This window comes from Mesorhizobium sp. M1334 (assembly GCF_040317995.1).
GTDB lineage: Bacteria > Pseudomonadota > Alphaproteobacteria > Rhizobiales > Rhizobiaceae > Mesorhizobium.
In genome coordinates, this window is sequence record NZ_JAMYLM010000007.1 from 109,886 (window position 1) to 166,124 (window position 56,239).

Genomic DNA, 56,239 nt, shown 5'->3' on the forward strand with positions numbered 1-56,239 from the left:
AACTGCATGAGGTTGAGCAGGGCGAAGAGGTCAATCAGCGAAAACCAGTATTCGATGACCGGATTGGCGGCGCCGAACAGCGCGAGAAACACTGCGCCGAGGCTCAGCGGCATGACCCAGACGGCGATCGCCGCAAGGCGCATGCGTCGTCGGCCAAGCCGCCGCGCCGCCTTGCGCCAGCGGAAGAAGTCGCGGATGAACCGAAAAGGCGCTGCGAGCAGGAAGGTCAAAAGCTGGCCGGCAATGCGGGCAAGGCCGCGCCGCAGCCGTCCGGCCAGTGAAAGCACGAAGATGGCCAGCCACGCCAGCGCGATCGAGACGGACAGTGCGCTAACATCTTCCACGAGCGGCAGCAGCCCCACAAGCAGCGCAACCGGCTTGAACAAGAACTTGCCATCGTTGAAGACGCCGAGAGGATGGAGAGCCATGCTCGCCGCGGCAATCGCAACGCCGAACAGGAAAAGCGTCATGCCCGCCGGCTGGTCATAGAAGAAGAAATCGGCCAACGCGACGAGCAGGACGGCAACGCCGAAGCGGCTGCAATAGCTCGGCGCCGCCGGGAGGAATACTGTCATGATCGGGCTTTCTCGGCGGCTTTGATGCGGCTGGTGGGCAGGGATCTGCGGACGAAAGGGAGGAGGGTTGCCAAAGTCTGGGGCGGATCGACGAGCCACCAGCTTTCGCGGCGAAGCCGGTACGGCACGGACCAACGGGAGTTCGTTTGCTCTTGCATGCCGCCCTTGTCGCATTCTGCCGGGTGGCAAGCGGGGCGGAGACGAGGAGATTTTCCGAAATTACGTGCAGTTTTTATGCATGGCTTGCCTCGGCTGGCTGCAGGCGGCATAGATCGAACATGATCACCGAAAGCTACCGCCCGCGCCGCTCGGTGCTTTACGTTCCGGCCTCGAACGACAAGGCGCTGGCCAAGATCCCGTCGCTGACCTGCGATGCCGTCGTCATCGATCTCGAGGACGCCGTCGCCCCGGCCGACAAGCTTTCCGCGCGCGAAAAACTGGCGGCGATTTTCGCCGGCCGTTCCAACCGGCGCTGCGAAATGGTGGTGCGCATCAATGCGCTGTCGAGCGAATGGGGCGCCGACGACCTGCTGGCCGCGGCAAAATGCACGCCCGACGCCATCCTGCTGCCCAAGGTCGACACGCCGCGCGACGTCCTCGAGGCCGGCGACGTGCTAGACCACAATTTTATCGCGGACGAGGTCAAGCTGTGGGCGATGATCGAGACGCCCAAGGCGCTGCTCAATATCGGGCCGATCGCCGAGCTCGGCCGCGACCCTGCCTCGCGCCTGGTTTGTTTCGTTGCCGGAACGAACGACCTGGTCAAGGACACCGGCATTCTCGCCACGCCCGATCGGCGCTATCTCGTGCCATGGCTGATGCAAATGGTGCTCGCGGCGCGTGCCGGCGGCCTCGATCTGCTCGATGGCGTCTTCAATGATTTTCGCGATATGGACGGGTTTGCGCGCGAGTGCACGGAAGCGGCCGCCATGGGTTTTGACGGCAAGTCGCTGATCCATCCAGCCCAGATCGAGGCGGCGAACCGCGCTTTTGCACCGACGCCTGACGCATTGGCCGAGGCGCGCGCGATCAAGGAAGCCTTCGCGCTTGCCGAAAATGCCGGCAAGGCGGTGATTGCGCTGAACGGAAAAATGGTCGAGCGGCTGCATCTGGCGCAGGCCGAAAAACTGCTGGCGAAGGCCGCCGCTGTTCGCGCATGATTATCGTAACTGACAACAGGATTGAAGAATGAAACTCTACCGCTTTCTGTCCGGCCCGGACGATGCCAGCTTCTGCCACAAGGTGACGGCGGCGCTGAACACGGGCTGGCACCTGTTCGGCTCACCGACCTATGCCTATGACAAGGAAGCGAAAACCATGCGCTGCGGCCAGGCCGTGGTGAAGGACATCGAGGGCCAGGAATACGGCCCCGACACCAAGCTCAGCGATTGGTAGGGAGGTTCGCCGAAGCGCTCGTCCTTCATCATCCTAGGGCGTAGCAGTCGCGAAGCGACGTCGCGGAGTACCCTAGGATCCATGCCGTTACCTCTGCCGAAGGGCACGGCGGATCAGGATTAGTGTGATCTACCACCCCCGTTACCCAGAACGGGATGATGAGCGTTCGGTTCTGCACCGCCGGAGCACTGCACCACCATCACGGCATGGATCCTGGGGTCTGCGCCGCGTCGCCCCTTGCTCCGCCCCAGGATGACGAGGAGCGGGGTCGCTCACTCCGCTGCCTCTTCGATCTTCTCCATATCGTCGTCCGACAGGCCGAAATGGTGGCCGATCTCGTGGATCAGCACATGGGTGACGATGTCGCCCAGCGTTTCCTCGTTCTCGGCCCAGTAGTCAAGGATGGCGCGACGATAGAGCGTGATGCGGTTCGGGCCCTCGCCGGTCTGCGGATTCCAGCGCTCGGCGATGCCGCGCCCCTCGAACAGCCCCAAAAGGTCGAAGGGCGTTTCCAGCGAAAGGTCGTCCATGATCTCGTCGGTCGGGAATTCGGCGATCTGAATGACGATCTCGCCGGTCAACTTGCGAAAGTCCTCCGGCAGATGGGCATAGGCCTCCAGCGCCAGGAGCTCGATTTCCTCCATCGTTGGCGAAAGCTGGTCGTGCCAGATGCGTGTTTGGTAGATGCGAGCCATGCTTTGTCCCTTTGATCCCGGCATATAGGCTTTCGGGCCGGACTCGGCAAATGGCCGGGCTGGGGTGACCGTGCCACGCCCCCCACTAGAGGAATAAATTCCCCATGACTCCGCTTGACTCTTTGGCCGGCCTCTGGAATCTATAAGAACATAACAGGAACAATTGTGAGTGGAAGCTGACCGTCATGGCGACAAGCGCCGTGGCGCGGGAGACTGTTTTTGCCCTGCGCCGCCAGATCGCGAAGATCGAGGGAACGCTGTCCGAGCGTCTGGAGGCGTCGGCCGGCGCAGCCCCCGTTGATGCGGATGTCAGCCCCCAGACTCTGACATTGCCTCGAAATCTAACTATTGTCCGGCGCGGCCTCGCCGTGGCTTCGCAGGATGCGTTTTTGTCCACCGGCGCGGAGCGCCTCGATGCTGCGCTGAGCGGTGGCCTGCCGAAGTCGGCGCTGAGCGAGTTTCATGGCGCCGCGACGCGCGATGCCGGGGCCGTCGCCGGCTTTGTGCTCGCGCTCGTCAGCCTGATCCTCAGCCAGGGCCCGCGACTGCCGGTGCTGTGGATCGGCACATCCGAGGTTTTCCGCGAGGCCGGCTTCCCTTACGCTAGGGGGCTTCACGCCTTTTTCGGCATCGAGCCGGAGCAATTGCTGTTTTCCGAGGCGCCAAGGCTGCTCGATGCGCTGTGGGTCGCCGAGGAGGCTGCCCGGATGACGGCGCTGGCCGCTGTCATCCTCGAAATCCGCGGCAGCCCGCAGCGGCTGGATCTCACCGCGACGCGGCGGCTGCACGCCCGGGCGCAGAGTGCCGGCCGGCCGCTGTTCCTGCTGCGCCAGGCCGGCGAGCCCGAACCGACGGCAGCGCCCGTCCGCCTCATCCTGTCGGCGGCACCGGCGGCAGCGCGCCAGACAATCGCCGGGCCGCTCGCCGGCTCGATCGGCCGGCCCGCCTTCACCGTCAGCATCGGCAAGAGCCGCGCGGCCTTGCCCGGACAATTCACACTGGAGTGGAACCCCGATGAACGCATATTCGAAGAAAGACGGGGCGAGCAAGGAAGGTCTCAGGAATCGGCCCCAGAACGGCCAAAGAATCCTGTCCCTGTGGTTTCCGCATCTCGCCGCCGAGAGGATCCTGCGGCAGCGTCTGGGGCGGTCCTGGCGTTCCCGGCCGTCGGATCACCTGCCGCTGGTGATCAGCCATCGCCAAGGGAACGCCCAGCGCATCGCCGCCCTCGACGAACGGGCTGAGGCGCTTAATCTGAAACGCGGCATGGGCATAGCCGACGCATGCGCCATGCATCCCTCGATCGACATCGCGGAGGCCGATCCGGAGGCCGACCGGCGCCTGCTCGAAGGCCTCGCCGACTGGTGCGACCGCTATACCCCGCTGGTGGCGCTCGACGGGACCGACGGCCTCTATCTCGATGTCACCGGCTGCACGCATCTTTTCGGCGGCGAACGCTCGATGCTGGACGATATCCTGTCGCGTTTTTTCCATCAGGGCTTCGATGTCCGCGCCGGGCTTGCCGCCACACCTGGTGCTGCCTGGGCGGCGGCGCGGTTTGCCGGCGACCGCATCGTGCCCGATGGCGAGGAGGAAGCGCTTCTCGCGCCCATGCCGCTGGCGGCGCTGCGCATCGACCCGGAGGTCCGCGCCAGCCTCGAAAGCGTCGGCCTGCGCACGGCGGGCGCCGTCATGGCAGCACCGCGCGCGCCGCTGGCCCGCCGCTTCGGCGCATCGCTGCTCTTGCGCCTCGACCAGGCGCTCGGCCGCCTCGACGAAGCCGTGTTGCCGCGCCTGCCGGTGGCACCGCTTTCGGTCGAGCGTCATCTTGCCGAGCCGATCATGTTGACCGAGGACATCGAGCGGCTGACCGGCATGCTGGCGGCCACCTTGAAGAGCGATCTCGAGCGTCGCGGCGAGGGCGCAAGGCGGCTGGCGCTGCTGCTTTTCCGCGTCGATGGCGGCGTCAGCCGCATCGCCGTCGGCACCTCGCGGCCTCTGCGCGAGCCGCGGCTGATCCAGAAATTGTTCCACGAAAGGCTTGCCGCGCTCGAACGGGATATCGACGCCGGCTATGGCTTCGATCTCGTGCGCCTTTCGGTGCTGACCGCCGCCGCCTTCGACATGCAGCAGGCAGACCTTGCCGGCGAGACGAGCGACGACGGTGCCGATATCGCGCTTTTTGCCGACCGCATTCGCGCCCGGCTCGGCGAAGGCGCGGTCTTGAAGCCGGTTGCCGTCGAGAGCCATTTGCCGGAGCGCGCCGTTGCCACCCTTCCCTTCACGGAGGCGCCGCAGAGAAGCTCGCCGCCGAAGCAGCCGGACAAGGCGAAGGACGCTCCCACGACCGTCTTCCAGCCTGAGCGACCGATCCGGCTTTTCCGTTCGCCCGAGCCGATCGAAGTGCCAGCCACCGAAATGCCGGAAGGCCCGCCTTTGAACTTCCGCTGGCGGCGCGCGCTCTACCGGGTCGCGCGCGCCGAAGGGCCGGAGCGCATCGCGCCGGAATGGTGGCGAGAGGCGGCGGGACGAGAAGATGCCCCGACCCGGGATTATTTCCGCATCGAGGATGCCGACGGCCGCCGTTACTGGCTCTATCGCCAGGGCCTTTACGGCGCCTCTCAAGTCCCGCCGCGCTGGTACATGCATGGGATCTTCGCATGAATGCGCTGACGGCCATCCCCTATGCCGAATTCGGCATCCAGTCGAACTTCTCGTTCCTGCGCGGTGCCTCGAAACCGGAGGAGCTGGTGGTCGCGGCAAAATTCCTCGGGTTTTCGGCGATCGGTCTCGCCGACCGAAATACGGTGGCGGGCGTGGTACGCGCCTGGCAGCAGGCCAAGGTGGAGGGTGTTTCCTATCATCCCGGCTGCCGCCTGGTTTTTTGCGACGGCACGCCGGACATCCTCGCCTACCCGCAGGACCGCAAGGGCTGGGGGCATCTCTGCCGCATGCTGACACAGGCCAATCTGCGCGACGAGAACGAAAAGGGCGCAACGCTTCTCAAACAGAGCGATCTTCTCGAATGGGGCGATCTCCTGTCGCTGGCCATACTGCCGGATCTGTCGGCGGACGCGGAAGCTGGCCTCGCACTGATTAGCCGGCTCAGGGATCGCTTCGGCGAAAACCTGAGGCTGGCGGTTTCGCCGGATTACCGCGGTAACGACCGCTTCCGTATCGAGCAGGCGGCGGCGATGGCCGAGCTGGCCGGCATCCCGCTGATGGCCACCAACGACGTTCTCTACCATACGTCGGAACGGCGCCCGCTGCAGGACGTGCTGACGGCGATCCGCCTCAATGTGCCCGTCGCCGAGGTGGGGCTGGAGCTGGCGGCCAATGCCGAGCGCCACTTAAAGCCGCCGCTGGAGATGGCACGGCTTTTCCGTAGGCATCCGCAAGCGCTGGCGGAAACGCTGCGTTTTGCCAGCGAGCTGACCTTCTCGCTCAGTGACCTGCAATACAACTATCCCGACGAGCCGACGGAATCGGGCCTCGGGCCGCAGGCCGAGCTGGAAAGGCTGGCCAAGGAGGGGGCCGCCATCCGCTACCCCTCGGGCGTGCCCGCTTTTGTGACGCAACGCATCGAGGAGGAGCTCGCCCTGATCGAGCGCCTGAACTACGCGCGCTATTTCCTGACTGTCCACGACATCGTCAAATTCGCCCGCAGCCAGAACATTCTCTGCCAGGGGCGCGGCTCCGCCGCCAACTCGATCGTCTGCTTCTGCATCGGCATCACCGAAGTTGGCCCGGACAAGATCGACACGCTTTTCGAGCGCTTCATTTCCGAGGAAAGAAACGAACCGCCCGACATCGACGTCGATTTCGAGCATGAAAAGCGCGAGGAGGTCATCCAGTACATCTATTCCAAATACAGTACCAAGCGCACCGCGCTGGCCGCTGCCGTCGTCAGCTACCGGGGCCGCTCGGCGATGCGCGAAGTGGCCAAGGCGATGGGCCTGTCGGACGACGTCCGCAGCGCGCTGTCCAGTTCGATCTGGGGCTGGTCGACCTCGGAACTCGGCGAAAAGGAGACAAAAGCCGGCGGCCTCGATCAGACCGATCCATCGACAAGGCACGTGATCGAATGCGCCAACGAGATCATGGGCTTTCCCCGTCATTTGTCGCAGCATGTCGGCGGTTTTGTCATCACCAGGGACCGGCTCGACGAGATCGTGCCCATCGTCAAGACGGCGATGGACGAGCGCAAGATGGTCGAGTGGGACAAGGACGACCTCGACGCGGTGAAAATCCTTAAAGTGGACGTGCTGGCGCTCGGCATGCTGACCTGCCTGCAGCGCGCCTTCACCCTGCTCCGGGATCATTATCCGGAGGCGCGGGACGAGTACGGCCAACCCTATGTGCTGGCCACTCTGCCTGCCGAGGACAAGCGTGTCTACGACATGATCTGCCGCGCCGACACGATCGGCGTCTTCCAGATCGAATCCCGCGCGCAGATGTCGATGCTGCCGCGGCTGCGGCCGAAAAACTTTTACGATCTCGTCATCGAGGTGGCGATCGTGCGGCCCGGCCCGATCCAGGGCGACATGGTCCATCCCTATCTGCGCCGCCGGCAAGGCAAGGAAAAACCCGAATACCCCAAGCCGGAACTGGAAAAAATCCTCGGCAGGACGCTGGGCGTGCCGTTGTTCCAGGAGCAGGCGATGAAGATCGCCATCGTCGCCGGCGGCTTCAGGCCGGGCGAGGCCGATGAACTGCGCCGCGCCATGGCGACGTTCAAGCGCACCGGCACGATCGGCAATTACCGCAAGAGAATGGTCGACGGCATGGTCGCCAAGGGCTACGAAAAAGACTTCGCCGAGCGCTGCTTCAAACAGATCGAAGGCTTTGGCGAATACGGCTTTCCCGAAAGCCACGCCGCCTCCTTCGCCCTGCTGGTCTATGCCTCCTGCTGGTTCAAGACCTTCTATCCCGACGTGTTCTGTGCCGCGATCCTGAATTCCCAGCCGATGGGGTTTTACCAGCCGGCTCAGCTTGTCCGCGACGCGCATGACCACGGCGTCGAGATCCGCGACGTCGACGTCAATTTTTCCGGCTGGGATTGCGCCTTGGAGAAATCGCCTTTCGATCCGGATCGTATCCTTGGCCGCCATGCCCAGATGCGCGGCGTCATCCGGACCAGCCATGCCGTCCGGCTTGGTTTTCGCCAGGTCAAGGGCCTGTCGAAGGAGCGCATGGAGACCTTTGTGCTGCGACGCGGCGACGGCTACGCATCCGTGCGCGATGTCTGGCTGCGCTCGGGCCTCAACGTCGACGAGATCGAAAAACTGGCACAGGCCGACGCTTTCCGCTCGCTTGGATTGAACCGCCGCGACGCTCTATGGGCGGTCCGCGCGCTCGACGGCAAGAGTGCCGCCGAAAAGCTGCCGCTGTTCGATCAGCCGGCGATCCGCTTGCGCGATCTCGAGCCTGAAACCCGGCTCCCGACAATGCCGCTCGGCGAGCACGTCGTCCACGACTACCGCTCGCTCGGCCTGTCGCTGAAGGCGCACCCGGTCGCCTTCCTGCGTCAAAGGCTGGATCGGTCCGGCGTCACGCCCAATGCGCGGCTCGGCCAGGTGCGGGACGGCCGCCGCGTTTCGGTCGCCGGCCTCGTGCTGGTGCGGCAGCGGCCGGGCAATGGCAAGGCGATTTTCCTGACGCTGGAAGACGAGAATGCGGTCGCCAATATCATTTTCTGGGAAAGAACCTTCAACCGCTTCCGCCCCATCGTCATGGGCGCGCGTCTCATCCGCGTCACCGGCAAGCTGCAATCGGAATCGGACGTCATCCATATCGTCGCCGAGAAGGTCGAGGATCTGACGCCGTGGCTGTCGGTGCTGCTTGAGGAGGCAAGGCTTGTGGATGAACCTTCGAGCGGCCCCGAGGAGAAGCGGCCCGATAGTATCGCGCAAACGGAACTATTGGGAAAGGCAGAGAAGGTCATGCCCAAAGGGCGCAATTTTCAATAGAGGGGGATCGCTATGGAGCGGCTCTGAACCGCAGCACTCAGGACGTTCCACCCAGGCGCGGTGGCGTGGGCACGGCATCGTCAATGGTGATCGTACGCGCCTCCGAGGGCAGCATGATCGGAATGCCGTCCCGCACCGGATAGGCAAGCTTTGCCACCCGCGAGATAAGCTCGCCGCGCTCCGGATCCCAGGCAAGCGGTCCCTTGGTCAGCGGGCAGGCCAAGAGTTCCAGCAGCTTGGGGTCGACCGTCCTGTTCCCGTCACGTCCATCCGCCATTCGATCCATCCTTTCCACAAGGCGACCGCTTCAGGTCTTTGCGCGCGGCCTCCCCTTTCTCCCTTGTGGGAGAAGGAGGGCCAACCTACTGCAAACTCGAACCGAAATCCTCATTGTCGCGCGCCAGCGCCATTTCGGTGATGGCGATCAGGGTCTCGGCGCGTGTCTTCAGATCGGCCGCTTCGAGCAGCGCCTGTTTCTCGGCCGGCCCGTAGGGTGCCATCATCGACAGTGCGTTGACCAGCATGGCGTTTTCGGCGCGGCTGACGCTCTCCCAGTCGGCCTCCAGATCGTTGGCCTGCAGATAGGCGCGAAACGCCTTGAGCAGCGCCGGCCGGTCGATCTCGGCGTCTGCCTGCTCCTCGTCGAGATCGGCGAGAAAAGGTGCCAGCCGGCACTGGCGGAACGGCGTCTTGACCGTGAGTTCCTGGACAATGCGGAACCGGCACACTCCCTGCAGCGAAATCAGGTAACGGCCGTCGCCGCTCTCGGACAGCGCAATGATGCGCCCGGCACAGCCGACATTGCAGAGCTCCGGCTCGCCGTCTGGACGCAGCGCACCGTCGAGGCTGGGCTGGATCATGCCGATCAGCCGCGGCCCGGCGATCGCTTCGTCGACCATCTGCAGATAGCGCGGCTCGAAGATGTTGAGGGGCATGCGGCCTCCCGGCAGCAGCAATGCGCCCTCGAGCGGAAAGATCGGCATGGTCGACGGTAAGTCCGCAGCGAGCCGGTAATGCGCGTTTCCCGCCTGCACCTCAATCCTCCGATCGCTTTGTCAGGAAGCGCACCAAATCCGTCTCCTCCCGGCCGGCACAAGGCGCAACACCGGAAACCTGAAATCGAACGCCGTCCGAAAACCTAATCTGGCGCAGCTGCCGCCCACCGCAAGCCCGCGCGACAAAACAGTCTGCGCCGACTCAGGAAAACAGCAGCGACGACAATTTGCGCCGTGCCGACAGCGTTGCTTCGTCGGTCATGCCCCATGCCTCGAAGAGCTGCAGCAACTGGGTTCTGGCGCCGTCGTCGTTCCACGAGCGGTCGGCCTTGATGATCGCCAGCAGATTGTCGGCCGCCGCCATGCGATCACCCTTGGCGTTCTGGATCATGGCGAGCTCGAACCGTGCCTGGTGATCCCCGGGATTTTCGGCCAGACGCCGTTCCAGTTCCGCCGGATTGCCGAGCACTGCTGCTTGCGCGGCGAGCGCCATCTTGGCCCGCAGCGCGGCGAGCTGGGGCGCATCCTTCTTCGCTTCCGGCGCCCGCGCCAGCACCGCCTCGGCACCTTCGGTATCGCCAGCCTCGAACAGCAGATCGCCCAAGCCGGCGATCGCCTCGATCGTCTCCGGCGCCTGTTCCAGGATGGCATCATAAATGTCGGCAGCGGTCTGCACGTCACCGGCGTCGCGCGCCTCGGCAGCGGCGGCCAGTGCCTCGGCCACTTGCGGCGCGCCACCGTTCTTGCCGCCGACCTTCTGAATGAATTGCGTGATCTGGCTCTCGGGAATGGCGCCCATGAAGCCGTCGACCGGCTGGCCGTCCTTGAAGGCAATGACCGCCGGTATCGACTGGATGCCGAGCTGGCCGGCGATCGATGGATGGTCGTCGATATTCATCTTGACCAGCTTGACCTTGCCACCGGCGGCTTTCACCGCCTTCTCCAGCAGCGGCGTCAATTGCTTGCAGGGGCCGCACCACGGCGCCCAGAAATCGACCAGCACCGGCTGGCGACGCGATTCCTGGATGACGTCTGCAGCAAATCCAGCGGTCGTTGTGTCCTTGATGACGTCGGCCGGCGCCTCCGCAAGCGCGACCTTCTCACGCGCGGCATCGGTGCCGCCATATTGCACGGTGGTGGCATACTGGCCGCCATTGCTGCCAAATGGGCCGCCAAAGGGGTTGCTATCGCTCATCTCTCGTCGCCTTTCGGTCGCGCCGCCGGCCAAGGGACGGGCGCAACATCCTTCTTTAGAACCCGGTTTCAGTCACCCCGGTCTTAGTCACCCATGTGGCGATCATGCCGAGACTTTCAAGATAACAGCATCATGTCCGGTTGCCTCGACGAATTTGACCAGGTCCGCGGCAGCGATGGAAGTCGTCGCTTCATTGGTCAGCGGGTGGGCATTGACCACCGCATGGCTCATCAGCTTCTCGTCCAAAACGACCTTGACCCTTCGCTCGGTGTCGTTGATCAGCCCGAACACCGTGACCGCGCCCGGGACGACGCCGAGAAGCTCCATCAGCATCTCCGGCCGGCCGAAAGACACGCGCCCCGCAGCGCCGATCAGATGGTGGATCTGCTTGAGATCGACCACCGCCTCCTCGTCGACGCTGACCAGGAAGAAATTGTCCTTCTTGTCCTTGAGGAACAGGTTCTTGGTGTGGCCGCCGGCAATCTCACCGCGCAGCGCCTGCGAATCGGCGACCGTGAACAGCGGCGGATGCCGCCGCGTCGATACCTCGATCCCGAGTCCGGCAAGAAAGGCGAAAAGTTCGGCTTCGGTCTTCGGCATCGGTCTTTCTTCTGGTGGCCCGCTTTCAACGGCTTGTTTGGCTAACGCCGTTTACGGCCATGATGCGGCCAAGACAAGTCCGTCGCGCAACGCGGGGGGTGATTGCCTTGCGACGTCCGGAGGAGCGCTTCTCCGCATTGCCGGCGAAGCAAAAAAGCCTGCGAATTCCCTGTTGCAATCGCCGCGCTCTTCAGCCATATAGGCGCGGCTTGCGGCCCAAAAGCCGCGCGAGCGGGTGTAGCTCAGGGGTAGAGCACAACCTTGCCAAGGTTGGGGTCGAGCGTTCGAATCGCTTCACCCGCTCCATTTCTCTCAAGGGAAATCAAGCATCGAAAAGCCGCGGTCCGCCGCGGCTTTTTCGTTTTTGCGCGCCAGCAGGGCGCAGCGCGCCGAATCGGCTGGCCGCGCGCGCAAGTTCATTTGCCACGAGATTCATCCGCAGACCGCTCAGGTGCTTTTGAGCGTTCCGTTCATTCCGTTCGGGTAGAAGCCGCCCTTGCTGACGCCTTTCTGGTCGGTCAGATAGACGATCCGAAGCACTTCTTGCGGCGTCCTCGTGAAGGCGATTGCATCCGGGGTCGATGGAACGATATTGGCTTTGCCGTCCACTCGGATGCCCTGGTCCTTGTCTTCCGGTCCATCGATCTTGTCGCGGGCGTCGGAAACCGCATTGGCGGCCTTCCAGGCATCCTCGCCCATTCGGTAAAGCGACGATCGCGCCATCCCCATGTGGTAGGCCTCAACGGCCAGAATGCCAGCGGCGGCGGCCTGGAAATCCTTGTTCTTCAGAAGGGGCGCGGCGCCGGCATAGGCAGTGACGCCGACATCCTCGAACAGCATGCCGCCGAGCACGAAGTTCATCTGGTTGCCGAAAGGATCGAAGTCCGCTCCGAGCCCCGCCGCCTTGGCAACCGCCGCAAAGCCCGCATCGAAATCGATTGCCGGCCGGTCGACGGCATCGCTTCCAAGTGTCTTGCGATAGAACCTGACATGGGCAAGTTCGTTTTCGGCGACCTCACGCATGAACTCGCCGATTGCAGGCGTGTCAAAGCGAACCTGTTTGCCGCCAGCCACAGCGCCGGCCTTCGGGCCGGCATCCGAGTCATCGATCCCTTTTCCGGTTGTGCCGCGCAGGTAATATTCGGCTTCCATATATTCGAGATTGAGGGCGAACCGGAAAATGTCTTCGTCTTTGACCTCATCCTGCGCATAGGCGCGGGAAACCGGGGCAAGCCCGGTGGCCGAAGCGAGCGTCGCTCCCAGGCCAAACTGCAATGCGCGGCGGCGTGAAACACGAAATGCAGGCGTGACGCGGATCATGGCTTCCTCCCAAAAGCCCGCCGGCATCAAACATTTTGGCACCTCAAAAGCGGGCCTGCGCTCCCAACTTCACGAACTGTGGAATGTTCCTCAATCGCCTTAAATGATCTCGCCGGATGGCGAGCACCGAGGTTTCCTCGATTGTAACCTCATGTCAGCCGACGCACATGCGCTGTAGCGGCGCTGGATCTGACGGCAGCAAAATCCAGCCGTTGCGGTCGTCCGAAGTACGCTGTCGATAAAATTCAGGACTTTTGCGTGCCGGTTTCGGACCAAGGTCCATCTTGCAGAATACTGTATTTGAACAAAGCTAGGTAACAGCCGGCTTTCACATTGGAAGTCCTGACGTTTTTCATTTGGAACCCATCCTGGCGGGAGGGCGATTCGAAGGAGGAACTATGAAAACGCGCACCTGTCTATTCGCGACTGTAGCCGCTCTCACCCTTGTCGCATCTCCGGTACTCGCTGCTCCCGGCGGCAATGGCAATGGCAACGGCAATGGCGGCAGCAACGGCAATGGCGGAAACTCGGCCGGGGCCGGCTCGCAGGGACACGGAGCCGCCACTTCCGCCGCGGCCAGGGACAAGTCGACGCACGGAGTTGCTCACGCAGCGGCGGTCGTTGCGACGACACCGGCCTCGCCACAGGCCACGTTGGCCTTGCAGGCAGCGCTGGCAAGGCAGACCGCGGATGACGCGGCAGACACTGCCGACGACACTTCCGACGAAACCGAATAAAGCTTTCGAAGCAGCCGCTTGTTGTGTTGAAAAGCCGCGGTTCGCCGCGGCTTTTTCGTTTCCCGACGACGAACTCTCAAGGTGAACAGCGCTTCCAGAAAAAAGCTGCTCCACGGCGGCACTGAAGCTACGCTAAGGCCAAACGCCGCCGCATCGGCGTCGGTTTCGATTGCATTCGAGGAGATCCCATGACCGGCTTTGTCGACCGCGAGCGCGCGACTGACCTGATGCAGCGCGCCGGCATCGAGGCGCTGGTGCTTTGCGAGCCCGAGGCGTTCCAATATGCCACCGGTGCCTGGATCGGCCCGGCAGGCCTGTTCCGGCGGGCCGGCGCCGGTTTCGTCGTTATTCCCAAGCGAGGCAACCTGCCGATCGGCGTCGTGGTGGCGGATTTCCAGGCTGCCCAGCTCCCGGCGGCGATGGCCGGCGCCATGGTACGCACGCATCCGATCTGGATCGAATCGGCGTCGCTCGAGCCGGCGACGGCCGACCGGCCTGTTGCGCAGCGCATCGAGGCCGGCCTGGTTGGCCGCGCCCCCGGTTTTTCACGTCCGGCGACCTTCGAGCTTGCCCGCTCCGTCCGCGAGCTGAAGACGATCCTCGCAGAATTCGGGCTGGAGCGTGCGACGCTCGGCATCGAGCTGGATTTCGTCTCGGCCAGCGATTTTTCCGCGATGCAGGCGATGTTGCCGGGCACTGCCCTGGTCAACGGTTCGCCGATCCTCGACCGGCTGCGGGCGATCAAGTCGCAGAGCGAGATCGACCTGTTGCAGCAGGGCATCGTCCTGTCGGAGGCCGGCCTGTCGCGGCTGCAGCAGCATGCAGCGGCCGGCATGCGTCAGTCTGAGCTGGTCGCGCTTTACCGGCAAGGCGTCGCGGATGTAGCCGCCGGGTCGTCGCAGCAAATCTCGACGGCGGAATACGTCACGCTGGGCGCTCGCCCAAAAGGCGCCGACGCGGTCGCCGCCGCCGGCGATCCGCTGAAGGCCGACATGGTGTGCAGCGTGAACGGCTATGCCTCGGATATGTCGCGGAATTTCACCTTCGGGCCGCCGTCGCCCGAACAGGCCGAATTGCATGCGATAGCCGAACGCGCCTTCGCCGACGGGCTTGCCGCGCTTATGCCCGGAAAGCCGTTGGCCGCCGTGCATCGCGCCGCCAGTGACAGCCTGGCGCGCCAGGGCCTGCGTTCCTATCGCCGCGGCCATTTCGGCCACGGCGTCGGCCATTCCGTGTTTTCCGAGCAATGGCCGTTCATCCCGGCCGACTGCGATGTCGCGATCGAACCCGGCATGGTGCTGGCATTCGAGATTCCGCTCTACATCGACAGTCTCGCCAGCTTCAATCTCGAGGACCAGTTCCTGATCACCGCCAACGGGCCGTCGCCGATGAACCGCCTGCCGAGACGTCTGGGGGTTATCGGCTGAATCCAGCCGGCGCCCTTATCTGGCGCCGGCCACGCCCCTGCGGAAATCCGACGGCGACATGCCGGAAAGCTTGCGGAACGACTTGTTGAACGCGCTGAGCGAGCCGAAGCCCGATTCCATGGCGACGCGCAGCACATTGGCATCCTGATGCATCAGCAGCGCCTGCGCGTAGCTGAGGCGCAGCAGATTCACATATTCATTGAGCGTCATGCCGGTCGATTTCTTGAAGATGCTCATGGCGTATTTGGGATGGATGTCGGCCGCCGCGGCGATGTCGACGCAATCGATCTCGTAGAGGAAATTCTCGGCGATGAAGTCGCACATGCGCCCGACATTGCGCAGCGATTGCTGATCGAACGGGCTGCCTAGCTCCTGTTCGACCGGCGTTTCCGGCACCAGCCGGTAGGGCTCGAACCGCACCCGCTCAAGCCGCAGCAAAAGCTCGTTGACGGCATGCTCCGCCTTGACCGGGTCGCCGGAGCGGGCATAGCGGTTCCAGCGCTCGAAATTGTGGTCGTCCGACCGGTCTGTGGCGTCGGTCACCAGCGTCGCGCCGGTCATCAGCCTGTTGCGGACGTCGACGGGCAAATGCAGCCGGAAGAAATGAACCAGCGGCAGATGCGCGCCGGCGTAGATGGCATCGTCGGAGGCTTCGTCCATCTGGTGCGGCAGGCCGCCCCAGAACAGGCACATGTCGCCCGCAGAAAGCGAAAGCCCGTGCCCGTCCATGCGGTAATGCACGGCGCCACGCACGATGAAATTCACCTCGACCTGGGCATGCCAATGTGGCTTGAGCATCACCAGGGGCTGGGTGTGGAACATTTGCAGCAGCAGCGGCAGGCCCTCCACGCTGCTGGCGCCAGGCTGGTAAAACGGCCTTTCCGGCATCTTACTTTCCGCTCATTTCTTATTCCCTTTGTCGCGGACAAGGCTTTCCCGAAGCCTAGTCTAGCCACGCTCGCAAACAGAGAGCAACTGAAATGGGAGGATTTCAATGCGCTTAAAATTGACCTGCGCCGCGCTCGCGCTTGCCCTGGGCTCCAGCCCAGCCTTTGCGCAGTCCGGTGAAATCACGATCTGGAGCTGGAACATCGCCGCTTCGTCGCTGAAGGCCACCATAGCGGGCTTCAACAAGCAGTATCCCGACATCAAGGTCACGGTCGAGGACCTCGGCAACCAGCCGACCTACGACAAATCGATCGCCGGCTGTGCCGCCGGCGGCGAGGGCCTGCCGGATATCGTGACGATCGAGAACGGCGAGGCGGAAAACTACTGGAGCCAGTTCCCGGATTGCTTCGTCGACCTGCACACGCTCGGCTACACCGCAGAAGACCAGGCAAAATTCCCCGACTTCAAACGTACCGAGCTCGAGGTTGACGACAAGGCCTATGCGATGCCCTGGGATTCCGGTCCAGTAGCGATGTTCTACCGCCGCGACTTCTATGAGAAGGCCGGCGTCGACCCGTCTTCGATCAAGACCTGGGACGATTTCATCGCCGCCGCCAAGAAGATCCAGGCCGCCAATCCTGGCGTGACGATGACCAACGCCGATTTCAACGGCGATTCCGAATTCTTCCGCATGATCTCCAACGAGCAGGGCTGCGCCTATTTCTCCGCCGATGGTCAATCGATCACCGTCAATCAGCCCAAATGCGTCGATGCCATGACCAAGATCAAGGAGATGAAGGACGCCGGCATCATTTCCTCTGCCGACTGGAGCACCAAGATCACTAACAACACCGCCGGCAAGGTCGCCAGCCAGATGTATGGCGGCTGGTATGAAGGCACCATACGCACGGAATCGCCCGATGGCGCAGGCAAATGGGGCGTCTATCTGATGCCGAGCCTGACCGCCGACGGTCCGCGCGCCGCCAATCTCGGCGGCTCCTCGCTCGCCATCACTTCGGTGTCGAAGAACAAGGAAGCCGCCTATGCCTATCTGAAATACACGCTAGGGACGAATGAGGGCCAGATCACCATGCTGAAAGGCTTCGGCCTGGTGCCGTCGCTGATCTCGGCGCTCAACGACCCTTATGTCTCCGAAGGCCTGCCCTATTGGGGTGGCCAAGCCGTGTGGAAGGACATCCTCGGCACCTTGCCCAAGGTCGTCCCCAGCCGCGGCACTCCGTTCCAGAGCGACGCCGAAATCATCATCCGCGCGGTGCAGACCAAATATCTGGCCGGCGGCTATCCCGACGCCAAGGCAGCGCTCGACGATGCCGCAAGCCAGATCGCCGCGGCGACCGGCCTGCCGGTCAAGTCGTGATCTGATACGGGATGGCTCCAGACTTCGTGATCTATTTCGAACGCTGGCGCTGCCCCTCACCCTTACCCTCTCCCCGTGAAGAACGGGGAGAGGGGAATCCCCCAGCATTGCGGCCAGGCAGGCGGATGAGGGGCGGCGCCGGCCTTCGAACAAGCCACCGTTTGCGGCGGCGCATCACCTGAACATCAACACCGCGCGCCCCAGCAGGCGAAAGCAGAAAGGAGGAAAACGAATGCGCTACCAGAACGCCACGGCTTATCGCTTCCTCGCGCCCTATCTGCTGATCTTCTCGATTTTCTGGCTGTGGCCGATCATCGATTCCTTCCTGATCTCGTTCCAGGCGACGCGCACCGTGCCGTGGCGGTTCGCGCCGACCTTCAACTGGGGCCGGCTGATCGGCGATCCCGCCTTCTTCAATGCCTTGAAGAACACATTGCTGATCCTCGTCATCCAGGTGCCGGTGATGATTTCCCTGGCGATTGTGATGGCGGTGCTTTTGAATTCGCCGCTGCTCAAGGCGCGTGGCCTGTTCCGCTTTGCCTTCTTCGCGCCGGTCGTGGTCGGCGAAGTCGCCTATTCGGCGGTTTTCCGGCTGATGTTCAATCTCGACTACGGCATCATCAACAAATTGCTGAACAGCATCGGCCTGCCCAGTGTCGACTGGTTTACCAACGTCACCCCGGCGATGGCGGTGATCATGATGGCGGTGACCTGGCGCTGGGCCGGCTACAACGCCATCATCCTGCTCGCCGGCCTGCAGTCCATCCCCGAGGATGTCTACGAGGCGGCAACCCTGGACCGGGTCAGCAAGGTCAACCAGTTCTTTTACATCACGCTGCCGCTGCTCAAGCCGATCATCGTGTTCTGCGCCGTGCTGTCGATCATCGGCACCATGCAGCTGTTCACCGAGCCCTTCCTGATCACCGAGCGCGGCGGGCCGGGCGGCGGCACCGAAACGCTCGGGCTGCTGCTTTACCGCCAGGGCTTCCGGTCGCTCAATTTCGGCTACGCTTCGGCCGTCGCCTACACCATGGCCGGGCTGGCGATTGCCATTTCGCTGGTGCAGATATGGCTGACGAGGGAACCGAAATGAACTCGCGCTCCCCAATCAGCCATTCCCGGGTCAGCCGTTCCCAGGCCAGATTGGGCCGCAGCATCGCGCTGCATCTGTTCCTGACGCCGCTGGCGCTGGTCTGGCTGTTCCCGCTGTGGATGATGGTGGTCTTTTCCACGATGCCCGACAATGGCATCTTCAGCCCCGACATCGAGCTTTTGCCGCACGGCAATTTCCTCGACAATGTCAGCAATCTGCAGCGCGGCACCAATTTCATCGGCGCCATCGGCATCTCCGTCTCGGTGGCGGTGACCTATACCTTCCTGTCGGTGATGCTCACCTCGATGGCCGGCTGGGCGCTGGCGCGTTACAACTTCTTCGGCAAGGGCATGGTCGTAGCCATCATCTTCGGCACCATCACGCTGCCCTATGCGGTCGTGCTGATCCCGCAATTCATCATGGTGGCGCGCGACTTCAAGCTCGCCAACACCTGGGTGGCGCTGATCGTGCCGCCGCTGTTCAACTCGCTGGGCGTGCTGTTCATGCGGCAGAGTTTTTCGATGATGCCGCACGAGCTGTTCGACGCGGCCAAGGTCGAGGGCGTCAAGGAATGGCGGATATTCCTGTTCGTCGCATTGCCTCTGGCCCGGCCGATGCTGGCGGCGCTCGCCATCATTCTCTTCCTTGCTTCCTGGAACAACTATCTGTGGCCGCTGCTGATCAATTCCAAGCCGGGCGCAATGACCGCACCGGTGGCGCTCGGCACGCTGATCGGTCTCACCAAGGTGTCCTGGGGCGGCATCATGGCGGGCGCGGTGATGCTGACGGCGCCAATCCTCGTCGTGTTCGTGCTTCTGCAGCGCCATTTCGTCGCCGGCATCGCCGCCGGCGCCATCAAGTAAGGATCAGCATGGCTGCAGTCACACTCAAAAACGTCATCAAGCGCTTCGGCGTCTTCGAAATCGTCCACGGCGCCAATATCGATATCGATGACGGCGAATTCGTCGTCTTCGTCGGCCCTTCCGGCTGCGGCAAGTCCACGCTGCTCCGGATGATCGCCGGGCTCGAGGACATCAGCGACGGCGAGATCGCCATTGGCGGCAAGGTGGTGAACGACGTCGAGGCAGCCGATCGCGGCATCGCCATGGTGTTCCAGTCGTACGCGCTCTATCCGCACATGACGGTCGAGCAGAATCTGAGCTTCGGCCTGAGAATGACCGGCAATCCCAAGGCAGATACCGAGCGGCGGGTGAAGCGGGCTTCCGAAATCCTGCGCATCGCCGAGCTGATGAAGCGGCGGCCGCGGCAATTGTCGGGCGGCCAGCGCCAGCGCGTCGCTATCGGCCGCGCCATCGTGCGCGAGCCGCAAGTGTTCCTGTTCGACGAACCGCTCAGCAATCTCGACGCCGAGCTCAGGGTGCAGATGCGCGTCGAGATATCGCGCCTTCACAAGGAGCTTGGCGTTACCATGGTCTATGTGACGCACGACCAGACCGAGGCGATGACGCTGGCCGACAGGATCGTCGTGCTCAACGCCGGCAATATCGAGCAGATCGGCGCGCCGCTCGATCTCTACGACGACCCCGCCAACCGCTTCGTTGCCGGTTTCGTCGGCTCCCCGAAAATGAACTTTCTGGCGGCGAAAATGGTCGGGGCCGACAACGGCGCTGCGGTCGTCGAACTGGTCAATCATCGCGGCGCGCGACTGCGCAAGCCGCTTTCGGATGCTCTGCCTGCGACAGGCGGCGATGTCGTGCTTGGCGTGCGGCCGGAGCATTTCTTCGACGCCGGCCAGGGCGATTGCGACCTTACCCTCAAGGCCGACGTCGCCGAGCACTTGGGATCGGTGAGCTATGTCTATGCCAATTCCGGGACCGGGGGCGGGCGCGAGGAACTGATCATCGAGCGCGAGGCCTCGCGGCATCGCGCGAACGGCGACGACCTGGTGGTGTCGATCAAGGCCGACCGCTCGCTTCTCTTCGACGCCACCGGCGCACGCATTCGCTAACCCATCTTTCTTTTGTCCGATCGCGATTGGTCGCGGCCACCCCACGGAGATTTGACATGACGTCCAAGCCAGAAAAAATTCGCTGGGGCATTCTCGGGCCCGGCAACATCGCCAAGGCGTTTGCCGGCGGCGTCGCCCATTCGCGCACCGGCACATTGGTCGCCTTAGGGGCGCGCAATCCCGGCAAGGCCGGACTCACTGAGGCCTTCCCCGGCGCCCGTATCCTCGATGGCTACGAGGCTTTGCTTAGCGCTCCGGACGTCGACGCGATTTATATTTCAACGCCGCATCCGAGCCATGCCGAATGGGCGATCAAGGCAGCCGAGGCCGGAAAACATGTGCTTTGCGAAAAGCCGCTTGGCCTGACCGCCTTCGAGGCCGACGCCATGATCCATGCCGCGCGCAAGACCGGCACCTTTCTCGGCGAAGCCTTCATGTACCGGCTGCATCCGCAGACGGCCAGGCTGGTCGAGCTGATCAGGGCCGGCGCGATCGGCGACATCAAGATGATCAAATCCAGTTTCGGCTTCGCCATGCCGGGCTTCATGCCGGAGCACCGGCTTTACGCCAAGGATCTCGCCGGCGGCGGCATTCTCGATGTCGGCGGCTATCCCGTCTCGATGGCGCGGCTGATTGCCGGCGCCGCGGCGGGAAAGCCCTTTGCCGAGCCGGACAAAGTGGTCGGCGCTGCGCATCTCGGCCAATCCGGCGTCGACGAATGGGCGTCGGCGCTGTTGCATTTTCCGGGCGGCATCGTCGCGGAAGTCTCCTGCAGCATTTCGCTCGCGCAGGACAACGTATTGCGTATTCTCGGCAGCAAGGGCCGTATCGAGGTGGCGGATTTCTGGTATGCCGGCGGCCAGCAAGGCGGCACCGGCGAAATCCGCATCATCCGTCCGGGTGACACCGAGGTGGTCGAGGTCAAGGAGGACGGCTGGCTTTACGCATTCGAGGTGGACGCCGCCGGCGAGGCCATTCTCGGCGGGAAGCAGGAGTTCGCCTGGCCGGGCATGAGCTGGGCCGACAGTCTCGGCAATCTGCGCGTGCTCGATAGATGGCGGGCCGCCATCGGGCTCGAATATGACATCGAGAAACCGGCAAAGCGCGTCAACACGATCTCCGGGCGGAAGCTGCGCTCCGGCGGGACCGCCATCCCCAAGCGCGGCATTCCGGGCCTGCCGCGGCCGGCCTCGTGCCTGGCGCTCGGCTTCGAGGATTTCCGCACCTTTTCGTCGGGCGCCATCCTGCTCGACGCCTATTTTGAGGCGGGCGGCAATCTGTTCGACACCGCCTTCGTCTACGGTTCCGGCTATACCGAGACGCTGCTCGGCCAGTGGCTGAAGAACCGCGGCGTGCGCGAGCAATCGGTGGTCATCGGCAAGGGTGCGCACTCGCCGCTCTGCTATCCCGACGTCATCGGCAAGCAGCTCACCCAGTCGCTCGAGCGGCTGCAGACCGACCATATCGACGTCTATTTCATGCATCGCGACAACCCGGACGTGCCGGTCGACGAGTTCGTCGATGCGATGGATCGCGAGGTCAAGGCCGGCCGCATTCGCGGTCCGTTCGGCGGCTCGAACTGGACGATGGAACGCATGGACGAGGCGATTGCCTATGCCGAGCGCACCGGCAAGCAGAAGCCCGGCGCGCTTTCCAACAATTTCTCGCTGGCCGAGATGCTGGAGCCGATCTGGGCGGGCTGCGTCACGTCCTCCAGTGACGCATGGAAGGCCTGGCTCACCGCCCGGCAAATGCCGAACTTCGCCTGGTCGAGCCAGGGCCGCGGCTTCTTCACCGACCGCGCCGGCCGCGACAGGCGCGACAATGAGGAACTGGTCCGGGTCTGGTACTCGGAGAGGAACTTCGGCCGCCGCGACCGCGCCATCGAGCTCGCCAAACGGCTGGGCAAAAGCCCGATCCACGTCGCGCTCGCCTATGTCCTGGCGCAGCCCTTTCCGTCCGTCCCGCTGATCGGGCCGCGCACGCTCGACGAGTTGGAAGACAGCCTCCAGGCGCTCGACATCTCACTTTCGCCGGACGATCTTGCATGGCTGGATAGCGGTTCGGATCAGGCCCGCGCGCGCGCCTGATAGCGGGGTCTTGCGCTGCGCCCCTAATTTCCGGACTGTTTGCGCTGCCCCTCACCTACCCTCTCCCCGCTCTTCGGGAGAGAGGATAAGGTTAAAGGGCAGCGCCGAAGTCGCAGGAGATAGGGAAGACAGATGCTCGACATATCACCGTCGAAACAGGCGGCCACCTGGCTCGGTTCTTTTGCGCGAGCGCTCGAGGCGGGCGACGTCGCGGCCGCAATCAACCTGTTCGTCGAGGACTGTTACTGGCGCGACCTGCTGACCTTCACCTGGAACATCAAGACCATGGAAGGCCGCGCGGCTATCCGCGACATGCTGGAAGCCACGCTGGCAATGACAAGGCCTGCTCGGTGGCAGCTCAGCAGCGAAGCGACTTCGGACGAAGGCGTTATCGAAGCCTGGTTCTCTTTCGAGACGTCATCAGCGTGGGGCCAAGGCATCATACGCCTCAGGGACGGCAAATGCCGGACACTGTTTACGGCGATGAGCGATCTCAAGGGGTTTGAGGAGCGCAAGGGCCCGGCGCGGCCTCTGGGCGTCCGCCACAAGGCCGATCCGGAGCGCGAGACCTGGCTGGAGGCGAGGGCGCGCGAGACGCGTGAACTCGGCGCCGGCCAGCAGCCTTATTGCCTGGTCATCGGTGGCGGCCAGGGCGGCATCATGCTGGGCGCACGGCTCCGGCAACTCGGCGTGCCGGCCATTATCATCGAGAAGAATGCGCAGGCCGGCGATTCCTGGCGCAATCGCTATCGCTCGCTCGTGCTGCACGACCCGGTCTGGTACGACCATCTGCCCTACATCCCGTTTCCCGAGAACTGGCCGGTGTTCACGGCCAAGGACAAGATGGGCGACTGGCTGGAAATGTACACGCGCGTCATGGAGCTCAACTACTGGACCTCCACAAGATGCATCAGCGCGTCCTACGACGACACCGAAAAGGTCTGGACGGTCGAGGTCGACCGCGCCGGCCAGCGCATCACGTTAAAGCCGAGGCACATCGTCTTTGCGACCGGTGCTTATGGCCCGCCTAGGCAGATCGACCTGCCGGGCGCCGAGGCCTTCCAGGGCGAGATCCTGCACTCCAGCCAATATTCCAGCGGCGAGAAATTCCGCGGCAAAAAGGTCGCCGTCATCGGCGCCGCAAGTTCCGGCCATGACGTCAGCGTCGATCTATGGGAGAGCGGCGCCGAGGTGACGATGGTCCAGCGCTCGCCGACGACGGTGGTCAAGTCGGACACGCTGATGGAGATCGGTTTCGAGATCTTTTCGGAAAAGGCGCTGGCTCGCGGCATCACCACTGAGAAGGCCGACATGATCGTCGCCTCGACGCCGTTCGCGCTGCTGCCGCAAGGCCAGCGGGCGCTTTACGACATCATCAAGGCGCGCGACGCGGCCTTCTACGACCGCTTGCGCGGCGCCGGCTTCGCCATCGATTTTGGCGACGACGAGACCGGACTTTTGATGAAGGCCTACCGCACCGGCTCGGGCTTCTACATCGACGTCGGCGCCTGCGATCTGATCATCGACGGCGAGATCGGCATCCGCAGCGGCGTCGGGATCAAGTCGCTGACGCCGACAGGCATCCTCTTCGACGACGGCACCGAACTGGCGGCAGACGCAATCATCGCCTGCACCGGCTATCTCTCGATGAACGAAACGGTGGCGGCGATCGTCTCCCGTGAAGTCGCCGACAAGGTCGGGCCGTGCTGGGGGATTGGCTCGGGCGTGAAAGGCGACCCGGGTCCATGGCAAGGCGAATTGCGCAACATGTGGAAGCCGACCGCGCAGGAAGCGCTGTGGTTCCACGGCGGCAATCTGGCGCTGTCGCGCTTTTATTCGAAGTTCGTGGCGCTGCAGATCAAGGCGAGGATGGAAGGCATTGCGACGCCGGTTTATGGGACGCCGCGGTGAAGCTGTGATCTCCCCCCTTGAGGGGGAGATCACCCACGCCCGAAATGCCGGGCGGCAACCTCGACATGCGTGTCGTGCGCATGCGCTTCGAAGCGCTCGGTTTCGCCGAGATCGTCCAGCGCCTCGTTCGGCCACCACGTGCCGCCGACCACGATGCCGTCCGAGACCAGCCTTTGCTCGGCGACCAGCGAGGCGCCGACCGAATCGACAAAGGTGAAGCGGCCCGGACGCAGCCGCAGCACCGCGATGTCGCCGACCGCACCAACCGCAAGCCTGCCCAAATCGGGCCTGGCGATCGCTTCGGCCGGCCGCTGTGTCGCGGCGCGCAGCACCTCGACCAGCGGCATGCCGAGAACCAGCAGCTTCGACATGCACACCAGGACGTCGAAGGCCGGCCCGTCGACGCAATAGAGATGCACGTCGCTGCTGATCACGTCCGGCGCCAGTCCCTCGCTCAGCATCGCCTTGGCCACCTCGAAATCGAACGAGCCCATGCCGTGGCCGATATCGAAGATGACGCCGCGCTCGCGCGCCAGCCGCATGTCCGGCCGCACCGCGCCCGAAGCGAAGACCGGTGCGTTGGGAAACGGCCGGAAGCAGTGGGTGAGGATATCGCCTGTGCGCAGCCGCGGCAGCACTTCCGAGCGACCCGGCGGCGGCTCGTCTATATGCGCCATCAGCGGCAGGCCGGCCTTGTCGGCGGCTTCCAGCCCGAGATCGACCGGCGCGATGCCGCTGCTGCCGCCGGCGTGGCGTCCCGAGCGGACCTTGACGCCGACGATCACGTCTGCGTGCTCATGCGCCGCCGCCACCGTTTCGCGCGGTTCGCAGAGCCTGAGGTCGCTGCATTCGCCGACCGCGACGGTCTGCGAGAAGCCGAAAATGCCGGCAAAGGAAATGTTGACGTATGCCAGGATACGGATCTTCGAGCGCTCGATGACGTGACGGCGAAAGCCGAGGAAATTGCCGGCGCCGGCGCTTCCGGCATCGACGAAGGTGGTGGTGCCGCTCTTTGCGGCGAGCCGGTCGGCATCGACGCCGAGCGACGTGCCGCCCCAATAGACATGGCTGTGCAGGTCGATCAGGCCGGGCGCGACGATCGAGCCCGTGGCGTCGATGACGCGGGCTGCACGTTCGAAGGGGATTTCGGCGTCGATGGCGGCGATACGGCCGTCGATAATCGCCAGATCGCGTTGTGCGTCGAGGCCCGACGCCGGATCGATGAGGCGGCCGCCCTTTATCAGGAGATCGAATTGCATTGCGCCTGTCTCCGCTTTTCCGTCAGGCCGGCCTGTAGGCGACGGCTTCGACCTCGATCTTGATGTCGATCATAAGCCGTGACTCCACCGTCGTGCGTGCCGGCGGATCTTTCGGGAAATGCCGGGCATAGACGGTATTGAAGATGCCGAAATCGCGCGCGTCCTCGAGCCAGACCGTCGTCTTGACCACGTCGTCGAGCGTGCAGCCGGCCAGCGCCAGTGCCGCCTTGACGTTCGACAGCACCTGTTCGGTCTGCTCGGCGATGCCGCCCTTGACCACCAGCCCGTCGCTGCCGACCGGCACCTGGCCTGAGACATAGACGAAATCGCCGGCCCTGACCGCCGGCGACAACGGCACATGGGATTTTCCGAAACACTGCTTGGGCAAGGAGGCCTCCTGTCTAGGTTCTTTGGGTGAACGCGCGATGCTGCGAGAGATTGGGCGCGGCTGCACGCCATAGATCCACATTTTGGCCATCGATCCACATTTTGAAAGCCTATATCGCTTTGCTGCGGTAACGCCAGAACGATCACCGCCCTTGGTGATCCTTCGCGCCAGCATCTGGACCCGCGACGCCAGCCGGCTCAGCGGTCGATCCGCGTCGACAGGATGATCGACGACGACGTTCGCTCGACCCCGTCCATGGCGCCGATCTGGTCGAGGAGCGTGTCGAGATCCCTGATCGACGGCGCTTCGACGACAACGATCATGTCGAAATTGCCGCTGACCGAGTGCAGGGTTCGAACCGGTGCCAGCGCCTGCAGGCTGCGCACCACCTTGTCGGCGAGCTTGGGGGTGACGGTAAGCAGGACATGCGCCCTGACCAGCCCCTGTTCGTAGTCGGGCGAAAGCCTGACACCGTAGCCGGTGATGATGCCGCGCTGTTCCAGCCGCTCGATCCGGCTCTGCACCGTGGTCCGCGACACGCCCAGCCGTCGCGCCAGTTCGGCGGTCGAGGCGCGTGCATTGATGCGCAGCAGGGAAAGCAGAGCCTGGTCGGCATCGCTGAGCATTTCGACGAACCTTGCCGGCACATTGCACAAAGAGAGACTGCGTTTCGTACAGTCTCACGCTTCCTTTCGACAGGCAAGCTGCGATTCTAGCCATCAATCCAATGTTGGTGCGAGGACCGGTCATGAAGGAAATCATCGTCGTCGGCGCCGGCAAGATCGGCTCGACCATTGCCGAGATGCTGGCTTCCACGGGCAACTACCATGTCACGCTCGTCGACCGCTCGGCGACGCAGCTCGGCGCGGCCGAACTGCCTGAAACGGTCGAGACGCTGGAACTCGACATCGAAGCCGCCGGCACCCTCGAAGCGGCCTTGGCCGGCAAGTTCGCGGTGCTCAGCGCCGCGCCCTTCCATCTGACCACGCGTATCGCGGAGGCGGCGGCCAGTGCCGGCGTGCACTATCTCGATCTGACCGAGGACGTCGTCAGCACCAGGCGCGTCAAGGAACTGGCGCGCTCCGGCAACAGCGCCTTCATTCCGCAATGCGGCCTGGCGCCCGGCTTCATCTCGATCGTTGCCAACGACCTCGCCAGCCGCTTCGACACGCTGGAGAGCGTGCGCATGCGGGTTGGCGCGCTGCCGCAGTACCCGTCGAACGCGCTGAACTACAATCTGACCTGGAGCACCGACGGCGTCATCAACGAATATTGCGAGCCTTGCGAGGCGATCGTCGAAGGCGAGCTGATCGAGGTGCCGCCACTCGAGGAGCGCGAGGAGTTCTCGCTCGACGGCGTCACCTATGAGGCGTTCAACACCTCGGGCGGGCTGGGCACGCTGGCCGAAACGCTGAAAGGCAGGGTGCGCACGCTGAATTACCGCACCATCCGTTATCCCGGCCATGCCGCGATCATGAAGGCGCTGCTCAACGACCTCGGCCTGCGCCACCGCCGCGACGTGCTGAAGGACATTTTTGAAAGCGCCCTGCCGGCAACGCTACAGGACGTGGTTATCGTCTTCGTCACCGTCAGCGGCCGCAAGAACGGCCGTCTGCTGCAGGAGACCTATGCCAACAAGATCTACGCCAGGCGCGACGGCGAAAAGGTGCGCAGCGCCATCCAGATCACCACCGCATCGGCGATCTGCGCCGTGCTCGACATGCTCGCCGACGGCACCTTGCCGGCAAGAGGTTTCATCAAGCAGGAGGACATCGCGCTCGACGCTTTTCTGGCCAACCGCTTCGGCCGCGCCTATGCGCAGCACGAGATGGTTAGCCGGCTTGCGGGGTGAGCTGCGTAATCTCCCCCCTCGAGGGGGAGACGTCGCCGAAGGCGACAGAGGGGGTCGCCTCGCGAAGAGCGCCAACCTCCATCTGTCGCAAGGGCGGTCGCATCCAGTCGAACCGACCCCCTCTGGCCTGCCGGCCATCTCCCCCTCAAGGGGGGAGAGCGCGAGCCCTCAAACATGCACCGCCCGCCCCAGCGCCTTCAGCGCCGCTTCCTGAAAACCCTCGCCCTGTGTTGGATGGGCATGGATCGTCCCGGCGATATCCTCCAGCGTCGCGCCCATCTCCAGCGCCAGCCCAAACGCAGTGGACAGCTCCGACACGCCCTGGCCGACCGCCTGGATGCCCAGCACCAGATGGTTGTCGGCGCGGGCAACGACCCGAACGAATCCGTCCTCGCCCAACCTCGTCATTGCCCGGCCATTGGCGGTGAAGGGAAACAGTCCGACCTTGATCTCGCCACGCGTCTTGGCCTCTTCCGGCGACAGGCCCGCGGTGACCAGCTCCGGGTCGGTGAAGCAGACAGCCGGTATCGCTCGTCTGTCCCAGCTGCGCCTGTGGCCGGCGACGATGTCGGCGACCATTTCGCCTTGCGCCATCGCCCGGTGCGCCAGCATCGGCTCGCCGGTGACGTCGCCAATGGCAAAGATACCGCGCATCGAGCTGCGGCACCGGTCGTCGATGCGGATAAAGGGTCCAGCCATGTCGAGGTCGATCTGCTCCAACCCCCAGCCTTCGGTCACCGGCTTGCGACCGACCGTGACCAGGACCTTGTCGGCAGCGATCTTGCCGTTCTTGCCGCCATTCGTCTCGACCAGCAGCGCGTCGCGCTTGGTGGACAGCCCCTTGGCCTTGGCGTTCACGAGCACCTCGATGCCGAGCTCGGCCAGCCGCTTCACCACCGGCCTGGTCAGTTCCGCATCATATTGCGCCAGCACGCGCGGCAACGCCTCGACCACGGTCACCTTGGCCCCCAGCTTGGCAAAGGCGATGCCGAGTTCCAGCCCGATATAGCCGCCGCCGACCACCGCCATTCTCTCCGGCACTTCGCTCAGCGCCAGCGCCTCGGTCGACGAAATGACCGGGCCGCCGAACGGCAGCGATAGCAACTCGACCGGCGCCGAGCCGGTCGCAATCACCACCGTTTCGGCGCGGATCACCTGCATGCCGATCTCGGTGTCGACGGCAACGGTCTTACCGTCGCGAAATGTCGCCCAGCCATGCACCGTCTTCACGCCAGCTTTCTTCAGCAGGCCGGCAACACCGTTGTTCAGCCGGCTAACGATGCCATCTTTCCAGGCCATAGTGCCGGCGAGATCAAGGGATGGTGCGGCGATTGCAATGCCGAGCGGGTTCTTGCCGCTGGCCATGTGCGAGAGCTTCTGGAACTCTTCGGCCGCATGAATCAGCGCCTTGGACGGGATGCAGCCGACATTGAGACAGGTGCCGCCCGGTCTGCCGAACTCGACGATAACCGTATCGATGCCGAGCTGCCCGGCACGGATAGCGCAGACATAGCCGCCCGGACCGGCGCCGATGACCAGCAGCTTGCAGGAGATTTCCTTCATGTCAGCTGCATCCTTTCTGGGATGGCCGCGGCACGGCTCCCCCTTCTCCCCTTGTGGGAGAAGGTGTCGCCGAAGGCGACGGATGAGGGGTGTTCCAGCGGAGCGAGACGTTGGCATTCCCTGGAACACCCCTCATCCGTCTCGGCGCTATCGCGCCGATCCACCTTCTCCCACAAGGGGAGAAGAGGGAGCCCGCATTCCAACGCCGGCACCTTCCGACGATTCTCCCCATACTTCGCGATCAATCGCATCCCCTAATCCACAAAAATCAACGCCGGCGTCTCCAGCAGCGTCTTGATGCGCTGGATAAACACCGCAGCGTCCCAGCCGTCGACGACGCGATGGTCGAAGCTGGAGGACAGGTTCATCATCTTGCGCGGGATGAACTGGCTGCCGTCCCATACCGGCCGCACCATCATCTTGTTGACGCCGACGATCGCCACTTCCGGGTGATTGATCACCGGCGTCGTCGCCATGCCACCCATGGCGCCGAGCGAGGTGATGGTGATGGTCGAGCCCGAAAGCTCGTCGCGCGTCGCCGTGCCCGACCTGGCCGCCTCGGCGAGCCTGTTGACCTCGACGGCGCAGTCCCAGATGTCGCGCGCTTCGGCGTGCTTGACCACCGGCACCATCAGCCCCGCAGGCGTCTGCGCGGCAATGCCGATATGGACGCCGCCATGCTGGTGGACGATGCCGGCTTCGTCGTCGAACAGCGCATTGAGGTTCGGCTGGTCGGCAATGGCCTTGACCATCGCCCGCATCAGGAACGGCAGCAGCGTCAGCTTCGGCCTGTCCGCGCCCGGCCGCTTCTCCTTGTTGAGCGCGGCGCGCAAATCCTCGAGTGCGGTGACGTCGATCTCCTCGACATAGGTGATGTGCGGGATGCGCGACTTGGCCAGCGTCATCTTCTCGGCGATCTTTCGCCTGAGCCCGACTATCTTGATGTCCTCGACCGCCTCGTTGCGGGCGAGGCCAGGGGCCTTCGCCAGCTGTGGCCCCCGCGCCAGGAAGGCGTCGATGTCCTCATGCCGGATGCGACCGGCCGGGCCGGTTCCCGAAACCTGCCGAAGGTCGATGCCGGCCTCTTTCGCCCTGAGGCGGACGGCCGGCGAGGCCAGTGGTTTTTCGCCTTCTAGACGCGGCGCGCTGTTGACCTTGGACCTGGCGCCGTCATCCTCGGGCTTGTCCCGAGGATCTACCGACCTCTCGGAACTGATCGCGTCATATCCGTGTGGGACGCCAGATCCTCGGGACAAGCCCGAGGATGACGGCGCCAATTTGGGTAATGACGGCTCCAAGCCCGAGGACGGGCGAGCCCGCGCATCGTCAGGGGTACCCTCCGCCGTAACGTCTGCAAGCGTCGCGCCAACCCTGACGTTCCCCTCACCGGCCACTTTCAACCTGACGATTGGCGAGCCGATCGCCACAGTGTCGCCGATCTCCGCACCCAGCCAGAGGATCTCGCCATCGACGGGCGAAGGAATTTCGACCGTCGCCTTGTCGGTCATGACCGCGGCAAGCACGGCGTCCTCGCGCACGAGATCGCCGACCTTGACCTGCCATTCGACCAGCTCGGCCTCGGCGACGCCTTCGCCGACATCGGGCAGCTTGATGACATATTCGCCCATCGTCTTCCCCCTCAGGCTTCCATCGTTTCGACGAGCGCGCGGCCTAGCCGGGCGGGACCGGGAAAATAGTCCCACTCCTGCGCATGCGGATAGGGCGTGTCCCAGCCGGTGACCCGCGCCACCGGCGCTTCCAGATGGTAGAAGCAGTTCTCCTGAACCAGCGCCGAAAGTTCGGCGCCGAAGCCGGATGTCAGCGTCGCCTCATGCACGACCACGCAGCGCCCGGTCTTGTTGACCGAGGCGACGATCGTCTCGAGATCCAGCGGCAGCAGCGTCCTCAGATCGATGATCTCGGCATCAATGCCGGTCTCCTCGGCCGCCGCCTGGGCAACATAGACCATCGTGCCATAGGCAAGCACGGTAACTGCCGCACCAGGCCGCCGGATCACCGCCTTGCCGAGCGGCACGGTGTAATGGCCATCGGCGACTTCGCCGAGCTCATGTTTCGACCATGGCGTTACCGGCCGCTCGTGATGACCGTCGAAGGGGCCGTTATACAGCCGCTTCGGCTCCAGGAAGATCACCGGGTCGGGATCCTCGATCGCTGCGATCAGCAGGCCCTTGGCGTCGTGCGGATTGGACGGAACCACGACTTTCAGGCCGGAGACATGGGTGAACAGCGCCTCCGGGCTCTGGCTGTGGGTCTGGCCTCCAAAGATGCCGCCGCCGGTCGGCATTCTCACGACGATCGGGCAGGTGAAATCGCCATTCGACCGGTAGCGCAGCCGCGCCGCTTCCGAGACGATCTGGTCATAGGCCGGATAAACATAGTCGGCAAACTGCACCTCGACGCAAGGCTTCAGCCCGTAGGCCGCCATGCCGATGGCCGCGCCGACAATCCCGGATTCGCTGATCGGCGCATCGAAGCAGCGGCTCTTGCCGTATTTCGCCTGCAGGCCTTGCGTGCAGCGGAAGACGCCGCCGAAGAAGCCGACATCCTCGCCGAACACGATGACGCGTTCGTCGCGCGCCATCGACACGTCCATGGCGTCGCGGATCGCCTCGATCATGGTCCGCCGCGGCATGGTCAGACCCCGGCCTGTTGGCGCTGGCGCCTGAGATGCGGCGGCATCTCGGCATAGACGCCCTCGAACATATCGCGCGCCGAAGGCTTGCCGCCGGCATGCAGCGTGCCGTGGCGCTCGGCCTCCCGCTGCGCTGAAATCACCGTGTCGAGGATTTCCGCCTCGGCCTGGGCGTGGCGTTCGTCAGACCAGACGCCGCGCTGGATGAGGTGGTTCTTCAGCCTGACGATCGGGTCGCCGAGCGGCCAGGCGTCGGACTCGGCCTTCGGCCTGTAGGCCGACGGGTCGTCGGAGCTCGAATGCGCGCCGACGCGGTAAGTGACGTATTCGACCAGCGTCGGGCCGAGATTGCTGCGCGCCCGTTCCGCCGCCCATTTGGCCACCGCATGGACGGCGAGATAGTCGTTGCCGTCGACGCGCAGTGACGGGATGCCGAAGCCGAGGCCACGGGCGGCAAAAGTACCGGAGCCGCCGCGGGCGATGCCCTGGAAGGTCGAAATCGCCCACTGGTTGTTGACGACGTTAAGCACGACCGGGGCCTTGTAGGTCGAGGCGAACACCAGCGCCGAATGGAAGTCGGACTCGGCGGTCGAGCCGTCGCCGATCCAGGCGGCGGCGATCTTTGAATCGTTGCTGATTGCCGAGGCCATCGCCCAGCCGACTGCCTGGATGTACTGCGTCGCCAGATTGCCGGAGATCGAGAAGAAGCCGTGCTCCTTCGACGAATACATGATCGGCAATTGCCGCCCTTTCAGCGGATCGGCTTCGTTCGAATAGATCTGGTTCATCATCGTGACCATCGGGTAGCCGTCGGCGATGAGCAGGCCGGCCTGCCGATAGGTCGGAAAATTCATGTCGCCCCGCGACAGCGCCTTGCGGAAGGCGCAGCTCACTGCCTCTTCGCCGAGATGCTGCATGTAGAAAGAGGTCTTGCCCTGGCGCTGCGCCATCTGCATGCGCGCATCGAAGCTGCGCAGCGTCATCATATGGCGCAGCCCCTCCAGCAACTCGTCGTCCGAAAGCAGCCCTGCCCACGGCCCGACCGCCTCGCCAGCGCGGTTGAGCACGCGGATGATCGAGAAGGCCAGATCGCGGATGTCGCGCGGGTCGACGTCGATCTTCGGGCGCGGCACCGAGCCAGCTTTTGGAATGCTCACATTGGAGAAATCCGGCGTCCCGCCCGGCCGCACTTCCGGTTCCGGAACATGGAAGCGCAACATTCCGGCATCGGCCATGATCTCGGTCCTCCACTGTTGCCCGGCCAGGATAGTTGCACACCGCCGGACCAGTGCCAATTCGTCGGGCGCGGCTTCGGGCCAACGACCGCGTCGGTCAGCACTCGTCAAGATGAAGATATGTCCGCGAAATTTCTTGTCGATCTTCCTCCGCCATGCGCAATTTGGCGAATGGTCCGGCCTGATCTGGCGCATGAGAAGGGATTCCTGCTGGCAAGATCCCTCTGTCGAGTTCCTTCGCGCCCCCCTCTGTCCGGCAGGATAGAGGGGGGCGCAGGCCCATAGGCGTCGCGATACAATCCCGCCAACCCTCCGTTCACCCTGCGCCCGCCTCATGCTAATCAGGGCCCATGGCACAGAAGAAAGCATACGAAGTCGATGCATGGCTCGCGAAGCCGGATCCGCGCGTCTCGATCGTGCTGCTTTACGGTCCCGATCGCGGGCTGGTTGCCGAGCGGGCAAAGGCCTTTGCCGGCAAGACCGGCCTGCCACTTGACGATCCGTTCTCAGTGGTCAGGCTGGACGGATCGGAAGTCGACCGCGACGAGGGCCGCCTGCTCGACGAGGCCCGCACCGTGCCGATGTTTTCGGAGCGGCGCCTGCTATGGGTGCGCAATGCCGGCGCCCAGAAGGCGCTTGCCGACGACGTCAAGGCGCTGACGTCGGAGCCCGCGCGGGACGCCATCATCCTTATCGAGGCCGGCGACCTGAAGAAGGGCGTCGGCCTGCGCGCCGTGGTGGAGGCGGCGGATAATGCCATGGCATTGCCTTGCTATGCCGATGAAGCCAGGGATATCGACACGGTCATCGACGACGAACTGCGCAAGGCCGGCATGTCGATGACGCTGGAGGCCCGGCAGGCGCTGCGCCGCAATCTCGGCGGCGACCGGCTGGCCTCGCGCGGCGAGATCGAAAAGCTTGTGCTTTATGCGCATGGCCAGGGCGAAATCGGCCTTGATGACGTCAAGGCGACTTCTGGCGACGTCTCAGGCCTCTCCTTCGATGCGGCGGTCGACGCTCTGCTCGAAGGCAGGATCGCCGACTTCGACACCGCCTTTACCCGCCATTGCCAGTCCGGCGGCCAGCCCTTCCTGGTGCTTTCATCGGCGATGCGGCAGCTGCAGACGATCCAGGCGATGCGCGGCCAGATGGACGCCGGCGGCCGCAATGCCGCTTCGGTCGTTGCCGCGGCGCGCCCGCCGGTTTTTTTCTCGCGGCGCAAGCTGGTGGAGAAAGCCCTCGAACGCTGGAGCAGCGAAGCGCTCGGCCGCGCACTCAACCGCCTGCAGACGGCGGTCCTGCAGACACGCCGGCGGCCGGATCTGTCGGTCGCGCTGGCACGCCAGGCCCTGCTCGGCATTGCCGTGGAGAGCGCAAGGCTGGCGCAGCTAGCCTGATCTCCCTCCTCGAGGAGATGTCGCCGAAGGCGACAGAGGGGGTCGGCGAGCGTAAAGCACCAGCGCCTTCCGCGACGACAGACGACGTGAGCGCTTGATGTGAGACGACCCCTGTGGCCTGCCGGCCATCTCCCCCTCAAGGGGGGAGATTGACGGCTTCAGCGATTTCGCCAACCTCAACGAGAAAAAGGCCGACGCAATGGCTGGCCTTTATTGACTCGCTTAATCGACTTCATTTGCCGGCAAATATCGCGATCCTTTAGCAGCCTACCTACTCCCGCTTCAGCCTTCGGCAAAGCTCGTCAAGCTGCTCCAGCGTCCGGTAAGCGACGCTGATCACGCCGCCGCGCTGGTTGTGCTCGATCGTGACGATCATGCCGATCGTATTGGTCATCAATTTTTCCAGTGCCAGCGTGTCGGCATCCTTTTGCGGCGGCGCTGCGGGCTGGCGCTTTGCCGCCGGCGCGCCGACCGGCATTTGCGCCAGCGCCTCGGCCTGGCGCACCGAAAGCCCTTCATCGATGATCCGCTTGGCGAGCCCGGCCGGGTCGTCGGCCGTCACCAGGGTGCGGGCGTGGCCGGCCGAGAGCGCGCCGTCGACCAGCATGTCGCGGATGACGTCGGGCAGCTTGAGCAGTCTCAACGTGTTGGCGACATGGCTGCGGCTCTTGCCGATCACCTGGCCGAGATCGGCCTGGGTATAGCCGTGGTCGTCGATCAACTGCTGGTAGCCCAACGCTTCCTCGACCGGGTTGAGGTCGGTGCGCTGGACGTTTTCGATGATCGCCAACTCGAGCGCCGTGCGGTCGTTGACGTCGCGTACGATGATCGGGATTTCGGTCAGCCCGGCGCGTTGCGCCGCACGCCAACGACGCTCGCCGGCGATGATCTCGTAGCGGCCCGGTTGGGTTTTCGACGGCCGCGCCACCACCGGCTGCACCACGCCATGTTCGCGGATCGACTGGGCGAGGTCGGTCAGGTCGGCGTCGCCAAAATGCCGGCGCGGGTTCTTCGGGTTGGGGCTGAGGAACTCGATCGGCACCTTGCCGTCGGCCGCCAGCCCGGGCTTTTCCGGAGCCGCCGGGCGATCGATTTCCCCGATCAGCGCCGCCAGTCCCCGTCCCAGTCTTTTTCTCGAAGGGTCTTCGTTCATCGTCCGTCCAGATCGTTTCGGTGTCGAATCGGCTTATCGTTCAGGCGGCCCGCAATTTGCGCTCGCGGCGGATCACTTCCGAAGCAAGCTGCAGATAGGCCTGGCTGCCCGAGCATTTGAGGTCGTAGAGAATCGCCGGCTTGCCATAGGACGGTGCCTCGGAAACGCGGACATTGCGCGGAATGACGGTCTCATAGACCTTGTCGCCCATATGCGCCCGGACATCCTGCACCACCTGGTTGGCAAGATTGTTGCGCCCGTCAAACATGGTTAGCACGATGCCCTGGATCGTGAGGTCGGGGTTGATCGAACGGCGCACCTGCTCGACCGTCTCCAAAAGCTGGCTCAGGCCCTCCAGCGCGAAAAACTCGCACTGCAGCGGCACCAGCACCGAATCTGCCGCAGCCATCGAATTCAGTGTCAGCAGGTTGAGCGAGGGCGGGCAATCGATCAGCACATAGCCGAAATTGGCCGAGCGCGCGGCCGAGGCCCGCAACGCGTTGCGCAGCCGCAGCACCCGATCCGGCGCCGAGGCGATTTCCATCTCGATGCCGAGCAGGTCGAGCGTCGACGGCACGATCGACAGGCCAGGCACCGCCGTCGGGATTGCCGCCGCTTCGAGGTCCAGTTCGCCGGTCAGCACATCATAGGAGGAGACCGTGCGGTCGCGCCGGTCGATGCCGAGCCCGGTGCTGGCGTTGCCCTGCGGGTCGAGGTCGACGATCAGCACCTGTTCGCCTATGGCCGCCAGTGCGGTGGCCAGGTTGATGGCCGTCGTCGTCTTGCCGACGCCGCCCTTCTGGTTGGCGACGGTGATGATTCGGGGGCCGTTCTTCATCATGGGTCTATGCCAGAAATTCATTTGGGCCAGAGATTCATTGGGGGTCGCCGGTCACAAGCCAGGGTGCGGTCGCAAGTCGGATACTTCGAGAATGACGCCCTGCGCGTCGGTTGCACTGGCATGTTCTACCAGATCGAAAGACCATCGTTGAGTGCTTTCTGCCACTTCGGCGCGGTAATCCCGGCCTTTGTGAAACAGGCCATGCGACCCCTTGGTCAGCCACGGCGCGGCCAGGTCCAGCAAGTCGGGCAGCGATGTGAGTGCCCTGGCTGTGACGATTTGCGGTGCAGGAACAAGAGGATAGCTATCGTCGATGCGGCGCGCGATGACCTTGGCGGGCAGATTGAACTGTCCGACCACCGTTTGCAGGAACGATGCTTTTTTCCGGTTGCTTTCAACAAGATCGATGCTGGCGCCTTCCCGCTCGGCAAGCAAAAATGCCAGCACTAGGCCGGGAAACCCGCCGCCGGAGCCGAGATCGACCCAGCGCTTCGCCTCTGGTTTGATTCGCGCCAGCTGCGCGCTGTCGAGGATGTGGCGGCGCCAGATATCGTCCTGCGTCGATTGCGCGGCCAGATTGATCCGACGATTCCATTTCTGGAAGACGGCCTCGAACGCGACCAGGCGATCGAATGTTTCACGTGAAACTGGGCCCGCTGCCGCCTGCAGGTTTGCCCAGGACGCAGCGCTCACGCGACCTGCTTTCGCGCAGCCGCCTCGGCATTGCGCACATGGGCGACGATGATTGCCAGCGCCGCCGGCGTCATGCCCTCCATACGCTGCGCATCGGCAATCGAGCGCGGCTGGCGTGCCAACATCTTCTGCTTCAACTCATTGGACAGGCCGGGAACAGAGGCAAAGTCGAGCGATTCGGGAATCAGCCGGCTCTCCTCATGCCTGATCTGCGAGACGTCTGCCTGCTGGCGGTCGAGATAGACAGAATATTTAGCTTCCGTTTCAAGACGTTCGGCCGTTTTGCTGTCGATCGCCGCGAAAGCCGGTTCGATCCGCGCCAGCCAGGCGATGTCGACGCCGGGATAGGCCAGCAACTCATAGGCCGAGCGACGGACGCCGTCCCGGTTGATTTCGAGCCCAAGGCGCGCCGCCTCATTTGGAGTCATGGTGATGCCGAGGGCGAGCTGTCGCGCCTTCTCAAGGTCTTGCACGACATTGTTGAACCGCTGCATCCGCTCCGGCGAGGCGATCCCCAGTCTCATCGCCAGCGGCGTCAGCCGCTCATCAGCGTTGTCGGCTCGCAGCGATAGCCGGAACTCGGCGCGCGAGGTGAACATGCGGTAGGGTTCGGCGATGCCGCGGCTGGTCAAATCGTCGACCATCACCCCGATATAGGCTTCGGTGCGGCTGAGCACGATTTCATCGCTCGCCGAGGCCTTCCGCGCCGCGTTGAGGCCGGCGAGCAGTCCTTGCGCGCCGGCCTCCTCGTAGCCGGTAGTGCCGTTGATCTGGCCGGCGAGGAAAAGCCCGCCGATCCGCTTCGTCTCCAGCGTTGGCTTGAGCTCGCGCGGGTCGACATGGTCATATTCGATGGCATAGCCCGGCTGCAGCATGGTTGCCCGCTCCAGCCCTGGAATGGTCTTTAGAATATCCAGTTGCACATCTTCCGGCAGCGAGGTCGAAATGCCGTTCGGGTAGACCGTGTCGTCGTCCAGCCCTTCCGGCTCCAGAAAGATCTGGTGGCCCTCGCGATCGCCGAATTTGACGATCTTGTCTTCGATCGACGGGCAGTAGCGCGGCCCGATGCCTTCGATCGACCCCGAATACATCGCCGAGCGGCCGAGATTGGTGCGAATCAGCTCATGCGTGGCGTGGGTCGTTCGGGTGATGCCGCAGTGGATCTGCGGGTTTTCGATGCGCGCGGTGAGCAGCGAGAACGGCACGGGGTCTTCGTCCGCCGCCTGGCTCTCCAGCGACGCCCAATCGATCGTCCTGCCGTCCAGCCGCGGCGGCGTGCCGGTCTTCAGCCGCCCGAGGTTAAAGCCGGCGCGGCTCATCGTCGCCGACAGGCCGACGCTCGCCTGCTCGTTCATGCGGCCGGCGACGATCTTCTTCTCGCCGATATGGATCAGCCCGCGCAAGAAAGTGCCGGTCGTCAGCACCACGGCGCCGCAGGCGAGCCGGCGTCCATCCGCCAGCAGCACCGCCGCGATGCGTCTGTCGTCGATTTCAAAATCGAGAACCTCGCCTTCGATGACCTCGAGCCGGGCCTGCTGGCGGATTGCCGCCTGCATGGCAAGACGATAGAGCTTTCTGTCGGCTTGCGTCCGCGGACCACGCACCGCCGGCCCTTTGCGGCGGTTGAGCAGCCGGAACTGGATGCCGGCCGCATCGGCGACGCGCCCCATCAACCCGTCCATGGCATCAATCTCGCGAACCAGATGGCCCTTGCCGAGGCCGCCAATCGCCGGATTGCAGGACATCACGCCGATCGTGTCGAAGCGCAGCGTCACCAGCGCCGTTCTGGCGCCAGCCCGCGCGGCGGCGCTTGCAGCCTCGCACCCAGCATGGCCGCCGCCCACCACAACCACATCGTAGCGATTGGTCATTTGTATATTCCGATTCAAATCTGCCGACACATGTGCCCACAGCCACATGCTGTCAAGAACACTGCTCGTTTCACGTGAAACAATGTAGCGGTATCGGCGCCTGGTGTTTCACGTGAGTCACGGCATTGGTCCCTTCGGTGGCGCAGAACATCGGCGGGACGGCGAAGGAGCGCCGTCGCTCGCCTTCCGCCACCGTTGCTTGCAATGTTTCACGTGAGTCATTTGCCGATACAGAACTGCGAAAAGATAACGTCCAGCATATCCTCGACATCGACCGCCCCGACGATTCGTCCAAGCCGATCCGCTGCCAGGCGCAGTTCCTCGGCCCGTAGCTCCTGCCCGCGATGACCACTGGCCACTGCTGCGACCAGGAAGCGTTTCGTCTCGTTGAGCAACTCGACGTGCCGCAGCCGCGACGGTAGGATATCGCCGGCCTTGCCGATCTGCGCTGCGGCACGACGCCCGATCTCGTCCAGCAATTCGGCCAGACCCGTGCCGTCCCGCGTCGAGATGGCGAAATCATAGTGCGCCGCGGGCGAGGGTGACTTGCCCCCCAACAGGTCAATTTTTGTTCCGACCCTCAGCGCCGGCATGTCGCCCGGCCGCATACCGATCGCGACTGGCTCCGCCAGATCCTCCAGCAGCAGCAGCAGATCAGCGCTGTGCGCCTTGGTCCTGGCCTTCTCTATGCCAATCGCCTCGATCTTGCCGGGCGCCTCGCGCAGACCGGCGGTGTCGGTTACCCTGACCCGCACCCCTTCCAGGTCCAGCACCACTTCTAGCAGGTCGCGGGTCGTGCCGGGCTCGTCGGTGACGATGGCCGCTTCGCGCCGCGCCAAAGCGTTGAACAGGCTGGACTTGCCGGCATTCGGCGCGCCAAGGATCACGACTTCGAATCCGTCGCGGATGATTTCGGCGGCACGAAAGCCGGCGACATGGCGCTCGATTTCGTCGATCATGGCCTGAACATCGGACCAGACCGTATCGGCGACCGAACCCGGCACGTCGTCCTCGTCGGCAAAATCGATCTCGGCCTCGATCATCGCCCGAGCGTGGATCAGCCGTCGGCGCCAGCCCAGATAGAGTTCGCTCTGCACGCCCTGAGCGTTGTGAACGGCAAAGCGCCGCTGCGCTTCGGTCTCGGCGTTGATGAGATCGGCCAGCGCCTCGGTCTCGACCAGATCGAGCTTGCCGTTGAGAAAGGCGCGGCGGGTGAATTCGCCAGGCTCGGCATGCCTGACGCCATCGAAGCCGGCGATCGTTTCCAGCATCCTCGCCACGACGGCGCGTCCGCCATGCACGTGGAACTCGGCGACGTCCTCGCCGGTGAAACTGTCGGGCCCCGCAAAGAAGACGACCAGGCCGCTGTCCAGCACCGATCCGTCGCGCGCCCGGAGCTTGCGATAGCTGGCCACGCGGTTCGGCACGGTCGATCCGGAAATCGTTTCGACAACGAATCGACTCTGCGGGCCGGAAAGCCGGATCACCGCAATGCCGGCCGGGAGGCGCCCGCTCGACAGCGCTACGATGGAGTCTTTCAAAATCATTTGCCCGCTCTGCCGAAGCGCCCTAGCTATGCCTGTTCAATCCGCCATCGAGTAGCGCCGTGACCTTGCCTGCACAAAACCTGCTTGCCGAAGAGGCCAGCCCCTATCTGCAGCAGCACAGCGGCAATCCGGTGCACTGGCGGCCGTGGTCGCCCGCCGCTCTGGCCGAAGCAAAGGCGCTCGAGCGTCCGATCCTGCTCTCTGTCGGCTACGCTGCGTGCCATTGGTGCCACGTCATGGCGCATGAGAGCTTCGAGAACGACGACGTCGCCGCCGTCATGAACCGTCTCTTCGTCAATATCAAGGTCGACCGCGAGGAGCGCCCCGACATCGACCAGATCTATATGGCGGCATTGTCCTCGATGGGCGAGCAAGGCGGCTGGCCGCTGACCATGTTCCTGACCCCGGACGGCAAGCCGTTCTGGGGCGGCACTTACTTTCCGCGCGAGGCCCGCTACGGCCGGCCGGGCTTCGTCCAGGTGCTGGAGGCGGTTGACAAGGCTTGGCGGGAGAAGAAAGAAAGCGTTAACCAAAGTGCCGACGGCTTGAGCACGCATGTCGAGACGCGGCTGGCGGGCAGCCATGCCAAGGCCGTGCTCGACCGCGGCATGCTGGCAAAGTTCGCCAACGGCATTGACGGTATGATCGACCGCGAGCTGGGGGGCCTGCGCGGCGCGCCGAAATTCCCCAACGCGCCGTTCATGCAGAGCCTCTGGTTGTCCTGGCTGCGCGACGGCACCGCATCCCACCGCGACGCCGTTCTCCTCAGCCTCGAAAAGATGCTGGCCGGCGGCATCTACGACCATATTGGCGGCGGCCTCAGCCGCTACTCGACCGACGCCGAATGGCTGGTGCCGCATTTCGAAAAAATGCTCTACGACAATGCCCAGCTCATCCGCTTGTGCAACTGGGCCTATGCGTCAACCGGCAAGGAATTATTCCGGCTGCGAATCGAAGAGACGATTGCCTGGCTGTTGCGCGAAATGCGGGTCGAGGACGGTGCCTTTGCCGCCAGCCTCGATGCCGATAGCGAGGGCGAGGAGGGGTTGTTCTACACCTGGAGCAGGGATGAAATCGAGACCGTCCTTGGCTACGAATCAGCCTTGTTTTTCAAATACTTCACACTTGCCGATCCGCATGGCTGGGAAGGCAAGCCGATCATCCACCAAACCGAAGCCCAGCAAATACAAAGCGTCGTCGATCGTGACCTCCTGGTTCCGCTCAAGCAAAGGCTGCTGGCAGCGAGGGAACAGCGCGTTCGGCCCGGGCGTGACGGCAAGGCCCTGACCGACTGGAACGGCTTGACGATCGCAGCCCTTGCCGAGGCCGGACGATCGCTTGGCCGATCCGACTGGATCGAAGCGGCGGAAGCGGCCTTTGCCGCCATTGCGGGCGCCGCCCGCGACGCCCGTCTGCCGCATTCCATGCTCGGGGAAAAGAAATTGTTTCCCGCGCTGTCGAGCGACTATGCGGCCATGGCCAATGCAGCCATCTCACTGTTCGAGGCGACCGGCAATCCCGACTATATCGATCGCGCCGGGAACTTCATTGAGCAACTCGATCTTTGGCACCGGGACAGCGACAAGACCGGCTACTATCTGACCGCGTCCGACAGCGCAGATGTGCCCATCCGCATCCGCGGCGATGTCGACGAAGCCATTCCTTCCGCTGCCGGCCAGATCATCGAAGCCCTGGTCCGATTGTCGTCGCTGACCGGCGATCTCGATCTCTGGGAAAAAGCCTGGACAGCCGCCGAGCATGCCGCCGGGCGGGCCGAGCACCAGCCCTATGGCCAGGCGGGTATAGTCAATGCCTGTACCTTGGCGTTCGAGCCGTTGAAATTGGTGATCGTGGATAGATCTGAGAATCCAAGGCTTGTTCCGGTTGCGAATCGAAATCCGGACCCGCGCCGGGTGGACATCGTCATGCCTGTCGGCTCGGCGACAAACCTGCCGACGCTGCCAGGCGGCGTCCTGCCACCAACCGAAAAGCCCGGCGCCTGGCTCTGCACCGGGCAGGTCTGCCTGCCAGTGATAACGGAAGCTGAGGAGCTGGAACGGATGCTGCGGCGGTGATGGGCCTGGCGCTCCGTCCCTTCTCCCTTGTGGGAGAAGGTGGATTGGCGCGCAGCGCCGAGACGGATGAGGGGTGTTGGACGGAGTGCCGTCGTTGCCAAGCTGGAGCACCCGTCATCCGACCGAGCGTCGCTCGCCACCTGCTGCTCCCACAAGGGAGAAGGGAAGGCCCGCAACCCTACGTATTCATCGAATCGAAGAAATCCGCATTGGTCTTGGTCTGCTTGAGCTTGTCGATCAGGAACTCGATAGCGTCGGTTGTTCCCATCGGCGCCAGGATGCGGCGCAGCACGAAGATCTTCTGCAGGTCCTGGCGCGGAACCAGAAGGTCCTCCTTGCGGGTGCCGGACTTGAGGATGTCCATGGCCGGGTAGATGCGCTTGTCCGCCACCTTGCGGTCGAGCACGATTTCCGAATTGCCGGTGCCCTTGAACTCTTCGAAGATGACTTCGTCCATGCGGCTGCCGGTGTCGATCAGCGCGGTGGCGATGATGGTCAGCGAACCGCCTTCCTCGATATTGCGGGCAGCACCGAAGAAGCGCTTCGGCCGTTGCAGCGCGTTGGCGTCGACACCGCCGGTCAGCACCTTGCCGGATGACGGCACGACGGTGTTGTAGGCGCGGCCGAGGCGGGTGATCGAATCCAGCAGGATGACGACGTCGCGGCCGTGCTCGACGAGGCGCTTGGCCTTCTCGATGACCATTTCGGCAACCTGGACGTGGCGAACCGCCGGCTCGTCGAAGGTCGAGGAGACGACCTCGCCCTTCACCGAGCGCTGCATGTCGGTCACTTCCTCAGGCCGCTCGTCGATCAGAAGCACGATCAGGTAGCATTCCGGGTGGTTGGTAGTGATCGAATGGGCGATGTTCTGCAACAGCACCGTCTTGCCGGTGCGCGGCTGCGCCACGATCAGGGCGCGCTGGCCCTTGCCGAGCGGCGCCACCAGGTCGATGACGCGCGCCGAAATATCCTTGGAGGTCGGAACCTCCATCTCCATCTTCAGCCGCGAGGTCGGATAAAGCGGCGTCAGATTGTCGAAATGGATCTTGTGGCGGATTTTTTCAGGGTCGTCGAAATTGATCGTGTTGACCTTGAGCAGCGCAAAATAGCGCTCGCCCTCTTTCGGGCTGCGGATCGGCCCTTCGACCGTATCGCCGGTCTTCAGTGAGAACCGCCGAATCTGCGATGGTGAAATGTAGATATCGTCGGGGCCTGGCAAATAGTTGGCATTGGCGGAGCGCAGGAAGCCAAAACCGTCCTGCAGCACTTCGACGACGCCGTCGCCGATGATCTCGATATCCTGGGTCGCCAGTCTCTTCAGGATCGCGAACATCAGCTCCTGCTTGCGCATGACGCTGGCGTTCTCGACCTCGAGCGATTCCGCATAAGCGATCAGCTCTGGTGGTTTCTTGTTCTTGAACTCTGTGAGCTTCATTTCTTGCATCATTAGACGGACTCTGAGTAAGCTTTGGGAAAAATATCGGCGGGATGCGACAAATGCCGGGCGCGGCCGAAGCGATAAATGGGCGGCGCATGACGGGAAGGAAGACCCGTCTTTTATCGTCGGTCGGTTGAAAGAGCAAGCCGCCTTTTGCGGGCAACCGAGGACGTCAGAACGGTTTTACGATAACCAGGACGACGATGACGATCATCAGCAATGTAGGGATCTCATTGACGATCCGCCAGTGCCTTGCCGATTTTTCATTGCGGTCTTCGGCAAATTTGCGGACGGCGCCGGCGAGATAGCCATGCACGGCCGACAAACCAACCACCGCAGCGATCTTGGCATGTAGCCAGCCGCCCTGAAAACCAAAGCCTTTCCAGGCGAGCCACAGGCCGAATGCCCAGGTAATCACCATTGCCGGATTGATGATGCCGCGCAGCAGGCGGCGCTCCATCACCTTGAAGGTCTCCGACGGGTCGGAGCCTTTTTCGGCATCGGCATGATAGACCAGCAAGCGCGGCAGATAGAGCATGCCCGCCATCCAGGAGATGACGGCAATCACATGGATCGCCTTCGCCCACGGATAGAAATCATCAGGCCCGAAGAAAAACAGCAGCCCGGCCAGCACCAGGAAGATGGCGATCGCGATTGCCGCGCGGCGCATCGCCCCTCGACCGCTGTTGGTGCTGTTCGCATTGTCAGCGCCCATCATCGTCACGATGCGCTCCGCACCAGTTTCACCATCTGCTCGACATGCGCCAGCGGCGTCTCCGGCGTGATGCCGTGGCCGAGGTTGAAGATCAGTGGTCCGTCGCCCAGCGCCTTCAGGATCGCCGCTACGCCGTCGGCAAGCGCCTTGCCGCCGGCTACGAGCCTCAGCGGATCGAGATTGCCCTGCACGGCGCCGTCGCGCTGCAATTCCTTCGCCGTCGACAAGGGCACGGTCCAGTCGAGGCCCAGCCCGGTCACGCCGGTCTGCTGGCGATAGCTTCGATAGTGATCTCCCGCGCCCTTGGGAAAGCCGATGATCGGAACATTGGGATGGACGGCCTTCACTTGCCGGACGATCTCGGCCACCGGCTCGACGCAGAACAATTCGAAAGACGCTTCGTCGAGCACGCCTGACCACGAATCGAAGATCTGCACGACATCGGCGCCGGCTTCGATCTGGCGGATCAGATAGGCAGCCGAATGATCGGCGAGCACCTTCAGCAGCCGAAGAAAGGCCGCCGGCTCGCGATAGGCGAACAGCCTGGCCGGCGCCTGGTCGGGCGTACCGTGGCCGGCAATCATGTAGGTCGCCACTGTCCAGGGCGCACCGCAGAAGCCGATCAGCGTCGTTTCATCGGGGAGTCTGGCGCGCAATCGCCGCACCGTCTCGTAGACCGGCTCGAGATTCACGTGAAACGTTTCGCCGTCGAGAGCCTTGATCTCCACAGCCGTGATCGGCGTCAGCAGCGGGCCGCGTCCTTCCTCGAAGCGCACGTCGCGGCCGAGCGCATGCGGCACGACAAGGATGTCGGAAAACAGGATCGATGCATCGAAGCCGAAGCGTTCGATCGGCTGCAGCGTCACTTCGACGGCGAGATCCGGGTCGTAACAAAGATCGAGGAAGGATCCGGCCCGCCTCCTCGTCTCCCGGTATTCCGGCAGATAGCGGCCGGCCTGGCGCATCATCCAGACCGGTGGCGGAAACACCGTCTTGCCTCTCAACACGTCCAGCACGATCCGGTCTTGAGGCATTGAGCGCTAGCCTTTCCAGGCTTCCCTATAATTAAATATTCTATGTTTAGGAATCTTATGATTCTAAGAGTCTGTTGGTTGTGGTGGTTGTCTCCTGTCCCGCTTTGCTCTGGAAAAGACCAGCCAGCATATTGTCGCGCGCTTCTCCAGCGGGATTGCAGGACTTTGTGGAAAACCGCGAATTTACGACTGGAGTCAATGCGTTGCCGCCACGCCAGGGAAATTGCCCCTGTGGATGAAGCGAAGGCAAAAAGCTCCGTCCCCGGACTTGTCCCCAACCGCCCGGAGAAGCCGACAGCACATCGAATTGTGGACAAACCGGCATCTGATACAGTCGCTTTGCGGTGGCCGAGTTTTCCGCCCGGCTTATCCACATCGGCCCACAGCCTGGAATGTATCCTGTGAACAAACCGCAAAGCTTCTTTCATCTTCACCTGATTTCCGACGCGACCGGCGAAACGCTGCTGGCTGCCGGCCGCGCGGCTTCCGCGCAATACAAGGATGCGCGCGCCATCGAACATATCTATCCGCTCATTCGCACCGAAAAGCAGGTGACGAAGGTGTTCGAGGACATCGAAGAGGAGCCAGGCATCATCCTCTACACGGTGGTCGACCAGAAGCTTGCCCGCGTTATTGACGAACGCTGCGCGGCCATGGGCCTGCCTTGCGTCTCGGTGCTGGAACCGGTGCTGACGGTGTTCCAGTCCTATCTCGGCACGCCTGCCGGCCGACGCGTCGGTGCCCAGCATGTGCTGGACGCCGAATATTTCCGCCGCATCGACGCGCTCAACTTCACCATGGAGCATGATGATGGCCAGCTGCCGGCCAATATGGATGATGCCGACATCGTGCTCGTCGGCATCTCCCGCACCTCGAAGACGCCGACCAGCATCTATCTCGCCAATCGCGGCATCAAGACCGCCAACATCCCGATCGTGCTCGGCGTGCCGGTGCCCGAAAGCCTGGTCAATGCCACGCGGCCGCTGATCGTCGGCCTGGTCGCCACTGCCGAACGGATCTCGCAGGTGCGGCAGAACCGCATTCTCGGCACCAGCGCCTACGAACCGACCGACTATGTCGACCGTGCCGCGATCGCCGAAGAGCTTGCCTATGCCCGCCAGATATGCACGCGGCATGGCTGGCCGATGATCGACGTCAGCCGCCGTTCGATCGAGGAGACAGCGGCGGCCATCGTTGCCCTGCGCGGCAAGACGCGGTAGGGCATGTCGATATTCAGGTGATGCCGGCCTGCGAACGGCGGTTTCCTGCGCTTCCGGTACTCACGGACCCAAATGTCCGCTCCGTTCCGGTTCTCGGAACCCACCATTCTCGACTCGGCCTGACCTGAATCTCGACACACCCTAGTGAGCGCCAGGAAACGGGCGAAAAAAATGGCCGAAAAAATCATCCTTGCCTCGGGCAGCCCGTTCCGCAAGGCGCTGCTCGTCAATGCCGGCGTCACTGTCGAAGCGGTTCCGGCTTCTGTCGATGAGCGCGCGCTGGAGGCGCCGCTGCAGAATAGTGGCGTGTCGCCGGAGGACGTCGCCCTGGTGCTCGCCGAAGCCAAGGCCACCGAAGTCAGCGAGCGCAAGCCCGGCGCCCTGGTGCTCGGCTGCGACCAGACGCTGTCGCTCGGCGACGAGTTGTTCCACAAGCCGGCCGACATGGAAGGGGCGCGCCGTCATCTGCTGGCGCTGTCGGGCAAGACGCATCATCTCAACAGCGCCGTCGTGCTCGCCCGTGACGGCCAGGTTCTGTGGCGGCATGTCGGCATCGCCAGTCTGACCATGCGCAAGCTCGATCCGGCCTTCATCGGCCGCCATCTGGCGCGCGTCGGCGCCAAGGCGTTGTCCAGCGTCGGCGCCTACCAGATCGAAGGCGAAGGCATCCAGCTATTCGAAAAAATCGAAGGCGACTATTTTACCATTGTCGGCCTGCCACTCTTGCCGGTGCTGGCCAAGCTGCGTGAGTTCGGAGCGATCGATGGCTGAGGCCTCGAAAAAAGCCTTCGTCACCGGCCACCCGATCGCCCATTCCAGGTCTCCGAAGATCCACGGCCATTGGCTGGCGAAATACGGCATCGACGGTGTCTACGAGGCCATTGACGTTGCACCGGAGGCCTTTGCCGAATTCCTGCAGACGCTGCAGGCACAAGGCTATCGCGGCGGCAACGTCACCATCCCGCACAAGGAAGCCGCCTTCGATTTGGCCGAGCGGCGTGACGCCGACGCCGAACAGATCGGTGCGGTCAATACGCTGTGGTTCGAGAATGGCGAATTGTGGGGCGGCAACACCGATGCCCATGGCTTTGCCGCCAATCTGGACGAATATGCACCGGGCTGGGCGGCCAACGGCCCCGCCGTGGTGCTCGGTGCCGGCGGCGCCGCTCGCGCGGTCATCCATGCGCTGAAGCAGCGCGGCATCAACGACATCCGCATCGTCAACCGGACGCTTGCGAGGGCGCAGGAGCTGCGCGACCGCTTCGGTGCCGGCGTCTCCGCCCATGGCATGGCGGCGACCGGCGAATTCCTCGAAGATGCCGGCCTGCTGGTCAACACGACAGCGCTCGGCATGCATGGCAATGAAGGCCTGTCCGCGGATCCGGGCAGACTGCCGGACCGCGCCATCGTCACCGACATCGTCTACGTACCGCTGGAGACGCCGCTGCTTGCCGCCGCCAAAGCGCGCGGCCTGAGAACCGTAGATGGGCTCGGCATGCTGCTGCACCAGGCGGCGCCCGGCTTCGAGCGCTGGTTCGGCATCAGGCCAGAAGTCACCGCCGAACTGCGGCAAATAGTTATTGCCGATATCGGCGCGATAAAATGATCGTGCTCGGCCTCACCGGATCGATCGGCATGGGCAAATCGACCACGGCCAAGATGTTTGCCGAGGCCGGCGTGCCGGTCCATGATTCCGACGAGGCTGTGCATCGCCTTTATGCCGGCAAGGCCGCGCCCTTGGTCGAGGCGGCCTTTCCCGGCACCACCAGATCCGGTGCAGTCGACCGCGCGGCACTGGCGGAGCGGGTGCTCGGCGACGCCCCCGCGCTGAAACGGCTGGAAGCGATCATCCATCCGCTGGTCCGTGCCGATGCCGATGCGTTCCTGGCTGAAAATCGTGCCGCCGGCGCGCCGCTTGCCGTGCTCGATATACCGCTGCTGTTCGAGACCGGCGGCGGGAACCGCGTCGACAAGGTCGTGGTCGTCACCGCGCCGCCTGAAGTTCAGCGCGCCCGCGTGCTGGCGCGTCCGGGCATGAACGAGGAGAAACTGGCGTCGATCCTGGCCAGGCAGGTTCCCGACGCCGAAAAGCGCCGGCGCGCCGACTTTGTCATCGACACCGGTCAGGGCTTTGACGCCGCTCGCGCAGCCGTCAAGGCCATCATCGCCGAACTAGTCGTGGATAAGGCAGCCAGGCCTGGTTAAGAGGCTTGCAGACCCACATTAGTTGTTGCCATTTTGTTCCTGGTGTGATTCGGCTAGAATGATGCCGGCACCAGTGGACTGATTCGATGCGTGAGATCATCTTCGATACGGAAACCACCGGCCTCGACACGCGCGAGGACCGCGTCATCGAGCTTGGCGGCGTCGAGTTGGTCAACCGTTTCCCGACCGGCCGAACCTTCCACAAATATATCAACCCGCAAGGCCGCCAGATCCATCACGAGGCGCAGGCCGTGCACGGCATCAGCGCCGCCGATCTCGTCGGCAAGCCGACTTTCATGGAGATCGCCGAGGAGTTTCTGACCTTCATCGACGGCGCCAAACTGGTCGCGCACAATGCCGGCTTCGACATCGGCTTCCTCAATCTCGAATTCGGCCGGCTTGGCCATCCGGCCATCGATCCGGGACGGATCGTCGACACGCTGGCGCTGGCGCGCCGCAAGCATCCGATGGGCCCCAATTCGCTCGACGCGCTCTGCCGCCGCTATGGCATCGACAACGGCCGCCGCACCAAGCACGGCGCGCTGCTCGATTCGGAATTGCTGGCCGAGGTCTATATCGAGCTCATCGGTGGCAAGCAGGCAAGCCTTATCCTCGACAGCATCCTGACTCCGACGGGCGGCAGGCAGAATGTCGAAGACATCGATATTTCGATCGGCGTCAGGCCGATCGCCTTGCCGTCGCGCCTGACCGACGCCGAGCGCACCGCGCACGCGGGCATGGTTGGCACATTGGGCGAAAAGGCGCTCTGGCTGCGCGTCGCCCAGGAAGCGAGTTCCGCGGCATAGTGATTTTGACCGGAGCGCTGTCCCGCCGACGTCTCAAACAAAAAACCCGGCGCAAGGCCGGGTTTGTCAAACGCTGGCGAGACAGCCGCGCTCAGCTCACCTTGACCTTGGCGGCAGCCTGGTCCTCTGCCAGCTTCTGCTGGAACATCTGCGCGAAATCGATCGGGTCCAGCATCAGCGGGGGGAAGCCGCCGTTGCGTGTTGCCTCGGCAATGATCTGCCGCGCGAACGGGAACAGCAGCCGCGGGCATTCGATGAACAGGATCGGCAGCATGTGCTCCTGCGGGAAGCCGCTGATGGCGAAGACGCCGCCATAGACCAGTTCGACATTGAACAGCACTTCCTGGTCGAACGACGCTTTTGCGTTCAGCGTCAAATTGACGTCGAACTGCTTGTCCGAAAGCGGGTTGGCGTTGACGTTGACGTTGATGGCGATGCCGGGAGCCTTGTCGCGACCGCGCAACGAGTTCGGTGCACCGGGGCTTTCGAAGGACAGGTCCTTCACATATTGCGCAAGCACGTTGAGCGAAGGCTGCGCCGCATTTCCATTACCGTTGGCTGCGCCGGTCGGCGCGTCGTCGTTGCTGGCCATAAGCTGTGGTCCTTTTGCCTGGGCAGCGTTGCTGACCGGATTGAAATTCGGGCGTTCGCTATCATGGCCGGCCCGACAAGACAAGTTTGCAAAAGACGCTGGTTGCTTTGCGGCTACTCGTCCTTGAGGCGGCGCCAGGGAGAATCCGGTCCGCGCGTATGGTTGTCGGCACGCGAATAGTCGCCGTCGTCGAGATCGATGATCTTGCCGCGTTGCCTTGCCCGCAAACCACTGCTGAAATCGGTGGCCAGCACGATGCGGCCTTTCAGCATCCGCCAGGCAAGATCGCGCACTGGCGGCAGGAACAGCAGAATGCCGAAAATATCCGAGATGAAGCCGGGGATGATCAAAAGGATCGCGGCCAGCACGATCATGGCGCCATGCGCAAGCTGGCCGCTCGGATCACGCCCGGCGTCCATTTCGGCACGTACCCTGGCCATGACGCCAAAACCCTGGTGTCGAAGGAGCAAGGCGCCGGCGACGCTCGAGGCCAGCACCAGCCCGACCGTCGCCAGCGCGCCGATCTGGCGGCCGACAATCACGAAACCAGCTATCTCCAGCAGCGGAAGCGCGAGAATGAACAGGGGAAACAGCGAGATACGCAAATCTTGACCGATCGTTTCGATGTTTTGCCGGCCGGCGAGCAATCGCCGCTGGCACCAGAGCTGTTAGATAGGTATGGCTGCCTTTGATTTGAATGATTGCGCCATGCGTTCTATATGCTTTGGATACCGAACGCTATGTGATCGCGGCCCCTGCTTGGCCGCTGGTCCGGCCAAAGCAGGGATTGATCGGCGCAAGATATGGGCTTCTTCGACTTCGGCACGATTTTCTTTCTGATTGCGGCGGTGGTGATCTTCTTCCAGCTGCGCAACGTGCTTGGCCGACGCACGGGAAACGAGCGCCCACCCTTCGATCCATATACGGCAGCGCGCAAAAACGACAAGGATGCCGCCCAGAAACCCGAGAACGTGGTTTCGCTGCCGCGCAAGCGCCTGACAGGAGAGCCGGCGGCCGACACCTATGCGGCGATCGATGCCTTTGCCAAGCCCGACACCGATCTCAACCGGGGCCTGCGGGCGATCAAGGACAATGATCCGACGTTCGACCCGAAGACCTTCGTCGACGGCGCAAAGATGGCTTATGAGATGATCGTCATGGCCTACGCCGATGGCGACCGCAAAACCTTGAAGAACCTTTTGTCGCGCGAGGTCTATGACGGCTTCGTCGCGGCCATCGGCGACCGTGAGGCGAAAGCCGAAAAGATCCAGTCCTCCTTCGTCGGCATCGACAAGGCCGACATCGTTTCGGCCGAGATGAAGGGAAGCGAGGCCCACATCACGCTGCGCATCGTCAGCGAGCTGATTTCGGCGACCCGCGACAAGGCCGGCGCTGTCATCGACGGCGATCCCGAGACCGTCGCCGAGGTCAAGGACGTCTGGACCTTCGCCCGCGACACGCGCTCGCGCGATCCGAACTGGAAGCTCGTCGCCACCGAAGAAGAAGAGTGAACTGGACGGCGGCGGAGGCTGTCGTGTCGCTTTCTCGAGCCTTCCGCGAAAAATCCTTTGGCGAATTGCCGGGCTGGGGTGAGGACGACCATCTCCCTGCCTTTGACGCCTTTCGCCGCTCGGCCTTTCATATCCTGACCAAACCCTACCGCTCCGGCGCGCTCGGCGTCGACTACAATGGCTTTGCCGATGCCTATGCCGAAGCGCGTACCGTTTCGTCGCCGAATCGGTTGCAGGCACGAAGCTTTTTCGAGCGCCATTTCGTTCCGGCCCGTATCGATGCCGAAGATGGTGGTCCGGGCCTGGTAACCGGCTTTTATGAGCCGCAGGTCGAAGCCTCGCCGGTACGCACGGAACGATTTTCGGTGCCGTTGCTGGCGCGCCCGGCCGACCTGGTCGACATCGACGACGGCAATCGTCCTTCCGGCTTGGATCCTTATCTCGCCTTCGCTCGTGCGGCGCCGAACGGCCCGGTCGAATATTTCGACCGCGGCGAGATCGAACGCGGCGCGCTTGCCGGAAAAGGGCTGGAAATCGCCTGGCTCGCCGACAAGGTCGACGCCTTCTTCATTCACGTGCAGGGCGCGGCACGGCTCAACATGACCGATGGCAGGCTTCGCCGCATCACCTATGCCGCCAAATCCGGCCAGCGCTTTACCGGACCGGGCAAGATCCTGAGCGAGGAAGGCGAGATCCCGCCGGAGAAGGTGACGATGCAATCGATCCGTGCCTGGTTCAAGGCGCATCCGGAGCGCGTCGACGAGACCCTGTGGCGCAACCGCTCCTATATCTTCTTCCGCGAGACGGGCGTCGACGACCGGGAGCTCGGCCCGATTGCTGCCGCCAAGGTGCCGCTCACACCCGGCCGCTCGATCGCCGTCGACCGGCTGCTGCACACGTTCGGCACGCCCTTCCATATCGATGCGCCGTCGCTGACCGCCTTCGACGGAAAACCGTTCCGGCGGCTGATGATCGCGCAGGACACCGGTTCGGCGATCACCGGCCCGGCCCGCGGTGATCTGTTTGCCGGGTCGGGCGATGCGGCCGGCGAGATCGCCGGCGTTATCCGCAACGCCGCCGATTTTTATGCGCTGATCCCCCGGCCGCTGGTTTCAGGAGCAGGCCGATGACCCGGCGCATCGACAGGCTGAGCGAGGACGACCGGGTGCTGTGGAACCTGGTGGCGCGCACGGCAAAACCGCTGAAGGGCAGAACCGCCGTCGAAATTCCACACGTTGGGCCGGAGATCGACGAGACCAGGCAGGCGCCGCCGCCGGCACAGGGCGCGGGCAATCCTGCCGCGGCCGCAAAGCCGAAGGCGCAGCATGTCTCCCACGCACTCGACGAACCGACGCTGGACAAGCTGTCGAAGGGCCGGCTGCCGATCGAGGGCCGCGTCGACCTGCATGGCCTGACCCAGGACCAAGCCTATTCGCTGCTGTTTTCCTTCCTGTGCCGGGCGCATGCCGGCGGCATCCGCTACGTCCTGGTGATCACCGGCAAGGGCTCTTCGTCGGGCGGTGATGGCGTCTTGCGGCGCGCCGTGCCGTCATGGCTGTCGACACCCGCTTTCCGGCCCCTCGTCTCCAGCCACGACCATGCCGCCCGCAAACATGGCGGCTCGGGTGCGCTCTATGTCCGCCTGCGGCGGGCACGCTCATGAGGGCATGCCGATGAGGGACGCACCTATGAGGATGCATCCATGAAGGTGCGCTTGTGACCCCGTTCGGCGAAAAGCTTCGCGTGCTGCGAAACGAGCGCGGCGTCAGCCAGAAGGACATGGCCAAGGCGATCGGCGTCAGCGCAGCCTATCTCTCGGCGCTGGAACACGGCCGCCGCGGTGCGCCGAGCTGGACGCTGATCCAGAAGATCATCGGCTATTTCAACATCATTTGGGACGACGCCGAGGAACTGGCGCGGCTGGCCGAAACCTCGCATCCGCGCGTCAAGCTCGACACGTCGGGCCTTAGCCCGGCGGCGACCGAGCTTGCCAATCTCCTGGCCGACAACATTGAAAAGCTCGACGAAGCCGAGCTTCGCCAAATCATTGCGTCGATCCGCGCCGCGCTGGCACGGCCGAAATGAGTTGCCTTGTTACTGGACCGAGCCGACCAGAACCTGCTGGCCGCCGCGGATGGAGACCCAGCGGCCGGTATTGTCGATCGCCTGCCGCTTGAGGAAACGATAGCCGGTCTGGTCCCAGGGACGGACCTGGTCGGTCAGATTGTCAAGGATGTAGTCGCCCTTGTCGGTGCGCACCGTCAGCACCGCGTGGCCTTCGCCATCCGGCTTGCGCACGACGGTCATCAGCAGATCGGCAAACGAGACGCCCAGCCGGTTCAGCTCACGGCGCTTTTCCAGGACATAGTCCTCGCAATCGCCAACGCCCTTGTCGGGATAGGCCCAGACCTCATCCTTGCCGTAGATGTCGAAGTCGCTCTCCGGCTTGACGGCGGCGTTGACCTTTGCCGTGACGCTGAGCAGCTTGCGCCACAGCGAGCCGGTCAGGCTGGCGGGCGACAGATCCTTCGGGCGGATCGAGCATTCGGAGGCGTAGCTCTTGCAGAAATCATAATGGCCGATCGGCTGCGAGGTCGGGCCACCTGTTATCATCGGGCCGGCCGCCGAGGCCGAACTGGCCCAACCTGCCGCCACAGTAAGTCCGGCCAGCGCGCACAGGCGCAGCGTTCTCGCCATTGGTGAGGAAATCATTGTCCCCGCTTGTCCCTTGTTATTAACGAAACGTTAAGGGGTATTTACAGCCCGTGTCAATTATGAGGATGGATTGATTTTGCGGCATGGTTACCCGCGTGGCGCCAACGCGACTATTGTGCAACAGCTCGGATGGACTAGACCGTTCCCAACCGGTAATTTTAGCGTTCTCCGACCTGATGCGAAGTCGCGGGCGCAGCATCATCGTCGATCGCCTATTTCTTGCCGGTCCGGACCAGTTTCGGCTTCACCGCCACGCGGTTCTGACGGCCGTAGCTGCTAATGAAGTCGACGATGCGCGGCACGATTTCGGAACGGAAGCGCGAGCCGTTGAACACACCATAATGGCCGACCGCAGGCTGCATGTAATGGGCGTGCCTGTCGGCTGGGATGTTGATGCACAGGTCGTGCGCGGCCTTGGTCTGGCCGAGGCCGGAGATGTCGTCGTTCTCGCCCTCGACCGTGAACAGGGCGACATTGCGGATCGCCGAAGGGTCGACCGCGATACCGCGATGCGTCATCGTGCCCTTGGGCAGGGCCTGGCGGACAAACACGGTGTCGACGGTCTGCAGGTAGAATTCCGCCGTCAGATCCATCACCGCCAGATATTCGTCGTAGAACTCGCGGTGCTTCTCGGCATTGTCGCCGTCATGCTTCACCAGATGCATGAAGAAGTCCTTATGGGCGCTGATGTGGCGGTCGAGGTTCATGCTCATGAAACCCGAAAGCTGCAGGAAGCCGGGATAGACCTCGCGGCCGAAGCCCGGCACCGGCCAGGGCGCGCGCATGATGACATTGTCGCGGAACCAGTCGATGCCCTTTTCCTGCGCCAGCAGATTGACCGCCGTCGGATTGCGGCGCGTGTCGATCGGCCCGCCCATCAGCGTCATCGTCGAGGGCACGAACGGATCACCCTTGGCTTCCATCAGTGCCGCCGCCGCCAGCACCGGCACCGAAGGCTGGCACACCGCCATCACATGGGTGTCGGGACCCAGCGCATGCAGCATGTCGACGATGTAGTCGATGTAGTCGTCAAGATCGAAGCTGCCGTCGGCCAGCGGCACCATGCGGGCGTCGACCCAGTCGGTGATATGCACGTCGGCATAGGGCAGCATCGCCTCCACCGTGCCGCGCAGCAGCGTCGCGTAGTGGCCCGACATCGGCGCGACGATCAACAGCTTCGGGTCCGGCCGGCGCCCGGCAGGAACCGCCCGCTCGAAACGAACCAGGTTGCAGAACGGC

At 63.7% G+C, this 56,239-nt stretch carries 52 protein-coding genes and 1 tRNA gene (2 of these 53 cut by a window edge); 26 read left to right on the forward strand and 27 right to left on the reverse strand.

The window, feature by feature from the left end; genetic code table 11:
• Positions 1-575, reverse strand: partial view of a DUF4153 domain-containing protein gene (locus NKH17_RS15500; RefSeq protein ID WP_352899107.1) — the beginning only. It extends 970 nt beyond the left edge of the window; 575 of the gene's 1,545 nt are visible here — the first part of the coding sequence; it begins with the start codon at positions 573-575; the stop codon falls past the left edge of the window.
• Positions 576-856: 281 nt separating this feature from the next.
• On the opposite strand from NKH17_RS15500, the gene NKH17_RS15505 reads away from it, so the two are divergent.
• Positions 857-1,735 carry an HpcH/HpaI aldolase/citrate lyase family protein gene (locus NKH17_RS15505; RefSeq protein ID WP_352899159.1) on the forward strand — a complete coding sequence of 293 codons (879 nt, stop codon included), beginning with the start codon at positions 857-859 and terminating at the stop codon, positions 1,733-1,735.
• A gap of 28 nt (positions 1,736-1,763) precedes the next feature.
• Positions 1,764-1,970, forward strand: coding sequence for a DUF1737 domain-containing protein (locus tag NKH17_RS15510; protein ID WP_352479716.1), 207 nt, complete (start codon positions 1,764-1,766; stop codon positions 1,968-1,970).
• A gap of 272 nt (positions 1,971-2,242) precedes the next feature.
• Here the strand turns inward: NKH17_RS15510 and NKH17_RS15515 are convergent, their stop codons facing one another.
• A complete protein-coding gene (locus NKH17_RS15515) occupies positions 2,243-2,665 on the reverse strand; it encodes a metallopeptidase family protein (RefSeq protein WP_023680515.1) in 423 nt (140 codons plus the stop codon).
• A 185-nt stretch (positions 2,666-2,850) separates the two neighbouring features.
• Here NKH17_RS15515 and NKH17_RS15520 point away from each other — a divergent pair, with 185 nt between their 5' ends.
• The 3 genes from NKH17_RS15520 to NKH17_RS15530 are packed head-to-tail and all read left to right on the forward strand — an operon-like array spanning position 2,851 to position 8,634.
• On the forward strand, positions 2,851-3,909 hold the full coding sequence (locus NKH17_RS15520) for an ImuA family protein (RefSeq protein WP_352899110.1): 1,059 nt from the start codon (positions 2,851-2,853) through the stop codon (positions 3,907-3,909).
• Entirely contained in the window at positions 3,851-5,329 is a 1,479-nt protein-coding gene (locus NKH17_RS15525; RefSeq protein WP_352899113.1) for a DUF6504 family protein, read from the forward strand. Before NKH17_RS15520 ends, NKH17_RS15525 begins: the two co-directional genes overlap by 59 nt.
• Positions 5,326-8,634 (forward strand): error-prone DNA polymerase, encoded by a 3,309-nt coding sequence (locus NKH17_RS15530; protein ID WP_352802903.1) that lies wholly within the window; start codon positions 5,326-5,328, stop codon positions 8,632-8,634. Before NKH17_RS15525 ends, NKH17_RS15530 begins: the two co-directional genes overlap by 4 nt.
• A gap of 37 nt (positions 8,635-8,671) precedes the next feature.
• Here NKH17_RS15530 and NKH17_RS15535 read toward each other — a convergent pair whose 3' ends face one another.
• The 4 genes from NKH17_RS15535 to NKH17_RS15550 form a co-directional block, all read right to left on the reverse strand.
• Complete coding sequence (locus tag NKH17_RS15535; protein WP_352899116.1) at positions 8,672-8,911, reverse strand: Trm112 family protein; 240 nt, start codon at positions 8,909-8,911, stop codon at positions 8,672-8,674.
• Positions 8,912-8,996: 85 nt separating this feature from the next.
• A complete protein-coding gene (locus tag NKH17_RS15540) occupies positions 8,997-9,668 on the reverse strand; it encodes an LON peptidase substrate-binding domain-containing protein (RefSeq protein WP_023675985.1) in 672 nt (223 codons plus the stop codon).
• Positions 9,669-9,831: 163 nt separating this feature from the next.
• Complete coding sequence (gene trxA / locus NKH17_RS15545; RefSeq protein WP_352479721.1) at positions 9,832-10,824, reverse strand: thioredoxin; 993 nt, start codon at positions 10,822-10,824, stop codon at positions 9,832-9,834.
• Positions 10,825-10,926: 102 nt separating this feature from the next.
• Complete coding sequence (locus tag NKH17_RS15550; RefSeq protein WP_254817917.1) at positions 10,927-11,424, reverse strand: prolyl-tRNA synthetase associated domain-containing protein; 498 nt, start codon at positions 11,422-11,424, stop codon at positions 10,927-10,929.
• 231 nt (positions 11,425-11,655) lie between these two features.
• Here NKH17_RS15550 and NKH17_RS15555 point away from each other — a divergent pair.
• Positions 11,656-11,730, forward strand: a tRNA-Gly gene (locus NKH17_RS15555).
• Positions 11,731-11,871: 141 nt separating this feature from the next.
• On the opposite strand, the gene NKH17_RS15560 is transcribed toward NKH17_RS15555, so the two are convergent.
• Entirely contained in the window at positions 11,872-12,744 is an 873-nt protein-coding gene (locus NKH17_RS15560) for a ferritin-like domain-containing protein (protein WP_352479722.1), read from the reverse strand.
• Positions 12,745-13,142: 398 nt separating this feature from the next.
• Between NKH17_RS15560 and NKH17_RS15565 the strand changes: the two genes are divergently transcribed.
• Complete coding sequence (locus NKH17_RS15565) at positions 13,143-13,481, forward strand: hypothetical protein (protein WP_254817926.1); 339 nt, start codon at positions 13,143-13,145, stop codon at positions 13,479-13,481.
• Positions 13,482-13,669: 188 nt separating this feature from the next.
• Complete coding sequence (locus NKH17_RS15570) at positions 13,670-14,908, forward strand: M24 family metallopeptidase (protein ID WP_352971328.1); 1,239 nt, start codon at positions 13,670-13,672, stop codon at positions 14,906-14,908.
• A 15-nt stretch (positions 14,909-14,923) separates the two neighbouring features.
• Here the strand turns inward: NKH17_RS15570 and NKH17_RS15575 are convergent, their stop codons facing one another.
• On the reverse strand, positions 14,924-15,796 hold the full coding sequence (locus NKH17_RS15575; protein ID WP_352507383.1) for a helix-turn-helix domain-containing protein: 873 nt from the start codon (positions 15,794-15,796) through the stop codon (positions 14,924-14,926).
• 106 nt (positions 15,797-15,902) lie between these two features.
• On the opposite strand from NKH17_RS15575, the gene NKH17_RS15580 reads away from it, so the two are divergent.
• From NKH17_RS15580 to NKH17_RS15605, 6 genes are all read left to right on the forward strand, one after another.
• The gene (locus tag NKH17_RS15580) at positions 15,903-17,174 is read left to right on the forward strand and encodes an extracellular solute-binding protein (protein WP_254817929.1); all 1,272 of its coding nucleotides are present in this window, start codon (positions 15,903-15,905) and stop codon (positions 17,172-17,174) included.
• A 232-nt stretch (positions 17,175-17,406) separates the two neighbouring features.
• The gene (locus NKH17_RS15585; protein ID WP_352507384.1) at positions 17,407-18,267 is read left to right on the forward strand and encodes a carbohydrate ABC transporter permease; all 861 of its coding nucleotides are present in this window, start codon (positions 17,407-17,409) and stop codon (positions 18,265-18,267) included.
• A complete protein-coding gene (locus tag NKH17_RS15590) occupies positions 18,264-19,130 on the forward strand; it encodes a carbohydrate ABC transporter permease (protein WP_352899122.1) in 867 nt (288 codons plus the stop codon). The genes NKH17_RS15585 and NKH17_RS15590 overlap by 4 nt, the downstream gene beginning before the upstream one ends.
• 8 nt (positions 19,131-19,138) lie before the next feature.
• Positions 19,139-20,236, forward strand: a complete 1,098-nt coding sequence (locus NKH17_RS15595) for an ABC transporter ATP-binding protein (protein ID WP_023675944.1) — start codon at positions 19,139-19,141, stop codon at positions 20,234-20,236.
• A gap of 56 nt (positions 20,237-20,292) precedes the next feature.
• On the forward strand, positions 20,293-22,326 hold the full coding sequence (locus NKH17_RS15600; protein ID WP_352899124.1) for an aldo/keto reductase: 2,034 nt from the start codon (positions 20,293-20,295) through the stop codon (positions 22,324-22,326).
• A 132-nt stretch (positions 22,327-22,458) separates the two neighbouring features.
• Positions 22,459-24,237 (forward strand): NAD(P)-binding domain-containing protein, encoded by a 1,779-nt coding sequence (locus tag NKH17_RS15605; RefSeq protein ID WP_352479727.1) that lies wholly within the window; start codon positions 22,459-22,461, stop codon positions 24,235-24,237.
• 29 nt (positions 24,238-24,266) lie between these two features.
• On the opposite strand, the gene NKH17_RS15610 is transcribed toward NKH17_RS15605, so the two are convergent.
• The 3 genes from NKH17_RS15610 to NKH17_RS15620 form a co-directional block, all read right to left on the reverse strand.
• On the reverse strand, positions 24,267-25,496 hold the full coding sequence (locus NKH17_RS15610; protein ID WP_352899126.1) for an amidohydrolase/deacetylase family metallohydrolase: 1,230 nt from the start codon (positions 25,494-25,496) through the stop codon (positions 24,267-24,269).
• Between the two features lie 22 nt (positions 25,497-25,518).
• Positions 25,519-25,884, reverse strand: coding sequence for a RidA family protein (locus NKH17_RS15615; protein ID WP_254817935.1), 366 nt, complete (start codon positions 25,882-25,884; stop codon positions 25,519-25,521).
• 197 nt (positions 25,885-26,081) lie between these two features.
• Positions 26,082-26,510, reverse strand: coding sequence for an Lrp/AsnC family transcriptional regulator (locus NKH17_RS15620; RefSeq protein WP_254817936.1), 429 nt, complete (start codon positions 26,508-26,510; stop codon positions 26,082-26,084).
• Between the two features lie 122 nt (positions 26,511-26,632).
• Here NKH17_RS15620 and NKH17_RS15625 point away from each other — a divergent pair, with 122 nt between their 5' ends.
• Positions 26,633-27,736: a saccharopine dehydrogenase family protein gene (locus NKH17_RS15625; RefSeq protein WP_352479729.1), complete on the forward strand. Its 1,104-nt coding sequence runs from the start codon at positions 26,633-26,635 to the stop codon at positions 27,734-27,736.
• Positions 27,737-27,904: 168 nt separating this feature from the next.
• Here the strand turns inward: NKH17_RS15625 and lpdA are convergent, their stop codons facing one another.
• From lpdA to NKH17_RS15645, 4 genes are all read right to left on the reverse strand, one after another.
• Complete coding sequence (lpdA, locus tag NKH17_RS15630) at positions 27,905-29,299, reverse strand: dihydrolipoyl dehydrogenase (protein WP_352971333.1); 1,395 nt, start codon at positions 29,297-29,299, stop codon at positions 27,905-27,907.
• A 254-nt stretch (positions 29,300-29,553) separates the two neighbouring features.
• The gene (locus NKH17_RS15635) at positions 29,554-30,927 is read right to left on the reverse strand and encodes a dihydrolipoamide acetyltransferase family protein (protein ID WP_352899129.1); all 1,374 of its coding nucleotides are present in this window, start codon (positions 30,925-30,927) and stop codon (positions 29,554-29,556) included.
• Positions 30,928-30,938: 11 nt separating this feature from the next.
• Positions 30,939-31,952 (reverse strand): alpha-ketoacid dehydrogenase subunit beta, encoded by a 1,014-nt coding sequence (locus NKH17_RS15640; protein ID WP_352566896.1) that lies wholly within the window; start codon positions 31,950-31,952, stop codon positions 30,939-30,941.
• Positions 31,953-31,954: 2 nt separating this feature from the next.
• On the reverse strand, positions 31,955-33,187 hold the full coding sequence (locus NKH17_RS15645; protein WP_254817940.1) for a 3-methyl-2-oxobutanoate dehydrogenase (2-methylpropanoyl-transferring) subunit alpha: 1,233 nt from the start codon (positions 33,185-33,187) through the stop codon (positions 31,955-31,957).
• Positions 33,188-33,537: 350 nt separating this feature from the next.
• Between NKH17_RS15645 and holA the strand changes: the two genes are divergently transcribed.
• The gene (gene holA / locus NKH17_RS15650; RefSeq protein ID WP_352899132.1) at positions 33,538-34,584 is read left to right on the forward strand and encodes a DNA polymerase III subunit delta; all 1,047 of its coding nucleotides are present in this window, start codon (positions 33,538-33,540) and stop codon (positions 34,582-34,584) included.
• 271 nt (positions 34,585-34,855) lie between these two features.
• Here holA and NKH17_RS15655 read toward each other — a convergent pair whose 3' ends face one another.
• From NKH17_RS15655 to mnmE, 5 genes are all read right to left on the reverse strand, one after another.
• The gene (locus NKH17_RS15655; protein ID WP_352802244.1) at positions 34,856-35,737 is read right to left on the reverse strand and encodes a ParB/RepB/Spo0J family partition protein; all 882 of its coding nucleotides are present in this window, start codon (positions 35,735-35,737) and stop codon (positions 34,856-34,858) included.
• 40 nt (positions 35,738-35,777) lie between these two features.
• A complete protein-coding gene (locus tag NKH17_RS15660; protein ID WP_254817943.1) occupies positions 35,778-36,578 on the reverse strand; it encodes a ParA family protein in 801 nt (266 codons plus the stop codon).
• Between the two features lie 51 nt (positions 36,579-36,629).
• Positions 36,630-37,271 (reverse strand): 16S rRNA (guanine(527)-N(7))-methyltransferase RsmG, encoded by a 642-nt coding sequence (rsmG, locus tag NKH17_RS15665; protein WP_352648590.1) that lies wholly within the window; start codon positions 37,269-37,271, stop codon positions 36,630-36,632.
• The gene (gene mnmG / locus NKH17_RS15670; RefSeq protein WP_352899135.1) at positions 37,268-39,142 is read right to left on the reverse strand and encodes a tRNA uridine-5-carboxymethylaminomethyl(34) synthesis enzyme MnmG; all 1,875 of its coding nucleotides are present in this window, start codon (positions 39,140-39,142) and stop codon (positions 37,268-37,270) included. The genes rsmG and mnmG overlap by 4 nt, the downstream gene beginning before the upstream one ends.
• A gap of 218 nt (positions 39,143-39,360) precedes the next feature.
• Positions 39,361-40,689 carry a tRNA uridine-5-carboxymethylaminomethyl(34) synthesis GTPase MnmE gene (gene mnmE / locus NKH17_RS15675; protein WP_352899136.1) on the reverse strand — a complete coding sequence of 443 codons (1,329 nt, stop codon included), beginning with the start codon at positions 40,687-40,689 and terminating at the stop codon, positions 39,361-39,363.
• Positions 40,690-40,748: 59 nt separating this feature from the next.
• Here mnmE and NKH17_RS15680 point away from each other — a divergent pair, with 59 nt between their 5' ends.
• A complete protein-coding gene (locus NKH17_RS15680) occupies positions 40,749-42,764 on the forward strand; it encodes a thioredoxin domain-containing protein (protein WP_352899138.1) in 2,016 nt (671 codons plus the stop codon).
• 178 nt (positions 42,765-42,942) lie between these two features.
• Here NKH17_RS15680 and rho read toward each other — a convergent pair whose 3' ends face one another.
• The 3 genes from rho to hemE form a co-directional block, all read right to left on the reverse strand.
• A complete protein-coding gene (gene rho, locus NKH17_RS15685) occupies positions 42,943-44,208 on the reverse strand; it encodes a transcription termination factor Rho (protein WP_023675925.1) in 1,266 nt (421 codons plus the stop codon).
• 166 nt (positions 44,209-44,374) lie between these two features.
• Positions 44,375-44,920, reverse strand: coding sequence for a protoporphyrinogen oxidase HemJ (gene hemJ, locus NKH17_RS15690; protein ID WP_502895555.1), 546 nt, complete (start codon positions 44,918-44,920; stop codon positions 44,375-44,377).
• A 2-nt stretch (positions 44,921-44,922) separates the two neighbouring features.
• Complete coding sequence (hemE, locus tag NKH17_RS15695) at positions 44,923-45,951, reverse strand: uroporphyrinogen decarboxylase (protein WP_352802958.1); 1,029 nt, start codon at positions 45,949-45,951, stop codon at positions 44,923-44,925.
• 401 nt (positions 45,952-46,352) lie between these two features.
• Here hemE and NKH17_RS15700 point away from each other — a divergent pair, with 401 nt between their 5' ends.
• The 5 genes from NKH17_RS15700 (at position 46,353) to dnaQ (ending at position 50,182) form a co-directional block, all read left to right on the forward strand.
• Complete coding sequence (locus tag NKH17_RS15700; protein ID WP_352899141.1) at positions 46,353-47,171, forward strand: pyruvate, water dikinase regulatory protein; 819 nt, start codon at positions 46,353-46,355, stop codon at positions 47,169-47,171.
• A 171-nt stretch (positions 47,172-47,342) separates the two neighbouring features.
• Positions 47,343-47,942 (forward strand): Maf-like protein, encoded by a 600-nt coding sequence (locus NKH17_RS15705; protein ID WP_352648580.1) that lies wholly within the window; start codon positions 47,343-47,345, stop codon positions 47,940-47,942.
• Positions 47,935-48,777: a shikimate dehydrogenase gene (locus NKH17_RS15710; RefSeq protein ID WP_352899143.1), complete on the forward strand. Its 843-nt coding sequence runs from the start codon at positions 47,935-47,937 to the stop codon at positions 48,775-48,777. Before NKH17_RS15705 ends, NKH17_RS15710 begins: the two co-directional genes overlap by 8 nt.
• A complete protein-coding gene (gene coaE, locus NKH17_RS15715; protein ID WP_352802965.1) occupies positions 48,774-49,376 on the forward strand; it encodes a dephospho-CoA kinase in 603 nt (200 codons plus the stop codon). Before NKH17_RS15710 ends, coaE begins: the two co-directional genes overlap by 4 nt.
• Before the next feature lie 86 nt (positions 49,377-49,462).
• Positions 49,463-50,182, forward strand: coding sequence for a DNA polymerase III subunit epsilon (gene dnaQ / locus NKH17_RS15720; RefSeq protein ID WP_254817953.1), 720 nt, complete (start codon positions 49,463-49,465; stop codon positions 50,180-50,182).
• Between the two features lie 91 nt (positions 50,183-50,273).
• Here dnaQ and secB read toward each other — a convergent pair whose 3' ends face one another.
• A complete protein-coding gene (gene secB, locus NKH17_RS15725) occupies positions 50,274-50,774 on the reverse strand; it encodes a protein-export chaperone SecB (protein ID WP_254817954.1) in 501 nt (166 codons plus the stop codon).
• A 113-nt stretch (positions 50,775-50,887) separates the two neighbouring features.
• A complete protein-coding gene (locus tag NKH17_RS15730; protein ID WP_352648574.1) occupies positions 50,888-51,379 on the reverse strand; it encodes an FxsA family protein in 492 nt (163 codons plus the stop codon).
• A gap of 198 nt (positions 51,380-51,577) precedes the next feature.
• Here NKH17_RS15730 and NKH17_RS15735 point away from each other — a divergent pair, with 198 nt between their 5' ends.
• Genes NKH17_RS15735 through NKH17_RS15750 form a run of 4 tightly spaced genes read left to right on the forward strand, consistent with a single transcriptional unit; the run spans position 51,578 to position 54,370 of the window.
• Entirely contained in the window at positions 51,578-52,285 is a 708-nt protein-coding gene (locus NKH17_RS15735) for a Tim44/TimA family putative adaptor protein (RefSeq protein ID WP_352476801.1), read from the forward strand.
• A gap of 23 nt (positions 52,286-52,308) precedes the next feature.
• Positions 52,309-53,415 carry a murein transglycosylase A gene (mltA, locus tag NKH17_RS15740; protein ID WP_352899147.1) on the forward strand — a complete coding sequence of 369 codons (1,107 nt, stop codon included), beginning with the start codon at positions 52,309-52,311 and terminating at the stop codon, positions 53,413-53,415.
• Complete coding sequence (locus tag NKH17_RS15745) at positions 53,412-53,948, forward strand: Smr/MutS family protein (protein WP_254817958.1); 537 nt, start codon at positions 53,412-53,414, stop codon at positions 53,946-53,948. The genes mltA and NKH17_RS15745 overlap by 4 nt, the downstream gene beginning before the upstream one ends.
• A 53-nt stretch (positions 53,949-54,001) precedes the next feature.
• Positions 54,002-54,370, forward strand: coding sequence for a helix-turn-helix domain-containing protein (locus NKH17_RS15750; RefSeq protein ID WP_352701169.1), 369 nt, complete (start codon positions 54,002-54,004; stop codon positions 54,368-54,370).
• 9 nt (positions 54,371-54,379) lie between these two features.
• Here NKH17_RS15750 and NKH17_RS15755 read toward each other — a convergent pair whose 3' ends face one another.
• Positions 54,380-54,997, reverse strand: a complete 618-nt coding sequence (locus NKH17_RS15755) for a transglutaminase-like cysteine peptidase (protein ID WP_352476804.1) — start codon at positions 54,995-54,997, stop codon at positions 54,380-54,382.
• Positions 54,998-55,212: 215 nt separating this feature from the next.
• On the reverse strand, positions 55,213-56,239 hold the 3' portion of the coding sequence (locus NKH17_RS15760) for a polyhydroxyalkanoate depolymerase (RefSeq protein ID WP_352899149.1). It continues 251 nt past the right edge of the window; 1,027 of the gene's 1,278 nt are visible here — the last part of the coding sequence; its start codon lies off the right edge, out of view; the stop codon is at positions 55,213-55,215.

What these genes read in the sequence shown, in the direction of transcription:
- lpdA (WP_352971333.1), bottom strand. Translation starts at nt 29,299, where the DNA reads ATGAAGGAAATCTCCTGCAAGCTGCTGGTCATCGGCGCCGGTCCGGGC.
- NKH17_RS15590 (WP_352899122.1), top strand. Translation starts at nt 18,264, where the DNA reads ATGAACTCGCGCTCCCCAATCAGCCATTCCCGGGTCAGCCGTTCCCAG.
- secB (WP_254817954.1), bottom strand. Translation starts at nt 50,774, where the DNA reads ATGGCCAGCAACGACGACGCGCCGACCGGCGCAGCCAACGGTAATGGA.
- NKH17_RS15570 (WP_352971328.1), top strand. Translation starts at nt 13,670, where the DNA reads ATGACCGGCTTTGTCGACCGCGAGCGCGCGACTGACCTGATGCAGCGC.
- NKH17_RS15575 (WP_352507383.1), bottom strand. Translation starts at nt 15,796, where the DNA reads ATGCCGGAAAGGCCGTTTTACCAGCCTGGCGCCAGCAGCGTGGAGGGC.
- NKH17_RS15535 (WP_352899116.1), bottom strand. Translation starts at nt 8,911, where the DNA reads ATGGCGGATGGACGTGACGGGAACAGGACGGTCGACCCCAAGCTGCTG.
- NKH17_RS15645 (WP_254817940.1), bottom strand. Translation starts at nt 33,187, where the DNA reads ATGGCCGATGCCGGAATGTTGCGCTTCCATGTTCCGGAACCGGAAGTG.
- NKH17_RS15550 (WP_254817917.1), bottom strand. Translation starts at nt 11,424, where the DNA reads ATGCCGAAGACCGAAGCCGAACTTTTCGCCTTTCTTGCCGGACTCGGG.
- NKH17_RS15735 (WP_352476801.1), top strand. Translation starts at nt 51,578, where the DNA reads ATGGGCTTCTTCGACTTCGGCACGATTTTCTTTCTGATTGCGGCGGTG.
- NKH17_RS15620 (WP_254817936.1), bottom strand. Translation starts at nt 26,510, where the DNA reads ATGCTCAGCGATGCCGACCAGGCTCTGCTTTCCCTGCTGCGCATCAAT.
- NKH17_RS15560 (WP_352479722.1), bottom strand. Translation starts at nt 12,744, where the DNA reads ATGATCCGCGTCACGCCTGCATTTCGTGTTTCACGCCGCCGCGCATTG.
- coaE (WP_352802965.1), top strand. Translation starts at nt 48,774, where the DNA reads ATGATCGTGCTCGGCCTCACCGGATCGATCGGCATGGGCAAATCGACC.
- hemJ (WP_502895555.1), bottom strand. Translation starts at nt 44,920, where the DNA reads ATGATGGGCGCTGACAATGCGAACAGCACCAACAGCGGTCGAGGGGCG.
- NKH17_RS15745 (WP_254817958.1), top strand. Translation starts at nt 53,412, where the DNA reads ATGACCCGGCGCATCGACAGGCTGAGCGAGGACGACCGGGTGCTGTGG.
- mnmG (WP_352899135.1), bottom strand. Translation starts at nt 39,142, where the DNA reads ATGACCAATCGCTACGATGTGGTTGTGGTGGGCGGCGGCCATGCTGGG.
- NKH17_RS15600 (WP_352899124.1), top strand. Translation starts at nt 20,293, where the DNA reads ATGACGTCCAAGCCAGAAAAAATTCGCTGGGGCATTCTCGGGCCCGGC.
- NKH17_RS15605 (WP_352479727.1), top strand. Translation starts at nt 22,459, where the DNA reads ATGCTCGACATATCACCGTCGAAACAGGCGGCCACCTGGCTCGGTTCT.
- NKH17_RS15520 (WP_352899110.1), top strand. Translation starts at nt 2,851, where the DNA reads ATGGCGACAAGCGCCGTGGCGCGGGAGACTGTTTTTGCCCTGCGCCGC.
- NKH17_RS15595 (WP_023675944.1), top strand. Translation starts at nt 19,139, where the DNA reads ATGGCTGCAGTCACACTCAAAAACGTCATCAAGCGCTTCGGCGTCTTC.
- NKH17_RS15755 (WP_352476804.1), bottom strand. Translation starts at nt 54,997, where the DNA reads ATGATTTCCTCACCAATGGCGAGAACGCTGCGCCTGTGCGCGCTGGCC.
- NKH17_RS15710 (WP_352899143.1), top strand. Translation starts at nt 47,935, where the DNA reads ATGGCTGAGGCCTCGAAAAAAGCCTTCGTCACCGGCCACCCGATCGCC.
- hemE (WP_352802958.1), bottom strand. Translation starts at nt 45,951, where the DNA reads ATGCCTCAAGACCGGATCGTGCTGGACGTGTTGAGAGGCAAGACGGTG.
- dnaQ (WP_254817953.1), top strand. Translation starts at nt 49,463, where the DNA reads ATGCGTGAGATCATCTTCGATACGGAAACCACCGGCCTCGACACGCGC.
- NKH17_RS15515 (WP_023680515.1), bottom strand. Translation starts at nt 2,665, where the DNA reads ATGGCTCGCATCTACCAAACACGCATCTGGCACGACCAGCTTTCGCCA.
- NKH17_RS15660 (WP_254817943.1), bottom strand. Translation starts at nt 36,578, where the DNA reads ATGATGAAGAACGGCCCCCGAATCATCACCGTCGCCAACCAGAAGGGC.
- holA (WP_352899132.1), top strand. Translation starts at nt 33,538, where the DNA reads ATGGCACAGAAGAAAGCATACGAAGTCGATGCATGGCTCGCGAAGCCG.
- NKH17_RS15510 (WP_352479716.1), top strand. Translation starts at nt 1,764, where the DNA reads ATGAAACTCTACCGCTTTCTGTCCGGCCCGGACGATGCCAGCTTCTGC.
- NKH17_RS15530 (WP_352802903.1), top strand. Translation starts at nt 5,326, where the DNA reads ATGAATGCGCTGACGGCCATCCCCTATGCCGAATTCGGCATCCAGTCG.
- NKH17_RS15625 (WP_352479729.1), top strand. Translation starts at nt 26,633, where the DNA reads ATGAAGGAAATCATCGTCGTCGGCGCCGGCAAGATCGGCTCGACCATT.
- NKH17_RS15640 (WP_352566896.1), bottom strand. Translation starts at nt 31,952, where the DNA reads ATGCCGCGGCGGACCATGATCGAGGCGATCCGCGACGCCATGGACGTG.
- NKH17_RS15655 (WP_352802244.1), bottom strand. Translation starts at nt 35,737, where the DNA reads ATGAACGAAGACCCTTCGAGAAAAAGACTGGGACGGGGACTGGCGGCG.
- NKH17_RS15565 (WP_254817926.1), top strand. Translation starts at nt 13,143, where the DNA reads ATGAAAACGCGCACCTGTCTATTCGCGACTGTAGCCGCTCTCACCCTT.
- trxA (WP_352479721.1), bottom strand. Translation starts at nt 10,824, where the DNA reads ATGAGCGATAGCAACCCCTTTGGCGGCCCATTTGGCAGCAATGGCGGC.
- NKH17_RS15635 (WP_352899129.1), bottom strand. Translation starts at nt 30,927, where the DNA reads ATGGGCGAATATGTCATCAAGCTGCCCGATGTCGGCGAAGGCGTCGCC.
- rho (WP_023675925.1), bottom strand. Translation starts at nt 44,208, where the DNA reads ATGCAAGAAATGAAGCTCACAGAGTTCAAGAACAAGAAACCACCAGAG.
- mnmE (WP_352899136.1), bottom strand. Translation starts at nt 40,689, where the DNA reads ATGATTTTGAAAGACTCCATCGTAGCGCTGTCGAGCGGGCGCCTCCCG.
- NKH17_RS15580 (WP_254817929.1), top strand. Translation starts at nt 15,903, where the DNA reads ATGCGCTTAAAATTGACCTGCGCCGCGCTCGCGCTTGCCCTGGGCTCC.
- NKH17_RS15705 (WP_352648580.1), top strand. Translation starts at nt 47,343, where the DNA reads ATGGCCGAAAAAATCATCCTTGCCTCGGGCAGCCCGTTCCGCAAGGCG.
- NKH17_RS15585 (WP_352507384.1), top strand. Translation starts at nt 17,407, where the DNA reads ATGCGCTACCAGAACGCCACGGCTTATCGCTTCCTCGCGCCCTATCTG.
- NKH17_RS15610 (WP_352899126.1), bottom strand. Translation starts at nt 25,496, where the DNA reads ATGCAATTCGATCTCCTGATAAAGGGCGGCCGCCTCATCGATCCGGCG.